This is a genomic window from Aquimarina sp. (assembly GCF_977115655.1).
The window spans coordinates 1-57,671 of sequence record NZ_CDSBKO010000036.1 but is presented as its reverse complement, the minus strand read 5'-3'; the positions used below and the strand labels follow the sequence as shown (position 1 = coordinate 57,671).

At 31.4% G+C, this 57,671-nt stretch carries 52 protein-coding genes (1 of these 52 running past the window's edge); 25 read left to right on the top strand and 27 right to left on the bottom strand.

Going from position 1 to position 57,671, the window contains the following annotated elements; translation table 11 throughout:
* From ACZIYX_RS15035 to ACZIYX_RS14925, 23 genes are all read right to left on the bottom strand, one after another.
* A protein-coding gene (locus tag ACZIYX_RS15035) for an MBOAT family O-acyltransferase (protein ID WP_462683075.1) crosses the window boundary here: on the bottom strand, positions 1-82 show its start. The gene continues 1,325 nt to the left of window position 1, outside the view; the window shows 82 of its 1,407 coding nt (coding positions 1-82); its start codon is at positions 80-82; its stop codon lies off the left edge, out of view.
* 96 nt (positions 83-178) lie between these two features.
* Positions 179-1,114 carry an SGNH/GDSL hydrolase family protein gene (locus ACZIYX_RS15030; protein WP_462683074.1) on the bottom strand — a complete coding sequence of 312 codons (936 nt, stop codon included), beginning with the start codon at positions 1,112-1,114 and terminating at the stop codon, positions 179-181.
* A 3-nt stretch (positions 1,115-1,117) separates the two neighbouring features.
* Entirely contained in the window at positions 1,118-2,452 is a 1,335-nt protein-coding gene (locus tag ACZIYX_RS15025; protein ID WP_462683073.1) for an MBOAT family O-acyltransferase, read from the bottom strand.
* Between the two features lie 127 nt (positions 2,453-2,579).
* Positions 2,580-4,478: an asparagine synthase (glutamine-hydrolyzing) gene (gene asnB / locus ACZIYX_RS15020; RefSeq protein WP_462683072.1), complete on the bottom strand. Its 1,899-nt coding sequence runs from the start codon at positions 4,476-4,478 to the stop codon at positions 2,580-2,582.
* A 7-nt stretch (positions 4,479-4,485) separates the two neighbouring features.
* Positions 4,486-5,628 carry a glycosyltransferase family 1 protein gene (locus ACZIYX_RS15015; RefSeq protein WP_462683071.1) on the bottom strand — a complete coding sequence of 381 codons (1,143 nt, stop codon included), beginning with the start codon at positions 5,626-5,628 and terminating at the stop codon, positions 4,486-4,488.
* A gap of 58 nt (positions 5,629-5,686) precedes the next feature.
* On the bottom strand, positions 5,687-7,087 hold the full coding sequence (locus ACZIYX_RS15010; RefSeq protein ID WP_462683070.1) for a phenylacetate--CoA ligase family protein: 1,401 nt from the start codon (positions 7,085-7,087) through the stop codon (positions 5,687-5,689).
* Between the two features lie 2 nt (positions 7,088-7,089).
* Entirely contained in the window at positions 7,090-8,232 is a 1,143-nt protein-coding gene (locus tag ACZIYX_RS15005; protein ID WP_462683069.1) for a glycosyltransferase family 1 protein, read from the bottom strand.
* Complete coding sequence (locus ACZIYX_RS15000) at positions 8,232-9,122, bottom strand: glycosyltransferase family 2 protein (protein WP_462683068.1); 891 nt, start codon at positions 9,120-9,122, stop codon at positions 8,232-8,234. Before ACZIYX_RS15000 ends, ACZIYX_RS15005 begins: the two co-directional genes overlap by 1 nt.
* Positions 9,123-9,139: 17 nt before the next feature.
* Positions 9,140-10,237 (bottom strand): EpsG family protein, encoded by a 1,098-nt coding sequence (locus ACZIYX_RS14995; protein WP_462683067.1) that lies wholly within the window; start codon positions 10,235-10,237, stop codon positions 9,140-9,142.
* An 89-nt stretch (positions 10,238-10,326) separates the two neighbouring features.
* On the bottom strand, positions 10,327-11,265 hold the full coding sequence (locus tag ACZIYX_RS14990; RefSeq protein WP_462683066.1) for a hypothetical protein: 939 nt from the start codon (positions 11,263-11,265) through the stop codon (positions 10,327-10,329).
* Between the two features lie 3 nt (positions 11,266-11,268).
* Positions 11,269-12,714, bottom strand: coding sequence for an MBOAT family O-acyltransferase (locus ACZIYX_RS14985; RefSeq protein ID WP_462683065.1), 1,446 nt, complete (start codon positions 12,712-12,714; stop codon positions 11,269-11,271).
* Between the two features lie 11 nt (positions 12,715-12,725).
* On the bottom strand, positions 12,726-12,965 hold the full coding sequence (locus tag ACZIYX_RS14980; RefSeq protein WP_462683064.1) for an acyl carrier protein: 240 nt from the start codon (positions 12,963-12,965) through the stop codon (positions 12,726-12,728).
* Positions 12,966-12,978: 13 nt separating this feature from the next.
* A complete protein-coding gene (locus tag ACZIYX_RS14975) occupies positions 12,979-14,463 on the bottom strand; it encodes an AMP-binding protein (RefSeq protein WP_462683063.1) in 1,485 nt (494 codons plus the stop codon).
* 30 nt (positions 14,464-14,493) lie between these two features.
* The gene (locus ACZIYX_RS14970; protein WP_462683062.1) at positions 14,494-15,066 is read right to left on the bottom strand and encodes a hypothetical protein; all 573 of its coding nucleotides are present in this window, start codon (positions 15,064-15,066) and stop codon (positions 14,494-14,496) included.
* Between the two features lie 2 nt (positions 15,067-15,068).
* Complete coding sequence (locus tag ACZIYX_RS14965; RefSeq protein ID WP_462683061.1) at positions 15,069-16,193, bottom strand: glycosyltransferase family 4 protein; 1,125 nt, start codon at positions 16,191-16,193, stop codon at positions 15,069-15,071.
* On the bottom strand, positions 16,190-17,308 hold the full coding sequence (locus ACZIYX_RS14960; protein WP_462683060.1) for a glycosyltransferase family 4 protein: 1,119 nt from the start codon (positions 17,306-17,308) through the stop codon (positions 16,190-16,192). Before ACZIYX_RS14960 ends, ACZIYX_RS14965 begins: the two co-directional genes overlap by 4 nt.
* Before the next feature lie 15 nt (positions 17,309-17,323).
* On the bottom strand, positions 17,324-18,295 hold the full coding sequence (locus tag ACZIYX_RS14955) for a polysaccharide pyruvyl transferase family protein (RefSeq protein ID WP_462683059.1): 972 nt from the start codon (positions 18,293-18,295) through the stop codon (positions 17,324-17,326).
* A 26-nt stretch (positions 18,296-18,321) separates the two neighbouring features.
* Positions 18,322-19,605, bottom strand: a complete 1,284-nt coding sequence (locus ACZIYX_RS14950; protein ID WP_462683058.1) for a hypothetical protein — start codon at positions 19,603-19,605, stop codon at positions 18,322-18,324.
* Between the two features lie 6 nt (positions 19,606-19,611).
* Positions 19,612-21,153 (bottom strand): oligosaccharide flippase family protein, encoded by a 1,542-nt coding sequence (locus tag ACZIYX_RS14945; RefSeq protein WP_462683057.1) that lies wholly within the window; start codon positions 21,151-21,153, stop codon positions 19,612-19,614.
* Positions 21,154-21,200: 47 nt separating this feature from the next.
* Positions 21,201-22,484, bottom strand: a complete 1,284-nt coding sequence (locus ACZIYX_RS14940; protein ID WP_462683056.1) for a nucleotide sugar dehydrogenase — start codon at positions 22,482-22,484, stop codon at positions 21,201-21,203.
* A gap of 37 nt (positions 22,485-22,521) precedes the next feature.
* Complete coding sequence (locus tag ACZIYX_RS14935; RefSeq protein WP_462683055.1) at positions 22,522-23,520, bottom strand: SDR family oxidoreductase; 999 nt, start codon at positions 23,518-23,520, stop codon at positions 22,522-22,524.
* Positions 23,521-23,876: 356 nt separating this feature from the next.
* Entirely contained in the window at positions 23,877-24,485 is a 609-nt protein-coding gene (locus ACZIYX_RS14930) for an aspartyl/asparaginyl beta-hydroxylase domain-containing protein (protein ID WP_462683054.1), read from the bottom strand.
* Between the two features lie 164 nt (positions 24,486-24,649).
* Positions 24,650-26,569 carry an alpha-ketoacid dehydrogenase subunit alpha/beta gene (locus ACZIYX_RS14925; RefSeq protein WP_462683077.1) on the bottom strand — a complete coding sequence of 640 codons (1,920 nt, stop codon included), beginning with the start codon at positions 26,567-26,569 and terminating at the stop codon, positions 24,650-24,652.
* 332 nt (positions 26,570-26,901) lie between these two features.
* Here ACZIYX_RS14925 and ACZIYX_RS14920 point away from each other — a divergent pair, with 332 nt between their 5' ends.
* From ACZIYX_RS14920 to ACZIYX_RS14905, 4 genes are read left to right on the top strand one after another with little or no spacing between them, the layout of a single operon-like run.
* On the top strand, positions 26,902-27,852 hold the full coding sequence (locus ACZIYX_RS14920) for an isopenicillin N synthase family dioxygenase (protein ID WP_462683053.1): 951 nt from the start codon (positions 26,902-26,904) through the stop codon (positions 27,850-27,852).
* Between the two features lie 9 nt (positions 27,853-27,861).
* Positions 27,862-28,191 carry a translation initiation factor gene (locus ACZIYX_RS14915; protein ID WP_462683052.1) on the top strand — a complete coding sequence of 110 codons (330 nt, stop codon included), beginning with the start codon at positions 27,862-27,864 and terminating at the stop codon, positions 28,189-28,191.
* A 12-nt stretch (positions 28,192-28,203) separates the two neighbouring features.
* Positions 28,204-29,142, top strand: a complete 939-nt coding sequence (locus ACZIYX_RS14910; protein WP_462683051.1) for a DUF1835 domain-containing protein — start codon at positions 28,204-28,206, stop codon at positions 29,140-29,142.
* Position 29,143: 1 nt separating this feature from the next.
* Positions 29,144-30,013, top strand: coding sequence for a nucleoside phosphorylase (locus ACZIYX_RS14905; protein ID WP_462683050.1), 870 nt, complete (start codon positions 29,144-29,146; stop codon positions 30,011-30,013).
* 72 nt (positions 30,014-30,085) lie between these two features.
* Here ACZIYX_RS14905 and ACZIYX_RS14900 read toward each other — a convergent pair whose 3' ends face one another.
* Entirely contained in the window at positions 30,086-30,286 is a 201-nt protein-coding gene (locus tag ACZIYX_RS14900) for a hypothetical protein (protein WP_462683049.1), read from the bottom strand.
* A 96-nt stretch (positions 30,287-30,382) separates the two neighbouring features.
* On the opposite strand from ACZIYX_RS14900, the gene ACZIYX_RS14895 reads away from it, so the two are divergent.
* Entirely contained in the window at positions 30,383-31,234 is an 852-nt protein-coding gene (locus tag ACZIYX_RS14895; protein ID WP_462683048.1) for a substrate-binding domain-containing protein, read from the top strand.
* 351 nt (positions 31,235-31,585) lie between these two features.
* Positions 31,586-31,711 (top strand): hypothetical protein, encoded by a 126-nt coding sequence (locus tag ACZIYX_RS14890; RefSeq protein WP_462683047.1) that lies wholly within the window; start codon positions 31,586-31,588, stop codon positions 31,709-31,711.
* A 108-nt stretch (positions 31,712-31,819) separates the two neighbouring features.
* Here ACZIYX_RS14890 and ACZIYX_RS14885 read toward each other — a convergent pair whose 3' ends face one another.
* A complete protein-coding gene (locus tag ACZIYX_RS14885) occupies positions 31,820-32,485 on the bottom strand; it encodes a uracil-DNA glycosylase (RefSeq protein WP_462683046.1) in 666 nt (221 codons plus the stop codon).
* An 87-nt stretch (positions 32,486-32,572) separates the two neighbouring features.
* Between ACZIYX_RS14885 and ACZIYX_RS14880 the strand changes: the two genes are divergently transcribed.
* The 8 genes from ACZIYX_RS14880 to ACZIYX_RS14845 all read left to right on the top strand — a co-directional run bounded on the left by ACZIYX_RS14880 (position 32,573) and on the right by ACZIYX_RS14845 (position 43,567).
* The gene (locus ACZIYX_RS14880; RefSeq protein ID WP_462683045.1) at positions 32,573-34,744 is read left to right on the top strand and encodes an endonuclease MutS2; all 2,172 of its coding nucleotides are present in this window, start codon (positions 32,573-32,575) and stop codon (positions 34,742-34,744) included.
* A gap of 7 nt (positions 34,745-34,751) precedes the next feature.
* The gene (locus ACZIYX_RS14875; RefSeq protein ID WP_462683044.1) at positions 34,752-36,068 is read left to right on the top strand and encodes a sodium:solute symporter family protein; all 1,317 of its coding nucleotides are present in this window, start codon (positions 34,752-34,754) and stop codon (positions 36,066-36,068) included.
* Positions 36,069-36,193: 125 nt separating this feature from the next.
* The gene (locus ACZIYX_RS14870) at positions 36,194-38,692 is read left to right on the top strand and encodes a PIG-L family deacetylase (RefSeq protein WP_462683043.1); all 2,499 of its coding nucleotides are present in this window, start codon (positions 36,194-36,196) and stop codon (positions 38,690-38,692) included.
* A gap of 199 nt (positions 38,693-38,891) precedes the next feature.
* Entirely contained in the window at positions 38,892-40,604 is a 1,713-nt protein-coding gene (locus ACZIYX_RS14865) for a sodium:solute symporter family protein (protein WP_462683042.1), read from the top strand.
* On the top strand, positions 40,604-41,584 hold the full coding sequence (locus ACZIYX_RS14860) for a Gfo/Idh/MocA family protein (RefSeq protein WP_462683041.1): 981 nt from the start codon (positions 40,604-40,606) through the stop codon (positions 41,582-41,584). Before ACZIYX_RS14865 ends, ACZIYX_RS14860 begins: the two co-directional genes overlap by 1 nt.
* Before the next feature lie 848 nt (positions 41,585-42,432).
* Entirely contained in the window at positions 42,433-42,987 is a 555-nt protein-coding gene (locus ACZIYX_RS14855) for a sigma-70 family RNA polymerase sigma factor (protein WP_462683040.1), read from the top strand.
* A gap of 6 nt (positions 42,988-42,993) precedes the next feature.
* A complete protein-coding gene (locus ACZIYX_RS14850) occupies positions 42,994-43,251 on the top strand; it encodes a hypothetical protein (protein ID WP_462683039.1) in 258 nt (85 codons plus the stop codon).
* Between the two features lie 61 nt (positions 43,252-43,312).
* The gene (locus ACZIYX_RS14845; protein ID WP_462683038.1) at positions 43,313-43,567 is read left to right on the top strand and encodes a hypothetical protein; all 255 of its coding nucleotides are present in this window, start codon (positions 43,313-43,315) and stop codon (positions 43,565-43,567) included.
* Here the strand turns inward: ACZIYX_RS14845 and ACZIYX_RS14840 are convergent.
* Complete coding sequence (locus ACZIYX_RS14840) at positions 43,556-44,386, bottom strand: UbiA prenyltransferase family protein (protein WP_462683037.1); 831 nt, start codon at positions 44,384-44,386, stop codon at positions 43,556-43,558. The genes ACZIYX_RS14845 and ACZIYX_RS14840 overlap by 12 nt on opposite strands.
* Positions 44,387-44,520: 134 nt before the next feature.
* On the opposite strand from ACZIYX_RS14840, the gene gcvP reads away from it, so the two are divergent.
* The 9 genes from gcvP to ACZIYX_RS14795 all read left to right on the top strand — a co-directional run bounded on the left by gcvP (position 44,521) and on the right by ACZIYX_RS14795 (position 53,892).
* Positions 44,521-47,376, top strand: a complete 2,856-nt coding sequence (gcvP, locus tag ACZIYX_RS14835) for an aminomethyl-transferring glycine dehydrogenase (protein WP_462683036.1) — start codon at positions 44,521-44,523, stop codon at positions 47,374-47,376.
* Between the two features lie 90 nt (positions 47,377-47,466).
* The gene (locus ACZIYX_RS14830) at positions 47,467-47,832 is read left to right on the top strand and encodes a group III truncated hemoglobin (RefSeq protein ID WP_462683035.1); all 366 of its coding nucleotides are present in this window, start codon (positions 47,467-47,469) and stop codon (positions 47,830-47,832) included.
* 128 nt (positions 47,833-47,960) lie between these two features.
* Entirely contained in the window at positions 47,961-49,019 is a 1,059-nt protein-coding gene (locus tag ACZIYX_RS14825) for a 3-oxoacyl-ACP synthase III family protein (protein WP_462683034.1), read from the top strand.
* Between the two features lie 87 nt (positions 49,020-49,106).
* Complete coding sequence (locus ACZIYX_RS14820; RefSeq protein ID WP_462683033.1) at positions 49,107-49,637, top strand: class I SAM-dependent methyltransferase; 531 nt, start codon at positions 49,107-49,109, stop codon at positions 49,635-49,637.
* 124 nt (positions 49,638-49,761) lie between these two features.
* Entirely contained in the window at positions 49,762-50,610 is an 849-nt protein-coding gene (locus tag ACZIYX_RS14815) for a glycosyltransferase family 2 protein (RefSeq protein ID WP_462683032.1), read from the top strand.
* Between the two features lie 80 nt (positions 50,611-50,690).
* Positions 50,691-52,097: a TlpA family protein disulfide reductase gene (locus ACZIYX_RS14810; protein ID WP_462683031.1), complete on the top strand. Its 1,407-nt coding sequence runs from the start codon at positions 50,691-50,693 to the stop codon at positions 52,095-52,097.
* Positions 52,098-52,189: 92 nt separating this feature from the next.
* Positions 52,190-52,753: a TetR/AcrR family transcriptional regulator gene (locus ACZIYX_RS14805; protein ID WP_462683030.1), complete on the top strand. Its 564-nt coding sequence runs from the start codon at positions 52,190-52,192 to the stop codon at positions 52,751-52,753.
* A 68-nt stretch (positions 52,754-52,821) separates the two neighbouring features.
* Positions 52,822-53,568, top strand: a complete 747-nt coding sequence (locus ACZIYX_RS14800) for an SDR family NAD(P)-dependent oxidoreductase (RefSeq protein WP_462683029.1) — start codon at positions 52,822-52,824, stop codon at positions 53,566-53,568.
* A gap of 150 nt (positions 53,569-53,718) precedes the next feature.
* A complete protein-coding gene (locus ACZIYX_RS14795; RefSeq protein ID WP_462683028.1) occupies positions 53,719-53,892 on the top strand; it encodes a carboxymuconolactone decarboxylase family protein in 174 nt (57 codons plus the stop codon).
* Between the two features lie 79 nt (positions 53,893-53,971).
* Here ACZIYX_RS14795 and pafA read toward each other — a convergent pair whose 3' ends face one another.
* Positions 53,972-55,612 (bottom strand): alkaline phosphatase PafA, encoded by a 1,641-nt coding sequence (gene pafA / locus ACZIYX_RS14790; RefSeq protein WP_462683027.1) that lies wholly within the window; start codon positions 55,610-55,612, stop codon positions 53,972-53,974.
* A gap of 113 nt (positions 55,613-55,725) precedes the next feature.
* Here pafA and ACZIYX_RS14785 point away from each other — a divergent pair, with 113 nt between their 5' ends.
* Both ACZIYX_RS14785 and ACZIYX_RS14780 read left to right on the top strand, forming a co-directional pair.
* On the top strand, positions 55,726-56,463 hold the full coding sequence (locus ACZIYX_RS14785) for an MlaE family ABC transporter permease (protein WP_462683026.1): 738 nt from the start codon (positions 55,726-55,728) through the stop codon (positions 56,461-56,463).
* The gene (locus tag ACZIYX_RS14780; RefSeq protein ID WP_462683025.1) at positions 56,463-57,227 is read left to right on the top strand and encodes an ABC transporter ATP-binding protein; all 765 of its coding nucleotides are present in this window, start codon (positions 56,463-56,465) and stop codon (positions 57,225-57,227) included. Before ACZIYX_RS14785 ends, ACZIYX_RS14780 begins: the two co-directional genes overlap by 1 nt.
* Positions 57,228-57,671 lie beyond the last annotated feature (444 nt).

The window sequence follows — 57,671 nt, the reverse complement described above, 5'->3', positions numbered from 1 at the left end:
TTAATTTTTTATGTACTACAAACCAATATAGTACAAGAACCAAAGGCAAAAACAGAAAAAATTCTAAAGAGTTAAAAAGCATATAATATAATTATTCTTAATTTTTTAAATAAAAATGGGTATCCTATCTATTTGTTTAAAATACTCGATTCAATATTTTGGTTTTCAAATTTTAAACTTATTGCAAATCTTTTAATTGATTTGATAATTCTTTTGTAAACAATTCTGCTCCATCATTATTTAAATGAGAAAAATCATGAAACAATTCTCGCTTATTCATAAACTGCTTAGAGTTAAAAAAATCAATCAAAGGAACGCCTTCCTTTATAGCTATTTCTTTTATTTTAATAAAGGATTCATTTTTAGAATGGTCTACACTATTAAAAGTTGGTGAAGTTACAAACACCAGTCTAATATCCTTGTTTTTTGCGTTGGTTATAAATGATTTTAAGGCATCTACAAAATTATCATCTATCAATTCTACATATTCCTTAACTTTATCTGGATCATTTGTAAGTATATCTTCGGGTTTTATTTTGTTAAACAAAGGGCGGTATCCCTGATAATCTTTTTGTGGAGATATATAATATCTTACTGCATGAACAATTGTTGAGTTCATCTGGTAGGACTTAAAAAATAATTTAAAATCTATCCATTTAGATTTTAGTCCCAGTATTGGCTTTAGTTCCTTACGGTTATCCCTATAATATGGGTGCAAATCACTAAGCCTGTCGTATGCTGATTTTGATTTGAACAAGAAATTCTCATCAATATTCAAAATAATAAACTCTGGCTTGGTTCTCTTGAGTATTATATTCTGAAGAGCTGTATGATACAATAATTGCTGCCCTTCGGCACCTGCATTAAAACATTCTATATTTAATTCTTGTTCAAAAACTTTGGGAACATAGTGTCTGTGTGCATGAGAACTTCCAAATACCAACATTTTTGCATTTGTTTCTTTAATAGCATGTGTAGCTCTTGCGTACTTACCTGTCTTCTGACTAAAAAATATTTGACTTGCGATAGATCCAAACACAAAATCTGCTATCAAAAAGATACATACAAATTTTAATGTTTTGATTGCCGATATCTTATATTCTTTTTTAATCATAATCTAAAATTGAAAGTAAATAAATTGCCCTTCTCCAAATACCCCAAAATATAAAATCATAAAAACAATACCTGCGTATCCCATTAATCTAACCAACTCAAACTTATTTTTAGAAATAGATAAAAAATCAGCAAAATATTCTTTCTTAATTTCAACAAAAAGTAATACTATAATTGCCAAAGTTGCATACATTGAAGCCGCTATATCATCACCACTACCAAAATATAATCTTCCCGGAGATGTAAAAATTGTTTTTATGATATAAAATGCGTTTTCAATACTATTAGCCCTAAAAAATATCCATGCAAAGTTTATGAAACAAAATGTCAAGAATATATTCAAGATCCCTTTTCTTCGTTTCTGAAACAAAAGCGCTTCCAAAATCAAATAAACCCCATTTATAGCACCCCAAACTACAAATGTCCAATTTGCACCGTGCCATAATCCACTAATCAAAAAGGTTAAAAACAGATTAAAAAGCCAACGTGGTTTTACTACCTTGTTCCCTCCTAAAGGAATATACAGATAATCCCGAAACCAGGTTGATAATGAGATATGCCATCTGGTCCAGAACTCACTAACAGAGGCTGAAAAATAGGGTCTTCTAAAGTTTGTCATAAGGTTAAAACCAAAGGTTTTGGCTGTTCCGATAGCTATTAAAGAATATCCGGCAAAATCACCATATATCTGAAATGCAAACAAAACTGTTGCTGCTATAAAACTCAATCCTTCATGATTCTCTATATTGTTATATACGGCATTTACATATATAGCTGCCCTATCTGCAACAACCAACTTTAAGAAAAATCCCCAGATCATTAATTTTATCCCATAGGAAAAACTTTGATATGTAAATTTTCTTTTTTCCAGAAACTGTGGCAATAAGTTAGAAGCTCTTTCGATTGGACCGGCAACTAATTGAGGAAAAAAGGATACAAAAGCTGCAAATGAAATAAAATCCCGAGTGGGCTTAAGTTTTTCTTTATAAATATCTATAGAATATGATAATGTCTGAAAAGTATAAAAAGAGATTCCGACTGGCAATATAACTTTAAGTGTCCACTTATTTTCTGTGACATAACCTAATGAAGCAAATAAATCTATCCATGATTCTACAAAAAAATTATAGTATTTAAAGAACCCTAAAAGGGCTATATTAAAAATAATACTTACCAACAGCCATTTTTTTCCTACTTGTTTGTTTTTAGATTTATAAATCTGAAGCCCTACAAAATAATCAACTATAGTACTTATTGCAATTAAAGATAAAAAACGATAATCCCACCAACCATAAAACACATAACTTGCTATTAATAACAGTATGTTCTGTAGTTTCAATTTTTTATAAACTACAAACCAGTATGTAAAAAATACTATTAGTAAAAAAGTAAAAAAATCAATAGAATTGAAAAACATGGTTAATTATTAATTTATTTATTTTTTAAACCATATAATTTATGATTGCTTATTTTGAGGCATAACTGTTAATATACCATTTTTGAAAACAATAAAATGTCCAAACTTTAAACGTGTTATCTTTTCCTTTTAGGTGATCTTCAACAAGTTTTTTTATGGCTTCTTTTTGAAATATATTTTGACTTTTCAACAATTCATCATCAATACATTTTTCCAAATCTTTGCGTAAAGTCGAACGTAACCAGTCTCCAACAGGTACACCAAAACCAGATTTTGGTTTATCTAAAAAATCCTTAGAAAATTCGTCTTTAAATGCTTCTTTCAAAATGAATTTTTTGTCCCATCCTTTCATTAAATAGTCATCAGGCAACGTATTGGTATAGTTCCATAATTTTTTATTTAAAAAAGGAGCCCTGCATTCTATAGAGCTTAACATACTAGTTCTATCTACTTTAACCAACATATCACCTTCTAAACTGATATGCTTATCTATAGTCCTGTATTCTGTTAGGTTTTTTGGAGAATTTATTTGTGTAACCTCCTTATAGTAGGCAAATGGGTTTGCCTCTATCATTTCGGGCAAAAGATATGTATCTATACTATCAGAAGGGTATCCTAATGAAATAATATCCCAATAATAATTATCCGAATAATCTATTGCATTTATAAGTTTATCTGCCCTGTATCTGATTCCTCTTTTATCATGTTTTGGTTTTATCAAAAGATCATTCATTTTTTTGACAAGGTTATGTGCTATTTCTGGTACTGCCCCGGTATATTTTTTATTGATATTTCCCATGTGGTACTTATTATATCCTCCAAAAACTTCATCTCCTCCATCACCGGTTAATGCTACTTTAACATGTTCAGCAGTTTTATTGGCTACCAAATAAGTAGGTAAAGAAGAAGAATCTGCAAAAGGCTCATCAAAATTCAATAAAATTTTACTTACATTGCTTTCAAGTTCTTTTTCATCCAGAATAAATTCATGGTGGTGACTGTTAATCAGCTTGGATACTGCACGAGCTTTATCGGTTTCATCGTATGATTTTTTGGTAAATCCTATAGAAAAAGTATTGATTCTTGCTTTGGTCATTTTTGCCAAACATAATGAAACGATAGATGAGTCTACGCCTCCAGATAAAAATGTTCCTATTGGTACGTCTGATACCGATCTGCTTATCACACTTTCATTTACTAATTCTTTTACTTTAGATTTTGCTTCCTCAAAAGATACTTTTTGTTTTTTTTCTGATTTTGTTTCTTTTATAGAAATATTTTCAAATTGGTGAGATGCTAAATCATAAGTTATAAAATGATTTGGTTCTAATTTTTTAATTCCTTCATAAATAGTAAAAGGTGCAGGTATATAGGTTAATTTAAAGAACAAATTTAGCCCTTTTCTATCAATTTCAGGAACTGTAGTTATCAATTTCATTATAGATTTAAGCTCTGATGCCCAAATAAACTTCCCTTCTTTTTGAGTATAGTACAATGGTTTTTCACCAAAGAAATCTCTGGCTATAAAAACTTTCCCTTTCTTTTTATCATAGATACTAAAAGCGAACATCCCATCTAATTTGCAGAATGAAGTAGTTCCTTGATGTTCATATAATTTTAAAATAACTTCTGTGTCACTTTGCGTTGCAAACGTGACTCCATCATTCTCTAATTCATTTCTTAATGTTCTATAATTATATATTTCTCCATTAAATACAATTACAGTTTCTTTGTCTTCAGAATAAATAGGTTGTTTTCCTGAACTTAAATCAATTATGGAGAGTCTTCGCATTCCCATAGCAATAGAATACTCTTTTTCAGAATGCATAAAAACTCCATCATCATCAGGTCCACGATGAACAATCCTATTATTCATTTGAGTAATTTCATTTTGTAATTTATCTTTACTCTCTTCTTTTATAGATATAAAACCATTAATTCCGCACATTGGTCTATTAGTTTACTTGATTATTATAAAATTCTTGCAGCATTAGAGCATTGTTTTTAATGTCATAATTTCCTTCAACAATTTTATCTATTGTATTTTCTCTATTATAATTTGTTGACTCCAATATTAATTCTGCCCAGTATTTTGGAGATTGTTTTAAGGATACAAAATTAATTAGTCCTGTAATATCAAGCTCTTTCGAAATTTCATCTGAAGCAAATATTTTTAAGCCAGATGCTTGTGCTTCGATTAGGGTAACCGGCAGCCCCTCATTAGTAGAAGGAAACACAAAAATATCGATAGCCTGAAGTATATCTGGAACATCATTTCTTACCCCTAAAAAATTAACATCATTTTCTATATTTAATTCAATTGCTGTATTTTCAAATTGTTTTCTTTCTCCTGCTCCAACTAAAATCAAGACAGAATCCTTTTTCATATTTTTTATCTCTTTATACACTTGTAAAAGAAATGAGTGATTTTTTTCTGGAACAAAATTACCAACATGACCAATCACTAGTTTCTCTCCTGAATGTAATTTTTCTTTTATTTTTGCTGCTTTAACCGGATCATAAATAAATTTATCAGAATCAATGGCGTTATTAATAATCTTTATTTTGTCCTTATTTTTTTTTCCAAACAACCAAATTCCAGCTTTATCTCCACATGAGTAATAGTGATTTGAATATGCAGGAACTTTTAGTTTAAAAATATTTTGAACAAAAAACCTAAATGCAAACTGTAAACTATGTCTTTTCTTAGAAAAAGGATTAAGGTTTAAATTATATAAACTAGTATGGCTATGTGCGATTCGGGTTTGAACATTGTGTTTTTTTGCCGATTTCAGTACAAAAACACTAAGAGCATTTAAGTGAGAATGTACTATTTGATATTCTGGGTTATTTTCAAAAAAATGATCCAGAGCTTTTTGATATACTGATAAATTTCGAAAATTAATACTCTGCAATCGGTGTATTTTACCTCCTAAGCTTTCAATTTCATCATCAAAGGCACCTCTTTCTTGTCGATGTAATAAAAAATCAAACTGAACCTTAGTTCGATCAATATTTCTATAGTAGTTCATTACCATAGTCTCTGCACCACCTCTGTTCATTATAGTAAGAACTTGAAGAATACGAATAGGTTTCATAATAAATAATTTACTTTTATTTAATCAACTAAAAATATTGTTTGTTGCTCTCTAAGTGTTAAAAATCAAGCTTGAAATTTCTTTTTACTGCATCAAATTTACCATTAGCTCCTAATAATATATCGTCGACTATATTTATTTGATACTCTACATTTTCTCCTAATCTCGCTTTTAGGTTATTCAAAAAATTATCTTTCATTTTTTTATCAAACTTATTATCTATAATTAGATTAACTATTATTACTTGCGGGGAGTCTTGTATGATTTGTCCTTTTACAATTCCTTCTATTCCTTTATAAGCAGTATCCATTCTGCCAACATATCCTTTTTCTTCTGTCCATAAAATATCGTCTTCTCTTCCTATAAGTTTTTCTATTATTGGCATAGCGCAACCGCAGTCACATTTTTTGCCTTCTTCAGATAGTTCTACTGTATCTTCAATATTATACCTAATCAAAGGAGTCTTATAATTTATAAAACTTGTAACAACCAATTTAGCTATTTCTCCAGATTGAGCTGGTTTTCCTTCTGTATTTATAAATTCAAAAACTCCCGAATCTAAATTCAAATGCAAATTCCCATTAATACATTCTGTAATAAACGGACTCCCTTCACTAGATGCATACTGATTATAAACATGGCAACCGAATGCTTTTTCTATTTCTAATCGTTGATAATCATATAGTGTTTCAGCAGTAACGGCAATTGCTTTGGGGGCAAAACTTATAGCTATATTGTTTTTATTAATATATTTACTAATAATATAAATTGCTGAAGGGTATCCATCAATCAACTCTGGTTTAAACTTATTTAATTTTCTTACATAATGTTTTAAATTAACATCTGTTAAATGGTAGGCAGACATTAACATTTGGTTCTCAAAATAATTATAGACCCAAAATGGAGGTTTCTTTGTTTTGGTGTCCACTATCAATCTTCCAGAAAATCGTACTTGTCTACTTTTGGGTGATATACCAATAACATGATGAAATCTTTTCCATACTGCAAATGACGCATTAATAGATTCTACATCTATATAATCTATTGTAGGAGAACCCGAGGTTCCACTAGTATGGCCTATCATTGCTGTTTTCCGTTTTTTGTTTACTATTAAATCGACTTTATTTTTTCGCTCTGTTTTTTTTAGGTCAGGCATCTTTTTAAGGACACCTATCGGGTTTTCTTGTATGTCATTTAATGTAATATCCAACTCTTTCATAATAGGGGCATACCAATCTGAATATTCAAATGCTTCTGAAAGCAATATTGCTAATTTCCTCTTTTGAAAGTTTGTCACTGTTTCAAGATCAGCATTCCATAGCGCAATATGTTCGCTCAAAAAAGATTCAAATTCTTTATTATAGCGTTGCTTGGTGTTCAAATATCCTTTTATGTTTAACAAAATAAACTTAAATGGATATGGTATGCTGTTATATATTTTTTCTTTTATACCTCCCATACTTAATTATTGTTTTGTTGAAGATAAAACTCCTGCATCTGTAGGGTATTTGAATATATATCATACCCCCGGTCAACAATTAGTTTTTGGGTATTACTTCTTGTTGTTATATCCATATCTAATATTTTTTTTGCCCAAAATTCTGGAGATTCTTTTAAAGAAAGAAACTCAATCAGATTAGACAAACGTACTTCTTCTGTAATGGTATCGGCTGCCAAAACTCTTAATCCAGCTGCTTGGGCTTCAATTAAAGTAACAGGCAATCCTTCATAAAAAGATGGAAAAACGAAAACATCCATCATTTGGCATAACTCTGGAATATCTGTTCGAACTCCTAAAAACTCAACTTTATCGTCAATAGAACGAATTTTGGTCTCTTTTTCTATTTCATTTTTAAGTGAACCATCTCCTATAAGAACTAGTTTACTATTAGGGTTTATATCAAGTAATGATGTAAATATTTGTAATAAGAATATATGATTTTTTTGGCTATCAAATCTCCCTATATGACCAATAACAAGCTCTTTATCAATACCTGATTTTTCTCTATACTTTTTGCGTAATACTGGATCAAATCTAAATTTTTCGGTATCAATGGCATTATTCATTGTAAAAAAGGGTGTGCTCTTTCCAAATAACCATTCTCCTGCTTTTCTTCCACAAGAAAAATAATGAGTAGTATATCTATGAATACTTTTCTTTAAATGAAGTTTTATTATTTTTTTAATTACTTCTGGCAAACTTTCCTTCTGTGTAACCAACGATTTTAAACTGACTTTATCCAGTGCAATATGGGCATGCGCAATTCTACAGGGAATATTAAATTCGCTTGCTACCTTTAGAGGAAAACTACTAAAAGTATTTAGATGAGAGTGTATCACAGAATAATCTTGATGTGTATCAAAAAAAATTCTAAGGTCATTATAACTACTTTTTGGAAACAACGGATTAATAGGATCAAGTTTAAATATTTTTCCTCCCAGATGCTCTATTTCATCATCAAAAGCTGCTTTTTCTTTTCTGAAAACTAAAAAATCAAATTGAACTTTATCCTTGTCTATTTTTCTATAATAATTCATAATCATAGACTCTGCCCCTCCCCGGTTCATAATCGTAAAAACCTGTAATACTCTAAAAGCAGCCATTAAAATTCGCCCTTTGTTTTATATCTTATATACAAGTTTAATACTACTCCCAGTGGAATTGCTAAAAAAGTGGTAATTTTTTTTGGGGATTCTTTTATGAATGCAGCATTTTTTGTGAACATAGCACTAGATACATAATGAATGGCATTTTTAAATTGTTCTTTAAAACTTCTTGCTAGCCGCATTCTATTTTTTCTCGAAAAAGCAAACCCTTTTGGATGCCTTCTATATTGTTTAAGCATATTCATACTAGAACCATCTGGTAAATACTCTACAATACAAAAAACTTCATTAACAGGATATAATTTGTAATCCTGATCTATTAGTAAGTATAAATCTCCCAATGGCACAAATCGCTCTCCTTCAAAAATGGGATAAGCAGGATATTTCTTAACTACTTCTGTTCTATACACCAATTTTTTGTCTCCTTTTACTTTATGCTTGTTATAAATGTCATACAAAGTAGTTTTTTTGATATTTTCTGGTATTGGTGTACCTATAATATTTCCTTTGCTATCTGCATCTAATCCAACTATTCCTGCAAATTCTGGTTTATCTTTAACTATATCCCAATTAACAAGGATTTTTTCAATAGCATTATCAGGCATAAAATCATCACTATCTATACAAACATTAAGTGTGGTTTCGATAAGTCTGTATGCAGCATTATGTCCTCCATGCATCCCTTGATTTTCTTGATAATGATATCTGATTGCAATCTTGTTTTCTTTAATCCATGAACCTACCAATTCTTCAGTATTGTCTGTTGAGCCATCATCAATAATAAGCCAAATGAAATCCTGATTAGTCTGCCGTATCAAACTTTGGTAACACTGATCCAGACAATAGGCTCTATTATAAGTAGGTGTAAATACTGTAATAGTTTTCATAATTTTTAGTTTAAGAGTTATCCCCAAAAAAGGTAATACATAAAATAGGTGAATAAAAAATAGACCAACATTACTTTTCCAATGACAAAGTGTTGGTCTTTAAAGAACTGTTGTTTTAGAAAAGGATAAATTATTATTATAGCCATCATGAACCAGGATAAATAAGCAAACCTGTTAGAATAATTAGCTTTAATTACCAAAATCCAAAATCCGTTACAAGTAAGATATGTATTCAGTAATTTAAAATAAACAGGATCTTTATATTCATTTTTCAAAACAAAATACCATCCGGCAAATACTGCAAATGCACTATGAAATAAAAAATCCCATCGAAAACCTGTGCTTGAAAAAGTTCCCTCTTCTGCCTGGCTGGTTAAATAGCCTGCTAACCTGTCATCATCTCCAAAACCCAGATTTGCAAATAATGATACCCATACACTGCCCATAGCCAGCGATAATGGAATACATAATAGCCAAACTTTAAAATAGGTTTTTGGTTCGTTGTAAAAATAGGTAAGTACAAATGCAAGAATAGGTAAAAATGTTGTTTTGTGAAAAAAGGTAGATATCAGGAAAAATATTCCCATTACCACTTTATTTTTATGGTAACTAACTCCCCATAAAAATAAAGAGCATGCAGCCCCATTTCTCATGCCATTAACTCCATAAGTCCAAAATGAAAAAGAGATAACAAACATAATAAAAGCATAATACCAATAGTGTCCAAAAAACTCTTTTGATATCCTGTACATCGGAAAAATATAGATTATAGCACAAATAGTAAAAAAAGTATGTATAGAAGAAAAACCAGCCATAGTCTTCATAAAAACATGCCAACCATAATCCTCTGCAGACAAAATGGGGGCACCTTGACTATATGCTATATAGAACCTATAATAATTTATAGTATCCCCAAACTTATCACTTGGTGGTCTTAGACCTATATGAAGTATCAAAAACAACAACAAAAAATATCCCGTAAAATTAATGTAACTAATATTTTTTGTGTCATTAAGGCTTAAAATACGAGAGTGTAATAGTGTAAAGAGTACTAAAAAAAAACACAAATTAAGATACAATGGATAATACCAATCTAGAGACACCAAAGTATTCATATTATTTTGATTTTTTTTTGCTTTACATCTAACATATATAACTATTCTTTATTGATAAAACATTGCTTATACTAAAGTGGATATCTTACTTATAAAATACCCTTATCATTTTTAAAATAATAAAGAATTGTATCACAAAGGTTCTTGGTAAATATTTTACCAGAAAATTTATCTAAATGATGACCATCATACGTATTATATTCTTCCAATTTGTTATTGTTAAAATCTAAATAAGGTACATTGTTTTTTACCGCTATTGAATCTATAATTTCATTAAATTCTGGGTAGTATTTTTTTTCATATTCCAAAAAATCTGCATCAATAGGCATTCTAACTAAAAACACAGAACCATGCTGCTCTAATTTTTGTACAAGATTATGCAAACTCTGTATTCTGGTTTGAGATAATTTATAATCTTCTCTATTATTTAAAAAAAGATCTATTTGATGTTTCTTAAAACTCTCTAAAGCCTCTTTATTTTTAGGCAAGTTTGTTTCTTCTAACCATCCGTCTTTATGTAAAGTCGATTTTTTACGAAATACCCCCTTAAAATGAAAAAACGAAAGATTTTTAATAAAATATTCATAATTTGGATTAACACATACAAAATTCATGTTATGAGGTGGTTGTCCCTTTTCTCTATATTCTCCTTTTGTATTATCATACCCTTTTTTTGAAGTTAGCATTTCTGGGGTAATAGAAATAATAAAAATTCCATTTTTTGATGTTTCATCCAGTTTTTTCTGAATACTGGTATTATATAGTGGTCCAATTATAGATTGTGCTATAGTAAAACTATAATTGAAAACAGGAAGCTCATAACCTAATTTATCAAAATATTGGTTCATTACACGGGGTTGGATTCCTTGCAAACTACGAGAATCCCCTATGATCATTGATTTAGCTTTAGGAGTCGTAAATTTTTCATAAAAGTAATCGATATTACCTCCATATTTTATTAACACAACTGTTGTTATTGCTAAGCATATAGCAAAAAAAAGCCCCAGTTTAAAAATTAATAATCTCATGATCTAAAATTGAAAATATATAAATGTTTCAGAACTTTTTCCAAAAAACAATATCAATGAAAAAATAAATATATAAAAAACCCATCTAAGGTAAATATTATAATTATGTATTTCAAAATCATGTTTCTTTTCTCGGTTACACCACTCTATTAAAATAAAGAAACCGATCAATATAATAGTAATTATAGTTGTAGAGGCTATAATTATAGAAGGGAAATTTATAATACTCAAAGAAAAAATCCTTTTCAGATAATCTAAACCCATAGCTACATTATCTACTCTAAAAAAGACATCTGTAAGCATAATCAAAAGAAATAGAGATATCATTTTAAACACCTCTTTAATGGAAGGCAAGAGTTTTCCTTTTGCTACAATTTCTGAAGAATTCATTTTACCAGAAAATACTAAGGGTATAAAATATATTCCGTGCAAAAGCCCATATACAATAAATGTACTGTTAGCTCCGTGCCAAAAACCTACTAAAACAAAAGTAATAATAATAGAAAAAATCAACCCTTTTTTTTGATGCCTTCTTAATGTAAATGACAATGGGGTAAAAACATAATCCATCATCCAGGTGGTTAATGAAATATGCCATTTTCGCCAAAAGTCACTAATATTTGTTGAAAAAAATGGGGTCGAAAAATTACGCATTAATTGTATTCCAAATAGTTTGGACACTCCAATTGCCATATTTGAATACCCTGAAAAATCTGCATACAATTGTATTGCATAAAAAAATGTCCCTACTAATAAAGTACTTCCCGATTCATTTTGATAATTGTTAAAAATAGGATTAACAATAGCTGCACAATTTTCTGCTATAACTATTTTTGCAAATAATCCCCATAAAATTTGTCGTAATCCATCTACAAAAAAACCATACGAAGTGTTTCTTTTTTCCTGAATTTGTGGTATAAAACTTGCTGCTCTTTCTATTGGTCCTGAAAGTATTTTTGGGAAAAAGGTAACAAAAACAGAAAATTCCAAGAGGTTTTCACTAGGATCAATCTCTTCATTATAAACATCTGTGAGGTATCCCAAAGTTTGAAATGTAAAGAAACTTATTCCTAACGGTAATAATATTTTTAACGTGCTATAACTTGATTCTGCACCAAAAATATTTAATATTTCAAAAAAACTTTCATAAAAAAAGTTGAAATATTTAAAATATAATAATAATCCTATATTAAATATCAATCCTATATATAGAAAAATATTTTTTTTACGATCTTCTGGGGCTCGATGTATTTTTAGTCCTAAGTAAAAATTAATTAGTGTACTTATAACTAATAATATTAAAAATCGCCAGTCTGCCCAGGCATAAAAAAAGAGGCTAACCAGTAGCAGAAAAAAGTTTTGATAAACACTGGATTTACCAAAAACCAACCAATATAACAGTAATACCGGAATGATAAAGGCGACAAAATCTAATGAGTTAAATACCACAGTTTTTTAAGTTAAATTTTAGACTGAATTACAGAAACCAGTGACCCTAAATTTTTAAGCTTATTTAGATCTCTAAGTTTAAAACGAATATTAAACTCTTCTTCTATTTTTGTTATTATCATCATGTGGGATAAAGAGTCCCAACCATCAACATCTTTGGCAGTCAATTCGTCATGTAACTCAAAATCATCATGTCCTAATATTGTCGTTAATGCATTGCTAATCTTCTCTTTTATAATATCTGCTTCCATATAATTTATAATCTTAACTAAATAATTCTTTTAATTTATTTCTATCAATTTTTCCATTGGTATTAAGAGGAAAACTTTCTGCGAATTTAATTTGGGTGGGAATCATATACTTCGGAAGCTTAGTTTTTAAGTTTTCTAACAGTTCATTTGTTTCAAATATAGAAGACTCTATTACTAATCCAATTTCTGTATTATGAATATTATTGGTAAAAGCAATTGCAACTACATTTATTTTATTTAGGGCAGCTTTAGTATGAAACTCAATTTCAGACAATTCTACTCTAAATCCTTGAATTTTTGCTTGAAAATCAACTCTTCCCAAATACAGGATATCTCCTTCTTTATCTACAGTACACAAGTCTCCCGTTCTATAAAACCTTATGTTTTTTCCATTATATTCTTTATAAAAGAAGGTTTCTTTGTTTTTCTCTTCATTTTTCCAATATCCTGTTGTAAGTTGTTTACCGCTTAGGCATAGCTCTCCACTTTGTCCATGTACTACCTCATTATTATTTTCATCTACAATTATGGTAAATGTATTTTGCATATCCTTTCCTATGGTTAAAACACCGTTATGTGTTTTATTATGCTCTCCTCTTTTGTAGGTGTAATCTGTACAAAAAATTGTACATTCTGTGGGGCCATATACATTTGCTATAGTAGCATTAGGTACACAGGCACTCCACTCTTCTGTAACGTCCAGCGGTAATGCTTCTCCACAAAAAAGACTGTATTTCATTGCAGGGCAATCGATTTCATCAAAATATGGACGTAAATAATGAAGTATGGACGGAACCATTAATGCAAAAGTTAAATTATAATCTTCCATCAATTCAAATATATAGCTATACTTGATTTCATCTTTAGGAATGGTGTACACACATGCACCCTTAAGTATAGGGGCCAAATAGGATACTACAGATAAATCAAAAGTTAGTTCAAACATTTGCAAGCATCTGTCTGTATTATCTATAGTATAATCCAGTTTCCAGAAGGCATCTATAAAGCTTGATAAATTACCAAAAGTAATAGGTACTCCTTTTGGAGTTCCTGTTGTTCCCGAAGTAAAAAATATATATCCAAGATCATCTTCGGATACTGAAACGGGTTTTAAATTAATTTCTGAAACTTTACATTGCTTCGTTAAAATAGTATTGTATTCTGAAAAAATCATATCTATAGAAGAGTCCAAAATAGTACTAATTTCTGCTTGTTTAATTACCATTGTATTTCTACTGGCAGGAAAGTCCGGATGTATTGGCACATAGGCTTTCCCTTCCATCCATAATGCTATAATAGATGCATAGGTATGAATATCATCATTAGTTATTAAACCTACATTAATTTCACTTCTTTTTACAGACGTTTGGATTACTAATCTTATATTGGATATAATTTGTGCAAAATCTTTATACGTATAGTATGTGTTACTAATGCAAAAGGCATTACCATCATAATTATCTTCAATAGATTTTTGTATGTCAAAAATTAAATTCATTCCTTATTTAGTTAATATCGACAAATATTTTTATACCTTTTTTCCATCTTTCTTTATAATTCGTGAAGGGTTTCCAACTACTACACAATTACCTGGAACATCTTTAACAACTACTGCTCCAGCCCCAATTACACTATTATCCCCTATTGTTATTCCTCCTATAATTATTGCTCCAGTATTAACAGATACATTATTTCCTATTGTAGGTCTCTTTCCTTTTTCCTCTCCTACCGTAACCAAATGATTTACATAAAAATTTTCGCCAATAGAATCTGCATTAAGAATAGTACTATACGGATGACCTGTAAGTATCCCGCCTCCTAATTTTGTACTTATATCTATTCTAAAATATTTTTCTTTTCTACAGTACAAATTAAGTACTTGTGCAAATACTCCTCTATTTCTGAAATAAAAAATCGTTCTAAAATCTGGTGAATTTGCTAAAAAATCCAATAGTAATGAAATTTTTCCTTTCTGTACTCCTTTTGACATTGCCCACCTTGCAATGTCTTTATCAATATCTTCTCTGTTATTACTTTTTAAGTATAAAAAAACATGGGGAATCAGCAACAGTTTATAAATGGTAATATATAATCTTCTCATTTTTAAGCCTCTTTAAAGATTAAACTATTAAACATATCTTGCCATATTTTCATTACTTTTTCTACAGTATAGTTAGAAGCATTAATACGCGCATTTACTCCCTTAATTTTACGCTTTTCAAAGTTTTGCATATACTCATCCAGTGTTTTTGCAAATTCTTCTTTGTTATATAATTCAACCAAACACCCATTTTCTTTACTGATTATACTTTTAGGTCCATGTGGGCAATCAAATGAAATTATTGGTAAACCACAAGCTTGTGCTTCTAGCAATACAAGAGGAAAGCATTCGTTATGAGAAGACATTACATATATAGAAGAGGTTAACATTTTATCCATAATATTGTTTGTAGCTCCTTTTAAAATCAAACTATCTTTCAATCCTTTCTCATTTATCTTATCTTGTAACATTTTTTCATAATCAGCATCACCTGTACCGTAAATATGCAGTTTCCAATCTTTATTTTCTTTCTCTGCCATTTCCCAAATATCTACTAATAAATCATAGCCTTTTACTGCTGCTATCCTACCTGCAGATATTACTGTTTTGTTTGATAATTCTGAAACTATATCAGGATAAAATGTCAATGGATTTGGGATAACCACCACATTATTAGTTTTATAATAATTAGCTTCATTATCATTTAAAACAATTAGTTTATCATATTTTTTTTCTACATAATCTGTAAATTTAAAGAAATATTTCTTAAACATATTAGAGTTCAAGCGAGGCTGTTTTTCTATAAATTTTGAAAAATGAAACTCTTTTACTTTTGGAATACCTTTAGCAATAAATGGCATAAAATATGTGTCTGTACTATGACTACATACTACTATAACTTCGGGTTGTATTTTTTTTATTTTTGATCTTATTTTACTAATATGCTTGGGTAATTTTATCAGGTTTACCGGATGAAAATAGGATTTTGATCTATCATAATTAATCTCTATATCATCAAAAATAATATTCTCGTCAAAATCGTAACAAGGTATATTATTCTTCTGTTCGGTAGTTATAATATATATATCATTATCCATTCCTTTAGCCAAATAATTAGCTTTGATTGATAGAACTCTTTCTATACCTCCATGCAGATAAACTTGATCGATAATAAAAATTATTCTCATCTTTGATAATTCTTGGTCATCATATTTTTAAATAAATCATTCCAATCTGAGACTATTTTTTCCGGGAGATATCTTTGCACATCTTTTCTTGCTCTTTTGCCCATCAAAATTCTATTTTCTTTATTTTCAATTAAAGAGTTGATACCGTTTGCTAATCCTTCTATATCATGATTTTCTATCAAAAGCCCATTCTCTTGATCTGAAATAATATCAGAAGGTCCATAATGACAGTCAAAAGAAACACATGGTACTCCATAAGCCATTGCTTCTGTTAACACCATCCCAAATCCTTCATATCTTGAAGACATTACATAAATAGATGCTTCTTTATATTTTTCTGCAATATTTTTTTCGGGAGGATAAAAATTTACTGATGATTTTATCTCTAGTTTATTTGCTAAATCTGTCAAACCCTCTTTTTCGCTAATTGTTCCATAAATATTTAAAGTCCAATCAGGAAATTTTTGTGCAACCAGCTTCCAACTTTGTAGTAACCTATCATACCCTTTTTGATAACTTTGTTTACCAACGGCTAATACTTTTTTATTTGATAAAGTGCTAATATCATGTTCTTCTGGATAAAATGACAATGGATTTGGGATTACCTTTAGGTTTTTCAAATTCCATTCGTTCAGGTTCCCCTTTGTTAGAACAATAAAATGATCATAGAATTTACCTCCAAAATCCATGATCTTGTACTTTAATAAAGTTATTATCTTGTCAAGAACAGATTGTTTACCTTGTTTTATTTCTGCGTTTTTTGAAACATGCCTCTCATATATCATCGGACACGGTTTACCCAAAACTATTGGCACTAATAGACCTTTAAGTCCATCATCACATACTGCAATAACATCTGGGTGTATTTTTTTTACTAAACGCCTCAACTTAAAAATATATCTATAAATATAAGTTAATGGGTTACCTGTAACTGTTATGTTATGATATGTTAGTTTAGGGCTAAAATCATAGAAAAGAGTTTTTTCATCCTGATTTAGGGTAACTACATGCACATCATATTTATATCGATCTGCCAGCATACTAGCTTTTATAGAAAGTACTCTTTCTAACCCTCCGGGACCATCTATTCTGTTAACAATGTATAAAAGCTTCATATACAGCTAAATAATTTATTTGTTTAACTGACTAGTCACCTTTTGCTTTAAAGCATTGGATAAATCATGATGTTTTTCCAAATTTTTGACTATAGTATTTTTACTAATTTTTCCTTCTAACGGAAAATTAGCAGTAAACTCTCCTGTTTTACTATTAATATCTATACGATTAAATAATTCTAAAATCCCATCGAATCGGCAAGAGTCTACAAAGCTATCAAAACCATTTACAAATATCACAGGTGTCCCCAAAGCTAAGCAAGGTAATGCACAATGAATTCTGGATGTAATTACTAATTTAGCTTTTGCATATTTATGCAATAATGCCTCTGCCATCTCAAATTTTTGTTCGTCTGTGAATTGATTAGAAGGCGGTTCTTGATTTATAAATTCTGCTGAGTTTAAAACATCTTCATTTATAAAATTTTTAAGATGTTTGTTTTTTTTGCCTAGCTGAAAGGCTGTACCGTTAAGAACATTTTTAATAGTGTGTTTAGGGCTATAAAAAATCTTTTCTGGTCTTGGATAACTATATAATGGATCTACAATATATATATCTTCTCCTCTTTCTTCATCTGCAACTTTATAAGAATCTAATGTTAGGGTTAAACAGCCTGTAAAATATGCATCAATCCCTTTAGCTTTTAAGGTATCTGCTGTAAATTGATCTCTGCAACCTATAGGCTGGTGTTTTTTAAGATATGCTATTCCCTTTTCACTTAGCATTGCAGGAGCGGCAGTATTATTCATATGAAAAGAAACAAATACTGGATCTATATTTTCTGAAGGCACCCAATTATGAATATTATGTGTAAACCAACCATTCATTATAAGTTTTATAGTATCTCCTTTATACTCTCCTAGTTTTTCTCTATTTAAAAAAGCATCTACTCTGGGTAAAAACTGCTTTGCTGCAAGACTCTGAATATTATCTCCAACATTAAAAAACCTTTTATTCTCAACATAGGTAAGTAATCCGTATTTCATCTCCTTAATATTTGTTTTATTCTATATTAGTATCTTATTTTTCTATATAATTGTTGTAACCAAGGAAACTTATTTCTTATGATAAACATAATTCTTTGTTTTCCTTTATTAGAGGCATTTAATTTTTGCTCTAAAAGCTGATGTATCTTTCCATTTCTAATTTTATCTATCTCCAAGGTCTCTGCTTGTATATCATCAAAAACATAAAATTCATCACTACTTTTTGCTTTCTCCATCAACTCCCACCAAAAATATTGCACACCTCTACTGGCAGCACCAATTTCCAATACTTCATAAAATTTCTTATATACCTTTCCATCTACATTAAACCCATAATCATTTGGATTTTTTTTATTTAAAATTAGTCCAAGAATTGTTCTAAAGCATTTTTCGCAATTGCTACAATTAAACTCTGTTTTTAGTTCAGAATAACAAACTCTTAGTTTAAATTTATTATTAGTTTTGGATGCAAATTGAGCTATTAAATCTACCTTATCCTGTCTTTTAAGATCATATCCATCATGATAAACTCTTACTCCTGATGCCCATGTTATCTTTTCGTCTATCTCTGGGGTAGATCCCCAATCAATATCAATATGATCGGTATATGATGATGCTATATAAATTGAAGTATATTTATAAATAAATGATAACGGAGCCAACGCTCCTATAAGAGCTAATCCATGTTGTACCTTGCCCCACCACCCAATATCTTTGAGTAAAAGTTCTACTTGGTATGTATAAAATACTCTAAGATTTGTTTCTATATATTCCTGATTGTTATTTTCTAATAATTTTTCTGTTTCTATAAAATTGGTAAAATCGTCCCACTGCTTATTATCTTCGATAGCAATATCTGCACCTAAAATCGTTACCAAATCAGGTTTTTTTTCAAAAATCCTGATATAAGTCGCATACGCATCCACTCCACCGCTAAATAACATAGACGATCTATCCCCTTCAATTTTATTTTTTACAAGTTTTTTTGCAATCAATTTACTACCTGTTATAGAAACTGATTCTCTTTTTTGAAATTCTTGCTGTACTAATATCAGGGCATTATAAAAATCTTCATCGACTTGATCTACTTCGACAGTAAACCCTGCATGCCAAGCTATAGGCATCATGTTAGACAAAAATGGAATTACTGCAATACTTTGGGGGATTGTGCTTACATCTATTCCATATTTAGAATAAAGAGGCTTATCTTTATTAAAGAATTTTTCGATTTGAGAACTCGCAGAATACTTATAAATAATTTTCTTACCGCCTTCTGTATATGAAATATTGTGAAGTGTTAATTTTTCCATTACAATTTATTTTCGTTTCCATATAGAAACAATTGGTTTTGCAAATAATTCTTTTTCATAATCTAACATTCCAAAAAAGTAGATTAGCACAACAAAAACAGTTGTATATATACTTCCTTTAAAAATAAAATTTAACCATCCTTCTCCTGGTATATAATTAATAATATAACCTATGGCAACAACAATAATAATGATGAAAAAAGACTTATGTAATAGTTCTTTAAAAAACCGAAAAATATTTAAGCCTATTTTTTTATGGTAATAAAAATTCATTATATTTTGTACTACTAACCATCCTGTTACTAAGCCCGAAATCATACCTATAGCACCATAATCTATTGCTAAAATCCCTCCTGCAATAGCACCAAAAACCATAACTACAAGATATAGGATTGCTTTAAAAGCTAATTTATTCTTAGCTTCAAGAACAGAGTTTCCAAATGCTTGTAGTAAAGGTATTGTGTATGCTATCATTATCATTATCGAAATTATATAGATCTCATTACACTCTCTTGAATTATATCTAGCACCGTTTGCCAGATCTCCACCACCAACCCATAAATTAACAAACTGTTCACCATACAATATAAATGCTCCTAATACATACATCAAAATAATAAATGACAATCTACCTAATTTAATCATCATATCTGTTAATTCCTCGCCAGTAGCATTATTAACAGACATTTGTGTTGCTCTTGGCAAAAAAACGCTAGAGATTGCGGTCGAAAAAGTACCGTAATATGTTCCTAAAGCTATTCCTATTCCATAAATACCTAAAATTTTCGGAAAACTCATAGAACCAAGAATCCAACTCCCTGAGTTCCATTGTAGCATACCTACTAAAGAAAATACAAAAATCCAGCTTGAATATTTGAAAATCTGTATAATATACTTTTTAGACAGTTTATGTAATCTAAATTTAACTTTGAGCTTAACCAGCACATAATAAGCTGATACTGATATAGTAAATATATTAAATATTGTATCTACTATAACAAGTGATATTGCTTTACCTCCAAATAAAAGTACTGCTACAACTGTTATAGATCTTAAAACATACCTTATGATGCCTACTGATTCAGGAAAAACAAATTCTTCATACCCTTTACAAATTCCTGTAAAGATCATTCCTGGAAGTTGTATTGCCAAATTGAAAATTAAAATAGCAAACATAATTTTTGCTATTTCAAGTTCGTGTGCATTAAACTTTGTAAAATAGGAATCTATAAAAAAGTAGAAAATAATACCTAGAACAATAACTAATAACGAAATAACAAAATATAATAATCGTATAGTGGCTAGAAAATTTTCTTCTCCTTCTCTATCTTTTTCGGCTCTATATTTTGCTACAAAACGAACAACTGTGTTTGTTAATCCAAAATCCAAAAGAGCAATTGTACCAATTAATGCTCCAATTGCATTAAATATTCCGTATTCATCTTTACCAATATTACTTACAATAAATGGCGTCATTGCTATTCCTATAATATTGGTAAGTATAATTTTTAAATACGTTAGTAACGCACCCTTTTTTAATTGGTTCAATTTAGTTGGTTTATTAGTTGCTTAAGAGTAAAAACTATTCGTTTATATTATAACCTACCATGTACTTTTTCCTTCAAAATTCCTTTTACATCATAAAGAATTCCGTTTGGCAAAAGCATCGATTTCAAATCAATATCCAAAAATTCGTTATGCGCTACAGTCAAAATTATTGCATGATATTTTTGTTTTGGTAAATCAATAGTAGTATTAAGGTTGTACTCATGCATCACTTCGGATGGATTTGCCCAAGGATCATATACCGTAACATTTGTTCCAAAATCATTTAATTGTTTTATAACATCTACTGCTTTTGTATTACGAACATCCGGGCAATTTTCTTTAAAAGTTACCCCAAGTACTAATACATCTGCTCCTTTTATATGTATATCATGCTTAACCATAAGTTTTATTACTTCTGATGCCACATATTGTCCCATACTATCGTTTAATCTGCGTCCTGCAAGAATTATTTCCGGATGGTAGCCAAACTCTTGTGCGCGTTGTGCCAAATAATAAGGGTCTACACCTATACAATGACCTCCTACTAATCCTGGTTTAAAAGGAAGAAAATTCCATTTGGTACCTGCTGCTTCCAACACATCACCAGTATCAATCCCCATAAGGTTAAAAATCTTGGCTAATTCATTAACAAAAGCAATATTAATGTCTCTTTGTGAGTTTTCTATAACTTTAGCTGCTTCTGCAACTTTTATAGTAGGAGCCAAATGCGTTCCTGCAGTAATAATAGAACGATATAAACCATCTACTTTTTTGCCTATTTCGGGGGTAGATCCAGCTGTAACTTTAAGTATTTTTTCTACGGTATGTTTTTTATCTCCCGGATTAATACGTTCCGGAGAGTATCCTGCATAAAAATCTTTATTGAATTTTAATCCACTAACTTTCTCTAAAACCGGAATACATTCTTCTTCTGTAACTCCCGGATATACTGTAGATTCATAAATAACAATATCTCCTTTTTTTAGCACCTTACCAACTGTCTCACTAGATTTATATAGTGGAGTAAGATCTGGTCTGTTATTTTTGTCTACAGGAGTAGGAACTGTAATAATATAATAATTACAATTTTTAATATCTTCTGTATTTGAAGAACAGTAAAGACCATTTTCTTCTAAACCAGCATCTGTTTTAAGTACCGATTGCAGTAATTCATCTTCTACCTCTAAGGTAGAATCTGTTCCTGAACGTAATTCATTAATCCTATTTTGATTAATATCAAAACCAATTACCGGGTATTTGGTTGCAAACAGTCTTGCCAAAGGTAATCCAACATATCCTAATCCAATAATGGCTACTCTAATATCTTTCATAAGTATCTTATAACGTGTTTTACTAATAGTTAGGGAATTATTTTAAATTTTCCCAATACCATTTCACAGCTTCTTTAAGTCCTGATTTTATATCAAATTCAGGATTATATCCCAAAAGTGTTATGGCTTTATCTACAGATGCTAATGAATGGGGTATGTCTCCTTTACGTTCTGGCCCATATTTCACATCTACATTCGCAATAGAACTATCAAATTCTGCCAAATATTGTTTTAACAAAGAAGTTAATTCATTTAAAGTTGTTCTTTCTCCAAAAGCTGTATTATACACATTATTTAGTGCTTCTTGATTATTAGATACTAATGCTAATAAGTTCATCTGTATAACATTATCTATATAGGTAAAATCCCTTGAAAATAAACCATCTCCATTGATTACCGGAGATTCGTATTTCATAAATTGCATCACAAATTTGGGGATTACAGCCGCATAAGCACCGTTTGGATCTTGTTTGCGTCCAAACACATTAAAGTATCTCAATCCTACTGTATCCAGATTATAAGTTCTTTTAAAATTATCTGCATACAATTCGTTAACATATTTGGTAATAGCATACGGGGATAGTGGCTTTCCTATATTATCCTCTACTTTTGGTAATGCTTCAGAATCTCCGTATGTAGAAGAGCTTGCCGCATATATAAATCGTTTTACTCCAGCATCTCTAGAAGCTACCAACATATTAAGAAACCCTCCTACATTAACATTATTAGAAGTAATAGGATCATTTATAGAACGAGGAACAGAGCCCAATGCTGCCTGATGCAATACAAAATCAACATCTTTACATGCTAAATTACAATCTTCAAGATTTCTTATATCTCCTTCGATAAATGTAAATTTTGGACTTTGTCTAAGTGCTGACAAGTTTTTTTCATGTCCTGTAGCAAAATTATCTAAACCTACTACAGTACTTCCTATATTTATAAGTTCTTCACAAAGATTAGAACCTATAAATCCAGCGGCACCGGTTATAAGTATTTTTGAGGAGCGAAGAAGCTCCAACTGATTTGTGTTCATGAATTATATTTTAACCCCCTGTTTTTTAATTCAAAAGCATATAAAATTTTATAGCCAGCGCAAAATTAAGATATACTTATATAACATACAACATAAGTTAAAGGGGATTTTACCCCTATTTATAATAAATAATAATAAGGTAACTTACATTCCTTGTTTTAGCTACTTAAAAAAGAATTTAACACGCTAAAAAACAGATATTTAAGAAAAAAATGTGTTTTTATTAACTATAACGTTTTCGATATAAATTATTAATATATAATCAAACCAAAAGATCTGTTTCTGAAAATATATTTTGTTTGCGATTCGAGATTCGAGTAAGTACGGACAAAAAATAAAGGAATTAGAAAAATAATTCAGTTATCAAAAGATTGGCTGTCTGTTATCGTTTTTCGAACCCAATCATTTGGTATCATATCGATAGTTAGATTTACACGTTCTGTATCTCCAAGATTATCTATTTTATGTGGATCTGTTAGTTTTAAATACCAACACTCACCCGGCTGCATTGGTACAGGAGTACCATTTAAGAAAAACACTACCTTATCATTTTTAAAGATCGGTATAGTAAGTCTAATTACAGATTTGTGTATTTCCAGAGCAAGAGTAGGATCGGTATGCTCTTTTACAATCGAATAGGGAGCTAAACGCAACAATCTAACCAAAGTAACTTTTGTATGTTTACGAAAAGTATCAACAACACTCGTAAGGTATGAAGATTGCTTTAGCTCATTTGTATCCAGCCAATCTGTCCATGAACCATCTGCATAATCCTCTGCTGGGGGTGGAAAAGGTAATGAAGGGTCTACAATATGGGCAGGAGCGGTTAATGGAATAACATTATAATACTCGAAACTGTCTATCTTCAAAGCTTCAAATTCTGAAAACATTTTACTTGCATCAAAAGAAAACGGCAATTTAATGCGGTCAAAACCCTGTGTTTTTGTCTCTATATCTTGTCTCATTGATCTAATTATTTTATTCTTTACCGAAAGCTTGTTTTTTCTATCTCAATAAAAATAAAAAAACTATTTGACTTAATAATTCGATATCTTCTCCTGCAACATGTATTATACTCTTCTTTTATCTTTTTAATTCTAAAGATTATCTTCTGAGTTTATTGTAATAACTAAAACTCTAATATAGCCAACAACTCATCTTCAAATCTTTTTTTGCCTAAGTATTGAGTTTCTAAATTAGTATCAAATGGAATTGGGGTTTCTAAACTCGCCACTCTTTTTACAGGAGCATCGAGAAATTTAAAACAATTTTCCATAATTAACGCTGAAATATCAGATGCTATGCCTCCAAAAAGGGAATCCTCTTGCAAAATAATAACTTTACCCGTTTTTTTAACCGATTGATATATAGCTTCTGTATCCATAGGTTGCAATGTTCTTAAATCTATAAGATCTGCATGGATATATGAATATTTATCCAGCACCTCTATAGCCCAGTGTACTCCGGCTCCATAACTTACTACAGTAACATCACTGCCCTGTTTAAGTAAAGATGCTTTTCCGAACGGCAAGTTATAATAACCTTCGGGAACTTCTTGCCTAACACTTCTGTATAATGCTTTATGCTCAAAAAACAATACCGGGTTTGGATCTTCTATAGCAGTGGCCAAAAGTCCTTTTGCATCATAAGGAAAAGCCGGGTACACTACCTTTAGCCCCGGGGTCTTGGTAAACCAAGCCTCATTGGTTTGGCTATGAAATGGTCCTGCCCCTACTCCTGCCCCACAAGGCATTCTTATTACCACATCCGCAGATTGGCTCCATCTATAGTTTGATTTTGCCAATAGATTTACAATTGGATTAAAACCCGAGGACACAAAATCTGCAAATTGCATCTCTACAACTGTTTTAAAATCATTTACAGATAACCCATATCCGGCAGAGACAATTCCGGATTCACAAATTGGAGTATTTCTAACCCGGGTTTTTCCAAATTCTTCTACAAAACCTTCTGTTATTTTAAAAACACCTCCATACTCTGCTATATCTTGTCCCATAATCACAAGATTATCATGTTTACGCATACTCTCTCTTAAACCATCCGATATTGCATCGATTAGTCTCAATTCTTTGGTATTTGAATCTGGTACAATCTCCTCATAAATAAAAGTTGTATAAACATCCTTTAATTCCTGATTCAGATCTACTGTAATAGTCTTTTCTGTATTTGCCTGCTCCCAGTGGAGTTCTATTTCCTTCTTTAAAACAGATTGTTGCTCATCATCTTTTTCAACAGATATCAAACCATTACTGATAAGATACTCTTTATAGTTTGTTATAGGATCTTTGGCTCCCCAGTATTCCATCAATTCCTGAGGCACATACTTAGTACCACTAGCTTCCTCATGTCCCCGCATTCTAAAGGTTTTAAACTCTAATAAAACGGGGCGGGGATTCTGTCTTATACTGTTAGCAAGCTCATTGACTTTATCATAAACCTCTAATACATTATTGCCATCAATTATATGTGACTCCATCGCATAACCTAAACCACGGTCTGCAAGATTTTTACAATTATATTGTTCTTCAGTAGGAGTAGATAGTCCATAACCATTATTTTCTATACAAAATAATACAGGCAAACTCCATACCGAAGCAATATTAAGGGCTTCATGAAAATCTCCCTCGCTGGTACCTCCTTCTCCTGTAAATACAGCAGTAACTTTATGATTATTCTTTAACAAATTTCCCATTGCAATACCACAAGCTATTCCCATTTGAGGACCTAAATGAGAAATCATACCTACTATATTATATTCTTGTGTTCCAAAATGAAAAGAACGATCTCTTCCTCTTGTGAACCCGCTGGCTTTTCCTTGCCACTGGGCAAATAATCTGTACAAAGGTATTTCTCTGGTTGTAAATACTCCCAGGTTTCTATGCATTGGCAATATATACTCGTCAAGATCCAAAGCAGCCGTTATACCTATAGATATAGCTTCTTGTCCTATTCCTCCAAACCATTTCGATATTTTTCCTTGCCTAAGCAACACTAGCATTTTTTCTTCAATAAGCCTGGGTTTAAGCATTTTAAAATACAAGGAAACAAGAAGCTCGTCTGTGTATTCTTTTCTATCAAAATATAATTTCGATTTTTCTTTAAAAATATGTTCCATAAAAGAAAATTTGTTAAGTAAATGTACTTATTTTTCTTTCAGAACAAACGTGTCATATATAATACTTGTTAAATTACCTTAAACAATTCTACGAATTAATTAAATTTACTTTCAATTACAGATTATATGTTTAAAATTGACAAATTTGACAGATAATATGTATCCAAAAATAAATTTAGGAGGCCGTTAGGGGTTTTTACCGAAATACTCCTATTTTAGTTCTCCAATACACAAATATTAAGCCGATGAACAATATACCAAGTGTGGATTTAGCAGATTTTTTATCTGATGACTTTTCAAAAAAGCAAAAGTTTGTTAGTGAAATAGGAAAAGCTTATGAAAAAATAGGCTTTGTTGCTTTAAAAAATCACTTTTTGAGTGACAAACTTGTAAATAATCTATATCAGGAAATTAAAAGTTTTTTTGCATTACCTCTTGCTACAAAAGCAAAATATGAGATCGAAGGATTAGGGGGGCAACGAGGGTATACATCATTTGGTAAAGAGCACGCCAAAGGTAAAAAAGAAGGAGACCTAAAAGAATTTTGGCATTTTGGGCAAGAGCCGGATCCCAATGCTAATCTAACAGAACAATACCCGTGTAATGTAATTGTTGAAGAGTTAGAAAATTTTAACATTACAGGAATGGAAGCATACAAAATGCTCGAAAAAACAGGTATTTATGTGCTTAGGGCATTAGCTTTGTATATAGGTCTTGATGAGTATTACTTTGATCATTGGGTTAGTAATGGTAATAGTATATTACGTCCAATTCATTACCCACCTATTCAAAAAGAACCAAAAGGAGCTGTTAGGGCCGGGGCGCACGGCGACATAAATCTTATTACTTTATTAATGGGAGCTTCAACAGGAGGGTTACAAGTACAACGTAAAGATGGTGAATGGATAGATGCAATCCCACAAGAAGATGAATTGGTCATTAATGTTGGAGATATGCTGGAAAGACATACCAACAATAAATTGCGATCTACCATACATAGAGTAATAAACCCTCCAAAAGAAGAATGGGATAAGCCAAGATATTCTATTCCATTTTTTATGCACCCCAGAAGCGACATGAAACTAAACTGCTTAGAAGAATGCATTACAAAAGATAACCCGAAACAGTATGAAGACATAACCGCAGGAGATTTTTTACATCAAAGACTTATTGAAATTGGTTTAATCAAAAAATAGATCCCAGAAATGGATTTACAAGAACAATTAAAAAAATTATTTCCAGATCACCAACCTTTGGAAGAGGAACCAAAAAAAGATCCTGAAAACCAAATATGGATGCAGGATGATCCTATAATTTGTAAATACGAAAAACGAAAAGGAAAACCTGTAACTATATTAGAAGGATATACTGGTGCTGATGAAGATTTTAAAAAATTAGCCAAAGAATTAAAAACTCGTTTAAGTGTTGGTGGAAGCTTTAAAAATGATGCTATAATTATACAAGGAGATTATAGAAATCAAATCATGGAAATACTTGAAGAAAAAGGATTCAAAATAAAACGTGTTGGAGGATAATTCATAACAAAATTGGGAGTTAATACATTACATATTACCAACGGAGACAGTCTTACTCATAGAATACAAGAATTAAATCTTGTTGATGGAGAATTTATGGTCTGGCGCGAAATGCTTTGTGAAGGACCTACAGAAATTAAAATAGAAGAAGAGGTTTCTGTAAAAAAGAGAGCCCTGTTTTTAAAAAAATATTACAGAATCCCTCCTTCTGATTATGAAAAAAAGTTTGTTTCTCAGCTTAAAAAATTAGACAACCTTGCTAAATATGATGAAATTATATTATGGTTTGAATATGATCTGTTTTGCCATATCAATATGATTGCAGCTATAAGCTTATTACTTCGCAAAAAAAATAGAGAAACACCTGTATTTTTAGTCTGCAGTGGCAGAATAGAACATGAAAAAAAACTTTTTGGGCTCTGCGATTTATCCCACAGTCAATTAAAAAAGCATTTGCAGGGCAAAATAAAATTAAGCCATGACGATCTTGAGTTTGCTGCCCATATCTGGACTCTTTATTGTGAGTCCAAACCAGAAAAAATGATAGGACAAATCAAACAAAATTCTTCTTTTGAATATATGTCTATCTGTATAAGAGCACACTTACAAAGGTTTCCTAATATGCTTACAGGGCTTAATGTGCTAGAACATAATATTTTGGAAATGGCAGATAACTATCAAATTAAAAACATAAAACAACTTATGGGGTACGCTCTGGAATACCAGGGATATTATGGATATGGCGATATGCAAATGAAACGTGTGCTTGCCAGGCTTTTTCAGTTTTTTACACAAACAAAAGACCGGCTTTTGTTATCAGAAAGAGGAAAACTTGCTCTAGAATACAAAAAAAACTTTTATAATACGCAAATTTTAAATTGGTATTATGGAGGTGTTAAAAAATATGATTACTTATATAATGACGAAACCCACTCACTGCTAAAATTATAATATGGGTATAGCCAAATCCGAACTAATTCTTAATGAAGATGGCAGCATATACCATCTTCAACTTAAACCAAAACACCTTGCTCCTACCATAATAACAGTAGGAGATCCTGATCGTGTGGATCAAGTAACACAATATTTTGACAAAATTGAATACAAAATTCATAAAAGAGAATTTCATACACAAACGGGATATTATAAAGGACACAGGATTACTGTAATATCTACAGGTATAGGAACCGATAATATTGATATTGTTTTTAATGAATTAGATGCTCTGGTAAATATTGATTTTGCTACAAGAAAACCTAAAAACACACACACTTCATTAAGCATTATACGCATAGGAACATCCGGATCTGTACAACCAACTATTCCTATAGATAGTTTTGTTATTTCAGAAATCGCTATTGGTTTTGATAGTCTTTTGCACTTTTATGATAGCCATCATGTACAACTCCCCGATTTTTCTAAGGCACTAACAAATCATTTAGACTGGGATAAAAACAAATCAATACCATATACCGTTTCGTGGGATCAGGAACTTGGAGAAAAAATGTTAAGCAAACCAATACATAAAGGAGTAACTATTACCAATGTTGGTTTTTATGGTCCGCAAGGAAGAGTTTTAAGACTACCGCTACAAGATAAGCACTTAAATAAAAAAATAGCATCGTTTAAATACGATAACAAAGTAATTACCAATTTAGAAATGGAAACTGCCGGTATTTATGGAATGGCAAAATTATTAGGACACAAAGCTGTTTCTATGAATGCTATTTTGGCAAACCGTTACTCGGGAGATTTTAGCCAAAATCCAAAAAATACTATAAACAAACTTATACAGTATACTTTGAAAAAAATTATAAACTAGAAAATATACTTTAACATAAAAACAAGAAAAACAGTTAGTTCCCTTGTTTTTATGTCTGTCCTAATTAAAATATTAGCCAAATAATACTTTAAGGCTAATCAATAAATTAGTGAGCAACAATACTGCAATAAAAATCACAATGCCATTCTCTACAGAATTATTTTTTAACTTCGCGACTTTTACATCTGTATTTTTATCCTTTAAAAAATTCTTTTTCATAGCAATATTGTTTTTATTTGGGGTTAAATTCTTATTAAAGATATATTTCTTCATAAGAAGGATATACCAAATATACATAAACAAATAATTTTTTATCGTTAAAAAACAATAAAAATCGATAAAAAGCGTAATTTATTAACTTTAAATAGCATGTATACTATAAAAATAGGCGGTGTCCCAGAACATTTTAATTTACCATGGCATTTAAGTATTGAGGACGGAAGCTATCTTAGAAGCGATATACAATTAGATTGGACAGAATATCCTGGCGGTACTGGTGCAATGTGCGAAGCTTTAAGAAAAAAAGATATTGATATTGCTATTATACTTACCGAGGGTATTATAAAAGATATTATAGACGGAAATCCATGTAAAATTGTACAGACCTATATACAAACACCGCTAATATGGGGGATTCATGTAGATGCAAACTCAGACTACACCTGTCTTTCTGAATTAGAAAATAAAAAGGCTGCCATAAGCAGGTATGGTTCGGGATCACATTTAATGGCACATGTTAATGCTCAAAACCAAAATTGGGATACTTCCCTTCTTCAGTTTGAGGTAGTAAGAAATTTAAAAGGTGCCATAAAAGCATTAACAAATGGAGGAGCAGATTATTTTATGTGGGAACATTACACAACAAAACCACTTGTAGATAATGGGATTTTTAAAAGAGTAGCAGATTGCCCAACCCCATGGCCTTGTTTTGTAATAGCAGTAAGAGAGGAAATACTCAATACAAATGCTAAACAAATAAAAACTATTTTAGATATCATCAATATCACTACTATAGATTTTAAACACATACCCAGTATTCATAAAACATTGGCAAATCGCTATGACCAAAAACTAGAGGATATTCAAAAATGGTTAGAACTTACAGAATGGAGTCAATCACTAATTAAAAAAAATACTCTGGTAGAAATACAAAATCATTTATACAACTTAGACATAATTAATAAAAAAGTAGCTCCGGAAAAGTTGATTTTTGAATTATAAAATCAAAATTGACAGAAAAAACATGATACCATAGGTAGGGTTTATACAAAACAAAACGTTATTTAATCAAACAATATTTTACAAATTTAAGATTAAAAGTAAGATATAATTAATAAATCCAATGAACGCTTATGTTATAATTAATTCTTACATATCTGTTTAGCAAACATACATTTGAATAAAATATTTTTGTACATTTGCACCGCCTACCCCAATGATATGAACTAATTATTAATGTATAAGCAACCATTTTGGTTTTAATGCATCTAATGATTAACTAACAAATCTTTTATGGTAACTTTTTTAATAATATTAGCAGGTCTTGTCGCTTTCAATTTTATTTTACTAAAATTGAGTACTCAATCGGTAGATTCCGATAAAAACAAATCGCGAAAACAAGAAAACAAAATCAATACTATAGGCGGTAAATCATCTGTAGAAAAGTCAAAATCTTCTGAGATTCCTAACGCTGCATAAATTGATAGCCAGCCACAGCAAGCTTTCGAAGTATGCTTCTGAAAAACATACACTTGTTCTCTCAGAAGCAACCCTTGGGGAATTAAACCCTCAATAAGAAGGGCTAATTTACCATTTTATTGGTATTTGATTTGTTTCGAGCAAATATGCATTGGATTGACTAAAGTGTTTATTTCCAAACCAGTACCCTCTGTTTGCACTCAAAGGAGAAGGATGTCCGGTCGCCAAAACATAATGCTTTGATTTGTCTATCATGTTGCCTTTTTTCTTGGCATATCCTCCCCATAGTAAAAATACTACTTTACTCTTTTTATCAGAAATAGCCTGGATAACAGCATCTGTAAATTGCTCCCATCCTTTGTTTTGATGAGATCCTGCCTGGTGTGCCCGCACAGTTAAAGTTGCATTTAATAACAAAACCCCTTGTTTTGCCCAACGTTTCAAATTTCCTGTTGAAGGAACAGGTAATTCTAAATCGGTTTCAATTTCTTTAAAAATATTTATTAACGAAGGTGGAATCTGAATATCATCGGCTACCGAAAAACATAAACCATTAGCCTGCCCTGGTCCATGATATGGATCCTGACCTATTATCACCACTTTAACATCCTCAAATTTACAATAATCAAACGCTGCAAAAATTTCAGATCCTTTTGGATAACAAGTCCCATTTTTATATTCAGTTTTTACAAAATCTACTAACGTATTAAAATATGGCTTGCTAAATTCGGGTTTAAGTTGCTCTTTCCAGGAGTTTTCTATATTTACATTCATATTGATGTTAAAAAATTATAGCAATTGTGTACTTTTGTAAGTTCTAAAATTGATCGAATATAACCCAAAAATAGGGTAAAAAAAAGTATGATTCGCATTTCTAAAAAAACACTGGATGATCTTGAATTTGATATAGTATTAAATCAAGTTGCAGAATATTGCACTACAGATTTTGGTAAATCAAAAGTATTGCAGATTATCCCTTTTAATACCAAAGAGTTACTTGATACAGCCTTACAGGAAGTATTTGAATATAAATCCTCATTTTTAAATGATTCCCGAATTCCGAATCATGGGTTTGATACTATTTCCAAAGAAATTCGATTACTACAAATAGAAAACGCTTTTTTGGAAGCTTTTAACTTAAAAAGAATAATCTCTATAAACATAACCACTAATGATATACTGTTTTTTTTAAGAAAAAACAAAGAGTTCTATCCAATTTTATATCAAAAATCTTCTGAAGTTCCTTTTACCAAAGAAATTATTGACCTAATTGAAATGGTGATCGACAAATTTGGAGAAATAAAAGATAATGCCTCCCCTGCCTTACAAAATTTGCGAAAAGAAATTAATAGTGTACAAGCCAGACTTAATGGTAGTTTTGGCAAAGATTTGTCAAAATATAACAGCTTAGGGTATTTGGATGAAATAAAAGAGAGTGTAGTCGAAAACCGAAGGGTTTTGGCAGTCAAAGCAATGTATCGCCGTAAAGTAAAAGGCGCTATTATGGGCAGCTCCAAAACTGGTAGTATAGTATATATAGAACCAGAAACTACCATACAATTTAGCAGGGAACTTAACAATTTAGAATACGAAGAACGAGAAGAAGTTGTAAAAATACTTAAAGAGCTAACCAACAAATTACGCCCGTTTACAGAACTTTTACAGCACTACCAAGAATATCTAAGTGATATAGATGTTATTTCTGCTAAATCTAAGCACGCCAATCAACTTAATGCCATATTACCCAAAATAACCGAAAGCAGAGAATTAACTATTATAGACGCGTACCATCCATTATTATACCTTAATAATAAAGCCAAAGGAAACAAAACGTATCCTCAAAGCATTACTTTGGATCTTAATAACCAGATAATTGTTATCTCTGGTCCAAACGCAGGTGGTAAAAGTATTACTTTAAAAACAATTGGGCTATTACAAGTAATGCTGCAAAGTGGCATGTTAATCCCTGTACATGAATATAGCAGAATGTGCTTGTTTGATATAATCCTTACCGATATAGGAGATAATCAATCCATAGAAAACCATTTAAGTACCTATAGTTATCGATTAAAAAACATGAACAATTTTTTACGAAAATGTAATGATAAAACATTGTTTTTGATCGATGAGTTTGGTACCGGTAGTGATCCCGAACTAGGTGGTGCTCTGGCTGAAACTTTTCTCGAAGTTTTTTATGACCGGGGATCTTTTGGGATAATCACTACGCATTATGCAAATTTAAAAATGCTGGCCAATGAGCTTCCAAATATGAGCAACGCAAATATGTTATTTGATTCAAAAACATTAGAACCCTTATTTAAACTATATCTGGGTGAAGCAGGAAGTTCATTTACATTTGAAGTGGCTCAAAAAAATGGTATTCCTTATAGTTTAATCAACAAAGCAAAGAAAAAAGTAGAACGGGGAAAAATTCGTTTTGACAAAAGCATTGCAGACCTGCAAAAAGAGAGATCCAAACTACAAAAAACTACATCTTCTCTTAAAAATAAAGAACAAAAAGCAGAAGAAGAAAAAGATCGTTTAGAAAAAACAAACGATCGCATTCAGAAAAAACTCGAAAGCTATCAGGAATTATACGATAGTAATCAACGTATGATTTATTTAGGTCAAAAATTAGATGATATTAGTGAAAAATACTTCAACAATAAGAAAAAAAGAGAATTGATAAATGAATTCTTAAAAATTGTTGAAGTAGAAAATTCTAAACGAAAAAAATTAACCGTAAAACAACGCAGGGAAGAAAAAACAAAAGAACAAAAGATTGTAAATGAAATAAAAGAAAAAGTTGAGGTTATTCGGGAAAAGAAAAAAGAAGAAAAAAAGAAAGAAGAAAAAATTATTGCTTTACAACCAAAAGTTATATTAAAAGTAGGAGACAGAGTACGAATGATAGACGGAAGATCTATTGGTACTATAGACAATATCGAAAAAAAGAAAGCAATTGTTAATTATGGTATTTTCACTACTAATGTGGCTCTAGATCAATTAGAGTTTGTAGAAAGAAAAAAATAAAACATGTATGGAAATCTATCTTTACCTAAGTACCTATATCTTTCTTATTATTGGCTTATCTATATACATATCCCGGTCATCATCGCACGAAGACTTTCTTATTGGCGGAAGAAACAAAAACACCTACGCCATTTTATTCTCCAAATTTGCAGGTGCTATTGGAGTAAGCACTTTAATTACCTACACTGGCTATGCATATAAATTTGGTTGGGGACTATTTGCTATGTCTCTAGGATCGGTAGTTGGGTATTTGTTATTTGCGTTTTGGGCTTCTCCCAAAATAAAAAAATTATCTGTACAAGGTAATTTTTACACTCAGGGAGATTTACCTGCTTTTGTTACAGGTAATAAAAACACAGGAACCATCACCAATTCTATAACCATAGTCGTTCAATTTTTTTGGATATTATTATCTCTGGCAGGTGGCGCAAAGATTATTGCTTTTTTTGAAATTTTTACTTACGAAGTTGCACTGCTTATTACAGCAGTTGTAGTTATGGTATATGTAGTTTTTTCAGGGTTTAAAGCTGTTATTATCACTGACATTTTTCAAGGAGTAATCATTATAGCATTTTTATGCATATTAATTTATGGAATGTTTGACAATAAAGATTTTGGCACTATTATTAGTAGTACTACAGACAAAAATGTAAGTATTGGAAGTATTGCAGGTCTGGTTTTGTATGGTGGCTTATCCGTTTTTGGATTAGCAGACCGATATCAACTTTGCTATGCTGCCAAAAACGAAAAATCACTAAAAAAAGGATTAGGACTTGCTATTGTTCCTGTTTTGTGCATAGCTTTTTTATTGCTTTTGATCGGGCTATATACCTATATTCAAAACCCAGACTTAGATCCCGATACCGTATTTGTTTATGCAATGCAAAACTTTATAAAACCATCATGGCTACCATTTTTATTTGTTCTTTTTTTTGCAGGTTTAATGAGTACTGCAGATACCTCAATTTTTGCAGTGGCATCACATATAGTATCTAAAACAAAAAATAATCAAAAAGTAAAATCCTTGAGATATGCCACGATTGCCACTGTTTTTATTGCTGTTATGGTCTCCTACTTTTGGAGAAGCATTGTAGATATTACTATCGTAGGGGCCGCACTACGAATGACCCTTGCAATAGCAATGATCTATGTAATCCAACAAAAAGAAAACAGTGGTAGATTTATTGCAAGTGCTCTAGGGGGTCTTTTGGGGTTAATAATAGGCATACTGATTTTTGGCCCTGCTCCTACTATTGCCATAACTGTACTTTTAGGATCATTACTAGGGTTAATCTATAAATCCAAAAGTCCAAAAAAAAACTAATTTTATAAGATTACCAATCTTAAAATATGGATAAGAACTTCCTGTTAAAGAATCCTTAAACGATAAACCTGAGAATTTAATCTTTATATATTTGAAGGAAATCAATCAAAAATTGCACCAATATTATGCGAAAATTACTTTTTGTGGCTTGTATTCAAATTCTATTTCCTTGCTTTATACAAGGACAGCAACCCAAAAAACCCAATGCCTCAGAAATTTATCAAGCTTTACAAAAACTTAATTTTTTAGGGTCGGTCTTGTATGTTGCAGCGCATCCGGATGATGAAAACACTCGTTTAATATCCTATATGTCTAATCATACAAAAGCAAGAACGGCATATTTATCTTTAACCAGAGGGGATGGAGGACAAAATTTAATAGGTCCCGAAATCAGAGAACAATTAGGCGTAATACGAACTCAAGAATTATTAGCAGCCCGTAGAACAGACGGTGGAGAACAATTATTTACCAGAGCAAACGATTTTGGATATTCTAAACATCCAGACGAAACACTATCTATATGGGATAAAAAAGAAGTATTGAGCGATGTAATTTGGGCTATCAGAAAATTTAGACCAGATGTAATTATTAACCGTTTTGATCACAGAACACCCGGTAGTACACATGGGCATCATACCTCTTCTGCAATATTAAGTACCAAAGCTTTTGATATGAGTGCCAAAGACACAATTTATCCGGAACAATTAAAATATACAAAAACGTGGCAACCCAAACGCCTTTTTTTTAATACATCCTGGTGGTTTTATGGTAGTAAAGAAAATTTTGAAAAAGCAGACAAAACAAAACTTTTAGAATTTAATACTGGGGTATATTATCCATCCTTAGGGCTGTCAAATAGTGAAATTGCCTCTTTAAGTCGCAGTCAGCATAAATCACAAGGGTTTGGTAGTACAGGTAATCGTGGTAAAGAAAGTGAATATATAGAATTAATTAAAGGAGAATTACCCAAAGATAAAACTAACATTTTTGAAGGAATCGATACCTCCTGGAATCGTGTAAAAAATGGTAAAGTAATAGGAGATATACTTTTGCAAGTAGAAAAACTTTTTGATTTTAAAAATCCTTCCACCTCCATACCAGAACTGGTAAAAGCCTACCAATTAATCCAGCAATTAGAAGATGAACATTGGAAAGAAATAAAATCTAAAGAGATTCTTGAAATAATTGCATCCGTATCAGGGCTTTATCTTGAAGCTGTAACTACAGATATTAATACCACAAAAGGAAGTGTAGTATCCATAAAGGCAGAAGCTATAAACAGAAGTAATTCTAATATGACTTTAGAATCTATCCAAATTTCTGAAATAGGAATTAATGATTTCCCTAAAAAAGCTTTAGAAAACAATACCAGCAATACTTTTGAATTTAAAGGAAAGGTTCCCAACAATTTTGAGTACACCAATGCGTATTGGCTTAATAAAAAAGGCTCGTTGGGAATGTATCAAGTTACTGACCAAAAATTAATAGGCAAACCAGAAACAGAATATAAAATCAAAGCTGTTTTTACTGTAACGATAGAAGGAATTACTATTCCGTTTACCAAAACTGTTGTATATAAAACCAATGATCCTGTAAAAGGAGAAATATATAAACCTTTTGAGATCATTCCGGTTATATCTGCCAGCATTAAAGACAAAGTAATTATTTATGCAAATGGAGCTTCAAAACAAATACCTGTCAAAATAAAAGCAGGAAAATCCAATATTACAGGTACAATAACCCTTTCTCATCCCGAAGGTTGGCAAATTACTCCTACAAATTTAGATTTTAACCTTTCACAAAAAGGAGAAGAAAAAATAGTAGTTTTTGAACTTATCGCTCCAGAAAATCAAAGTGAAGGGTATATTTCTCCTGAAATAAAAATCGATAATGAGGTATACTCTAACGAAGTTGTTACTATTGATTATAACCATATCCCGTATCAAACAATAATAATACCTTCTGAAACCAAAGTAGTTCGGTTAGACATAAAAAAGAAAGGGCAAAATATTGGATATATTGAAGGGGCCGGAGATACCGTTCCTGAAAGTTTACGACAAATAGGATATAAAGTTACCAGTATTGATCCAGAATCTATTACTACAGAAAACATTAAATCGTATGATGCCATAGTTGTTGGAATAAGAGCTTATAACACGATAGACCAATTAAAATTTAAACAGCAATATTTATTAGAGTATGTAAAAAACGGCGGGAATTTAATACTGCAATACAACACCAATCATAGTTTAAAAGTAGCAGACAATTTAGGACCGTACCCCCTTAAACTATCCAGAGATCGTGTAACCGACGAAAATGCAAAAATTAATTTTTTATCACCAGAACATCCTGTATTAAATACTCCGAATAAAATTACAGATAAAGATTTTAACGGTTGGGTACAAGAACGAGGGCTATATTTTCCTAATGAATGGTCTAAAGACTATACTCCTATCCTATCTACTAAAGATGCAGGAGAAACAGAAAAAAAAGGAGCTCTTTTGGTTGCCAAATACGGAAAAGGATACTATATCTACACCGGATTAAGTTTTTTTAGAGAGTTTCCTGCGGGAGTACCTGGTGCATATCGCCTATTTGCAAATATGATATCTTTGGGAAAATAAAAGAATAACAAAATTTAGAAAATTTAATATGGAAAAGGTAAAAGGAAAATTAAAGTGGAAAAAATTATACACTGCTGTATTAATAATGAATGCCATATACATTCTGCTTTTCTACTTAATTACCAAAATCTATTCCTGATTTCCTTTTTAGATAATTATCCTTTACCACCAATAAATTAACTTAATCAATCAATCACTTATGCAAACCATAGACTGGATCATACTCTTAGGAACCCTACTTTTTATAGTACTATATGGTGCCTGGAAAACCAAAGGAAGTAAAAATGTCAAGGATTACATACGGGGAGGAAATGATGCACATTGGTGGACTATAGGATTATCTGTCATGGCAACCCAAGCAAGTGCTATTACTTTTTTATCTGCTCCGGGACAAGCATTTCATGATGGTATGGGTTTTGTGCAATTTTATTTTGGTGTACCTATAGCAATGGTGGTGATTTGTATTGTTTTTATTCCTATGTATCATAAATTAAATGTTTATACTGCTTATGAATATCTCGAAAGTCGATTTGATTTAAAAACCCGAAGCTTAACCGCTATCCTGTTTTTAGTACAAAGAGGGTTAGCTGCCGGAATAACTATTTTTGCACCATCCATAATTTTATCTGCTGTTCTAGGATGGGATCTAATGACCTTAAATATTATAATTGGTATTTTGGTTATTATATATACCGTATCAGGAGGAACAAAAGCGGTAAATATTACCCAAAAACAACAAATGGGCATTATTTTTACAGGCATGTTGGTAGCTTTTATTATTATAATCAGCTATCTCCCTGATGAAATAACATTTGCCAATGCTTTGGATATAGCCGGAGCAAGTGGTAAAATGGAAGTTCTTGATTTTTCGTTCGATCTTAATAACCGTTATACCGTATGGAGCGGTCTGATTGGGGGAACATTTTTGGCACTCTCCTATTTTGGAACAGACCAAAGCCAGGTACAACGATACCTAACTGGTAAATCTGTAAAAGAAAGCCAGCTAGGGCTATTACTTAACGGGCTTCTTAAAGTACCTATGCAATTCTTTATTCTTTTGGTTGGAGTTATGGTTTTCGTTTTTTATCAGTTCAACCCCTCTCCTTTAAATTTTAACCCTGAAGGAAAACAAGCAATTATAAATTCTGAATATAAACAACAATATACAGAACTAGAAAACCAGCTTGCCAAAATTCGTACAGACAAAGACCTAATCATCAAAGGATATCTTGCCGATCCAAAATCAAACGATAAAAGTTTGCTTCAAAAACTTAACAAAAAAGAAAAAGAAACTCGAAATGCGGCAAAAGAGTTGATAAAAAAGGCAAAACCCAATATTGAAACCAACGATAAGGATTATGTTTTTATTCATTTTATACTTAATAATCTTCCCCGAGGATTAATAGGGCTTTTATTAGCAGTAATATTATCTGCTGCCATGTCCTCTACTGCTTCAGAATTAAATGCTTTGGCTTCAACTACGGCCATAGACTTATATAAACGCAACATAAAACAAGAAAAAAGCGATCAACATTATGTCTCTGCCTCCAAACTATTTACATTGGGTTGGGGTATAATGGCTATTATAGTAGCCTGTTTTGCTAATTTATTTGATAATTTAATTCAACTGGTAAATATTATAGGATCTATTTTTTACGGAAACGTGCTAGGTATATTCTTATTGGCATTCTTTATAAAATTTGTGCATAGCAATGCTACTTTTATTGCTGCTATTATCACTCAAATTGCCATTATTTTAGTTTGGTATTTTGCAATATTCAGGCTAGAACAAATGGGATTAAAACCCTATGTTGGTTTTTTATGGCTTAACCTTATTGGTTGTGCCCTTGTTATGGGTATCGCTATTGTTATACAGCAATTAATAGGTTCAAAACCAAAAACCACCACCTAATGCATTCAAAAAAACATATAAATTGGGGTATTTTGGGCTGTGGTAAAATAGCACACAAATTTGCCAAGGATTTAAAATTTGTTTCTAATGCCAGACTTTATGCAGTAGCTAGCAGGGATCCAAAAAAAGCCCGGGATTTTGCTAATGTATATTCCTCTGTATTCTTTTATGAAAGTTATGAAGAAATGGCAAACAACCCTGATATACATGTTATTTACATTGCTACACCTCATGTTTTTCATTACAAGCATACTTTGCTGTGTCTAAATCATAAAAAAGCTGTTTTATGTGAAAAACCTTTTGCTATGAATCTTTCCCAAGTCGAAGAAATGATTGCCACTGCAAAAAAAAACAATGTATTTTTAATGGAAGCTCTTTGGACTTATTTTTTGCCGCATTATCAATATGTTTTGGATATAGTGACCAAAAAAGAGCTTGGAAATATTAAAAAGCTAACAGCCGATTTTGGTTTTACAACTACTTTTGATCCCGAAAGCAGGGTCTTTAATAAAAAATTAGGAGGAGGAAGTCTCCTGGATGTAGGAATCTATCCATTATTTGCAGCACTAAGTTGTATTGGATACCCAGACGATATAACAGCTCATGCAACCATAGGAAAAACCGGGGTTGATGAAAACTGTACTATTCAACTACATTACACAAACAGCGTAACCGCTTCTTTATTTAGTGCTGTTACCCAAAAAACAGATACCCAAGCCATTCTGGAATTTGAAAACGGAACTATCACCATTAATAGCCGTTTTCATGAACCATCCTCTGTTACCATTATTAAAAATGGAATTTCTAAAAAAATAGAATTTGATGTGATTACCAATGGTTATAATTTTGAAGCTATTCATGTACAAGAAATGATACTACAAAATCGTACAGAGAGCACCATAATGAGTTTCGAAAAAAGCTTACAATTAATAACATTATTAGATGCTGTTAGAAATAAAATAGGACTACACTATACATAAAAAAAGTAAAAACACATCCCCCCGTCCTTTTATTACTATGCAAAATAAATATCCAAAAAAACAAGCTTACCAAGCACAATCCTGTAAATATATTTTGGTTCAAATACAAACCTTCAGGTAGTTAACCCCACAAAGGATTAATAGAATTTAACTTGGGTTATCAATGTCGTTAAGTTAAGAATTTAAACTATGGATTTAAAGCTTGTTAATGATGGATTCCAGTCCAATTCTTCAACGGAATGACAAAATAACCAAAACACAATGCTTTCTGCTTGTCGTTCCAGCGTAGGCAGGAATCCATGAAGGAAGTAAAGGGGTATTTTTCTTTTACAGATATTTAATCCTCAAAAAGATACAGCTTAACTTAATGACATTGCTTGGGTTATGCAATAGAACTTCATAATAAAACTTTGAGAGACTTTGAGATATCATAAATACAATGATTTCTTAGTTATAACAACAGTCTACCCTAAGTTTATCGAAGGGCTATGATTAAATTAAAAAACCAAGTGTAACGATTGTATTTGCAGTAGATTAAAGGTGTAATAGATTTTCTATTACATAATCCGGATTAAACATTAATACAGCATTAACAAATTATTTTTTTATCTATTCTTTATTAAAAAATATAACCGTAACTATACTTTGTCATAGATCAGTACAAGTGCTATACCCAATGCCGGATCAAGTTAGAAAAAAAGCTTTTGTCTTGAATACTTAAGTTAAAATGGTATAAAAACAAAACTAATAGATATTCTTAATACCACATAAATCATTCTTTATTAAAAGCTCCTGTGAAATTCGACTTTTTATCCTATTTTTGGAACACCAAATAACAGAAAAGAACCATGCCGACAAACACCATAGATCCCAATACATGGGTAGATAAATATAGTGATTACTTATTTAACTACACCGTCGTAAGAGTTGATGATAAGGAAATTGCACAAGATCTAGTTCAAGAAACGTTCTTTGCCGGGCTTAAATCCATGAAAAATTTCAAAGGTGAAGCTAGTGAGCGTACTTGGCTTATTTCTATTTTGAAAAGAAAAATTATTGATCACTATCGTAAAATTAACAGTGCCAAAGGCAAAGCAGAAGTAAGAATCAATTACAGTTCTGACTCTGAGACAGAAGGAGATTGGTTGGAAGAAAGAGTAGCAGATCCTTTTGATGGCAATGCTGATACCGAGATTGAAAATAACGAATTAGGTTTGGCCATACATAATTGTATGGAAAAATTGCCTCAAAAACAAGCCTTGATTTTTAAAATGAAAACAATACAAGATTTCGATACCGAAACTATTTGTAATGAATTTGATATTACTGCGTCTAACTTATGGGTTATCATCCATAGAGCTCGTACAGCAATGGCAGAGTGTTTAGAAAAAAATTGGTTTTAGAAAAAAATGAGTAAGAAAAAAGGATTTTTTGTAAGTTGTCCTGATGCTAATCACTTTTGTGATAAGAATCAATATAAAGAAGCTACTTTTTGGGAGAAAGTAAAACTAAATATACATCTTATATATTGTAATGCTTGTAGAAAATATTCTGCAAAGAACAACAAATTAACCAAGTTAATCAAAAACACAAAAGTAATCACCATCACCCCTTCTGATAAGGAAATTATGAAGGAAAAACTAAAGCAAAAAATGTCTGAAAAATAGTAATATTTTGATTCAGCATATCAGTCACTATAAAGTAAAATGATTGTTTAGAAATAGTTTAATGGAGTCTACTAATAAGTTATTTATATCCTGTGAAGAAGCAAAATACATTTGTGATAAAAATCAGTATGGAGAAGCCTCTTTGATTGAGGTCATAAAACTTAATATTCGCTTAGCTTATTGTAAAGTTACACGGGCATACTCCAAAAGAAACACCAGATTAACCAAAACCATTAAAAGCTCTAATATCAAATCCATTAGCCCTGTCGATAAAGAGCGAATGAAACAACAAATACAGGAAGAATTAACTAAATAATTCTTGTAAAACAATAACTATTATTAGCCACATTACAGGTATACTTTCTACCCAAAACGAACAATAATATTCAGATTGTTTTTTTTCTGTCCCCCATAAAAAAAGCAGGCTTATTGTGGTTATGATGATAGTGCTTAAAATTTCTATAGAAGACAACATGTCGGTTTTTAATGCAGTAAGCAGTAAAAAAATAACCAGTAAAATACTCCCAAAAACTTTGGTTCTGGTAACCCCTATTTTTTGCGGAATTGTTTCTAAAGCAACATCATCATACTGAAGATCTCTTACTTCAAAAGGCAACATCATTACCACTATAAATAAAAAACGCTGAATCATTTCTATTAAAAAATCGAAACTTAAATTCCCTTTAATATGAACTAACGGAACCAATACCGTTATCCCTGCCCAAACCACACCAATAATAAAAATTTTTATCCCTGCAAGACTTCTCAAATTTTTCTTATTAGGAAAAACAGGCACAACATACAATACTGTCAATACATTAAAAGGAAGCATATATATCAATGCCTCTGCCGAAACCTCTTTAGCAAAATAAATAAACAGAATACAACTTACAATCGTTAAAACACGAATCCCTTTCATAGACTTGGTTAATCGTCTGTGATATAGTTTAGATACTTTAGAGTATTTCACAAAATTATATGCGGTGATTGCTCCTAAAAAACTAAATAAAAGAAAATAATGCTGACCAGAAATTCCAAATTTTATAAATGTAACCTGTACCAGAGCACACATAGCTATCGCAACATGAATACTTCCATTTATGTAAAATCTGAATATACTTTTAAGGGTTTCCAAATTAAAAAATTAAGGGTATGTGTTAACAAAAGCCGAATTTGGTTAAAAACTAGTTATATCTAGGTTAATTAATTGTGAAAGTTTATTAATTTAATATGTATTTTTGGCGTCTCAATTTCAACTGTTTTTTCGCTATGAAAACTGATTCTTTCAAATTGCGTCATATAGGTCCATCAACAAAAGATCTTGACGATATGCTAAATATAATTAAAGCAGACTCTATAGAACAATTAATTAATGAAACTGTTCCGGATGATATTCTCTTAAAAAAACCGCTTAATCTTGATTTTGCAATGAGTGAGCAAGAATACTCGGCACATATACAAAAACTTTCTGCCAAAAATAGTGTATTCAAAACCTATATTGGTTTAGGATATCATGAAGCTTGTTTACCAGCAGTCATTCAACGTAATATTTTAGAAAACCCGGGATGGTATACTGCATACACACCTTACCAGGCAGAAATTGCACAAGGCAGGCTAGAAGCTTTATTAAACTACCAAACCATGATTTGCGATCTTACGGGAATGGAGTTAGCAAATGCTTCTTTATTAGATGAAAGCACAGCTGCTTCTGAAGCCATGACTATGTTATTTGCCATGCGCTCCAGAGATCAGAAAAAAAACAATGCTAACAAATTTTTTGTTTCTGAAGAAATATTACCACAAACCCTTTCCTTACTTAAAACAAGAGCTATTCCTCTAAATATAGAGTTAGTTGTAGGCGATCATCAGCTTTTTGATTTTTCTGCAGAATTTTATGGTGCAATTTTACAATACCCTGGTGTATCAGGACAAGTATATGATTATGCCGATTTTGTAGAAAAAGCGCATCAGGCAGAAATTAAAGTAGCTGTAGCAGCAGATATTTTAAGTTTAGTATCTCTTAAATCCCCAGGAAGTTTTGATGCAGATGTTGTTGTAGGAACCACACAACGTTTTGGTATCCCTTTAGGATATGGAGGGCCGCACGCTGCATTTTTTGCTACACGAGAAGAATATAAAAGAAATATTCCAGGCAGAATTATTGGGGTTACTCAAGATTTAAACGGAAATCGTGCCTTAAGAATGGCACTACAAACCAGAGAACAACATATAAAAAGAGATAAAGCAACCTCTAATATATGTACAGCACAAGTTCTTTTGGCTGTTATGGCAGGAATGTATAGCGTTTATCATGGTCCGGAAGGCTTAACTTATATAGCATCAAAAGTAAATTCTTATACAGTTACCTTAAGTAATACTTTAATCAATCTAGGCTTTGAACAACTTAACACAACTTACTTTGATACTATTCGTGTTAAAGCAGATGCTAATAAAATAAAAGAAATAGCTGAAAAAAGCGAAGTTAATTTCTATTATCCAGATTCGAAAACGATTTCGATATCCTTAAACGAAGCAACTACTTTAGAAGACCTTAATACAATTATTACCATTTTTGCTAAGGTCGCTCAAAAAAACGTACCCTTTATTAAGGAGGTTACTACAACGAGTAGTATTACAGAAAATCTAAAACGAAAAACAGAGTTTTTAACAAACGAAGTCTTTAACAAGTATCATTCTGAAACAGAATTGATGCGTTATATCAAAAAACTAGAACGTAAGGATTTGTCTTTAAATCATTCTATGATTCCTTTAGGATCCTGTACAATGAAATTGAATGCAGCCTCAGAGATGCTCCCGCTTAGTGATCCACAGTGGGCTAACATTCACCCTTTTGTTCCAATAGCACAAGCTGAAGGATATCAAAAAGTCCTAAAAAAACTAGAAGATCAACTTACAGAAATCACAGGTTTTGCTGCCACTTCTTTACAACCAAATTCTGGCGCACAAGGAGAGTTTGCCGGATTAATGGTTATTCGTGCTTATCATGAATCCAGAGGAGATCATCATCGTAACATCTGTTTAATCCCATCCTCTGCACATGGTACTAACCCGGCATCTGCAGTTATGGCTGGAATGACAGTAGTTGTTACCAAAGCTACCCAAGAAGGTAATATCGATGTAGAAGACCTTAAAGAAAAAGCCCTAAAACACAAAGATAACCTTGCTGCCTTAATGGTTACATACCCATCTACACATGGTGTATATGAATCTGCCATTAAAGAAATCACTAAAATTATTCATGACAACGGGGGGCAAGTATATATGGATGGTGCAAATATGAATGCCCAGGTTGGTATAACAAATCCTGGTGTAATAGGAGCTGATGTATGCCATCTTAACCTGCATAAAACTTTTGCAATACCACATGGTGGTGGAGGTCCCGGAGTTGGTCCTATTTGTGTAGCAAAACAATTAGTACCGTTTTTACCAGGAAATCCAGTTATTACTACCGGAGGAGATCAAGCAATAACCGCTATTTCTGCAGCACCTTGGGGATCTGCTATGGCGTGCCTGATATCCTACGGATATATAACTATGCTTGGAACTAATGGATTAAAAGAAGCTACACAATATGCTATTTTAAATGCCAACTATATTAAAGAACGTTTAAATGGTCATTATAGTGTCCTATATGAAGGAGAAAGAGGAAGAGCTGCTCACGAAATGATAATCGATTGCAGGCCGTTTAAATCTAATGGTATAGAAGTTACCGATATTGCCAAAAGATTAATGGATTACGGTTTTCATGCTCCAACAGTTTCTTTTCCTGTAGCAGGAACTATAATGATAGAACCTACAGAAAGTGAAAGTAAAGCAGAACTGGATCGTTTCTGCGATGCATTGATTTCTATTCGGCAGGAAATATCTGAAGCTAATGCTGAAAACCCTAATAATGTCATGAAAAATGCACCTCATACTCTGGCAATGCTAACCAGTGACATTTGGGATTTTCCGTATTCCAGAGAACAAGCAGCATATCCATTGCCCTATATAGCCGACAACAAGTTTTGGCCTTCAGTACGACGTGTGGATGATGCGTACGGAGACAGAAATTTAATATGCACCTGTGCTCCTATAGAAGAATACATCGAAAATGAAGCATAATATACAATAACCCCAGTAATCTCACGGGGGATTATAATTACAGGAGAGGTAACTACAAAGTTGCCTCTTTTTGATTAGCCTCAAAAAAACATGAAAGATATTACATCAAGAAAAGACATAGAATTTTTAATGCAAGCTTTTTATAAAGATGCATTTATTAATCCTGAAATTGGAGTATTTTTTACTGAAATCGCAAAGATAAATCTCGAAGAGCACATTCCTGAGATCACCGATTTTTGGGAACAACAGCTATTTAGAACAGCAGGCTATAAAAAAAACGTGATTCAAATTCATAAAAATTTAGATCATAAAAAAGCAATTCATAAAATCCATTTCGACACTTGGTTATCACTATTTCGAAATACCGTTGATGCAAACTTTAAAGGAGAAAAAGCAGAACTCATTAAAACAAGGGCTTTATCTATTGCTACAGTAATGCAATTAAAAATAAGGTAATCTTTATCGTTTCCAATCCAATTAATATTACAAAAAAGAGGTTGAGCATCGTAAAAACTATTATGCGTGCATAATAATTAATTATCAAAAGTTTACCTTACCTTTCCAAATTAATTAACTGATAGTAAATGAGTATTAAAATAACTGGTACAGGAAGCTATATTCCTGAAGAGATAGAAAAAAATAAAGATTTTATCCGTCATAATTTCTTTACCGAAAATGGAACGGAAATTATTGGTGAAACCAGTAATATAATAGACAAATTTAAAAAAATTACTGGTATTGAAGAGCGTAGATATGCATCTGGTAATCAAAATACTTCGGATCTGGCATTTCTATCCGCAGAAAAAGCAATTTTAAACTCGAAAATAGATCCCGAAACATTAGACTATATTATTGTTGCACACAATTTTGGAGATGTAGATAAAAATACTTTTCAAGGAGATACTGTACCTAGCATAGCAGCAAGAGTTAAACATAAATTAAAAATAAAAAACCCATATTGTGTAGCCTATGATGTCCTTTTTGGATGCCCTGGTTGGATAGAAGGAGTTATACAAGCACAATCTTTTATCAAAAGTGATATGGCTCAAAAATGCCTTATCATTGGTGCAGAAACCTTATCTCGCGTGATAGATAAACATGATCGGGATTCTATGATCTATTCTGATGGATCAGGAGCTATAATTCTGGAAAAGACAGAAAAAACAGGAGGGATTATATCTTCAATAAGTGCTTCATACACCTTAGAGGAGTGTAATTTTTTATTCTTCGGAAAAACAAATAACACCCTATCTAAAGATCAAAATAAATATATTAAAATGTATGGGCGAAAAATATATGAATTTGCCTTAAACAAGGTCCCTAATGCAATGAAAGCTTGCTTGGATAAAACCGATTTTAATATTTTAGACATAAAAAAAATACTTATTCATCAAGCAAATGAAAAAATGGATGAAGCCATTGTAAAAAGATTCTACGAGCTTTTTGATCTAAATACTCCCGATGGAATTATGCCAATGAGTATTAAAAATTTAGGAAATAGTAGTGTCGCTACCATACCTACATTATTAGATCTTATCCTAAAAGGTGAAATAAAAGATCAATCTATTAACCAAGGAGACCTTTTACTTTTTGCTAGTGTAGGAGCAGGTATGAATATCAATGCTTTACTCTATCAATTTTAATCCATATTTAAAATTCTTTTTTTTAGTTCTACATTGTAATCTATGTAATTCCCTATTTTTACATTTACAATTTCTGATTTAAACAATATGTACGAAGGAACCTTTCCTCATAAACGATATAAAAAAACTCTAGAATTTCTAAGAGAAAACGTTCCTGCCCCTGCCTCTGTTTTGGATTTAGGAGTAAGAAATCCATTTACAGAATTTATGGAAAAAGAAGGATATACCGTTAATAATACCTCTGGTGAAGATCTGGATATAAATACAGAAGCTGTAAAAATAAATAATGTGGATATTGTTACCGCTTTTGAGATCTTTGAACATCTAATTGCTCCTTTTAATGTATTAAAGGATATCAAAGCCAATAAATTAGTAGCTTCTATACCTCTAAAACTATGGTTCTCCCCTGCTTATCGCAGTAAAACAGATATGTGGGACAGACACTTTCATGAATTTGAAGATTGGCAGTTTGACTGGTTACTGGAAAAAGCAGGATGGAAAATTATAGCAAGAGAAAAATGGACACACCCAATAAAAAAAATTGGATTTCGTCCTGTATTAAGGTTTTTTACTCCTAGATATTATATAGTATATGCAGAAAGAGTTAAAAACTTCTAATATATCATTTTTTAATTTTGCAATCTGCAACTTCAGGATAAAATCAAGAGGCATCCTTCTGAAAACACATTTTATTTTCGAGGCAAACCTCAGGGATTAAAAACACAAAAACGTACACTATTTCGTGAAAACATATATTGTCATACCTACCCATAATGAAGAACGTTTTATAGCAAAAACGTTAAACTCTTTGGTATCACAAACTCTAATGCCTAAAAAAATAGTGGTCGTTAACGACAATTCTACAGATAACACCTGTGCTATTGTAAAGGATTTTATCCATCAGTATAACTTCATCAGTTTGGTTCACACCAATGCCTCCAGAGATCACATGCCAGGCAGTAAAGTTATTAATGCTTTCTACAAAGGTTATGCTACACTAGATAAAGATTATGACATTATCTGTAAATTTGATGCTGACCTTATTTTTCCTAAAGATTATTTAGAAAAAATAACAACCTCATTTAAAAAAGATGGTAGCCTTGGTATGGTTGGTGGATTTTGTTATATTCAAAAAGATCAAAATTGGGTATTAGAAAATTTAACCAATAAAGATCATATTCGGGGTGCCTTAAAAGCATATCGAAAAGCGTGTTTTGAAAATATAAATGGGCTTAAACCTGCAATGGGATGGGATACCATTGATGAACTATTGGCACAATATCATAATTGGACCATCAAAACCGAATCCCAACTACAGGTAAAACACTTAAAACCTACAGGAAATTCTTATACCCCAAAAGCAAGATATAAACAAGGAGAAGCTTTTTATAGTATGCGATATGGTTTTTGGATCACCCTTATTGCATCTATAAAATTGGCCCTGCTCAAAAAACAACCCGTATTGGTTATAGATTATTTGACAGGTTATTTTAAAGCAAAAAGAAAAAAACATACCTTTTTGGTTTCTGAAACAGAAGGAAAATTTATTCGCAACCTTAGATGGAAAAAAATGAAACAGAAAATATTTTAATAGTATTTTAGTAATAGAAAGCAGAATTGTTTTATTTTAATTTTATCGCAATAAATAGTAGCACATTAAAACATAAACTCATGAAAATCAAATCACTTATTTTATTATCAGGCTTCACCATATTTCTGGTTTCTTGTAACAAAAATAGTAAAGCAGAGGATGCAAGTTATGTTTTGTTTTCTGGTAAAATTAGCAATACTATAGAAAATGAAATTAGCGTATATGGCAACAGCAACAACTTCAATAAAATAATCCCAATACATCCTGACGGCACATTTTCAGATACTTTAAGAATTGAAGATAATGGTTCTTATAGTTTTATAATTGGTCAAGAACAATCTAATATGTATTTAAAAAAAGGAGATGAATTAGAACTATCCATAGATACTCAAAGATTTGACGAGAGTATTGTATACAAAGGTAATGCCGCAGATGTAAACAACTATTTGGCTGAAATATTCCTTGTAAAAGAAAGTTTTATAAAAGATGGACCTAAAGGTCATGAGGAACTTTTTAGTAAAGAAGCTATAGAATTTAAAGAAGAAATTCTTAGACAAGAACAAGTAAAAAATGAGGTTCTTAAAAAATACAAAAATCTGGATTCAGAATTTATAGCAGCACAAAAAAAAGAAAATCATTATGACTATTTATCTAAACTTAATGAGTATACACCTAATCATCGTTACATTACAAAAAATGAAGAATACCAAGTCCCAGATGGCTTTTTGGATGAATTGAACGATTTTAATATAGATATTGCCCAAGACTTTGATGCCTCAAACGCATATAAAAGACTAAGTATTTCTATCTTTTATAGAATTTCTGAAGAAAAAGCAGGCAAGGACAGTATTTCTTTTAGTAAAGCATTAATGGATAATTTAGCTACGATTAAAAGTGAAAACATTCGAAATTCTTTTATAAAAAATATAGCTTATGAAGTATCTCCTGAAAATGAAAATGCAAGTGAATTATATTACATGCTTATGGAGACATCGGAAGATGAGGAATTCAAAAATGAATTAACTGCTAAATTTGAAAAAATAAAACAGTTGGTAAAAGGAAATGAATCTCCTGTATTTTCTAATTATGAAAACCATCAAGGAGGAACAACCTCATTAAGTGATCTTAAAGGAAAATATGTATATATTGATGTATGGGCAACTTGGTGTGCTCCTTGTAAAGCCGAAATACCTTATCTTAAAAAAATCGAAGAACAATATCACAATAAAAATATTGAGTTTGTAAGTATCTCGGTAGATCGAAAACAACAATATGATATCTGGAAATCTATGGTCAAAGACAAAGAATTAGGTGGTATACAATTATTTGCAGACAATAGCTGGTCGTCTCAATTTGTTATAGATTATAATATTGAAGGAATACCACGCTTTATTTTGATTGATCCAAACGGTAAAATAGTAAGTGCAAGTGCTCCAAGACCATCTGACCCTGAATTGTTAAAAGTTTTTGAAGGATTAGATCTCTAAAAATAGAAAACTATATTTTTATTTTAGTTAAGTAAATCTCAAAAAAAGACAAGTCTGTCTTTTTTTGAGATTTGTTTTTATATATTTGTAATATGAAACACTCTTTGGTCAGACAACATATTATAGAAACTGCTTCGGATCTTTTTTACCGCAAAGGATATAATCTTACCGGGATAAATGAGATCATAAAAGAAACAGGAATTGCAAAAGCTACTTTATATAACCATTTTGCTTCTAAAGAGGATATTTGTATTGCCTACTTAGCTCATAAAAATGATAGATTTACAAAAGATATAAAATCATTTGTGTATAGCGCAAATAAAGGAAAAGATCAACTATATGCTTTGTTTCATTTTCTTGTTGCTTTTTTTAACGAAAAAGGTTTCAACGGGTGTTGGTGTTTAAATACTATTGCCGAAATACCAAGTGAAAATCAAAAAATAAGAAAGAAAATCCAGGAACAAAAAGAAGTTTTCATTTTATTTATTAAAAAATTAATAGAAGATAATTATAACCAAAATGAAGATTCAAAAAACGAAGAGTTGGCCAGAAAAATCTATTTAATCTATGAAAGTTCGATTGCCGAAAGCAAATTACATCAAAATATCTGGCCTATTCAATCCGGATTATCATTATGTAAAAGCATATTGAATTAAAAAAATTTATTCGAAAAAAGACAGACTTTTCTGTCTAAATTTAATTTACTTAAACATAATAAAAAAAAATGACACTATTTAAAAACAAGACAGCCTTGGTTATTGGAGGAACAAGCGGAATTGGTAAAGCAACAGTAAACACTTTAATTGAAAGAGGAGCTACAGTGCATGTGGTAGGCAGAAACATTTCTAAAATACAAGATGCAAATAATGTAATTAAGCATCAGGTTGATATTACCAACACTTCTAATGTAAATGAATTAATAAATACTATTTCTAACTTAGATCGCTTAGATTATTTGGTAAATGCATCTGGTATTTTTGGTCCTAAATCATTTTTAGAGCATACTCTAAAAGATTATGATTCGTATCAAGATCTTAACAGAGGATTCTTTTTTATTACTCAAGCTGCTGCAAAAAAGATGAAAGAAAACAATAGCGGATCTATTGTTAACGTAGGCTCAATGTGGGCGAAACAAGCTGTAAAAGCAACACCTTCCTCTGCTTATTCTATGCAAAAAGCAGGTTTACATTCTCTTACACAACATCTGGCGATGGAACTGGCAGATCATGGTATTAGAGTAAATGCTGTATCTCCTGCCGTGGTAGAAACCCCTGTTTACGACAGTGTTTTTGGCGGACCTGATGAAGCAAAAAAAGCTTTGGTTGGATTTAACAATTTTCATCCTATAGGAAGAAACGGCACCCCACAAGATATTGCCAACAGCATAACCTTTCTTTTATCGGATCAAGCATCCTGGGTTACAGGAGCTATTTGGGATACCGATGGTGGGGTAACTGCAGGAAGAAATTAATTCATCAAAAAAAGATTAACTATGTACGATATGAATAACCTAAAACAATTAGGTGTATTAAGCAAAAACGCTTCTGGAGCAATAAAAGTATTTCAAAATGACAGTATTATATTACAAGAAAGGGCTGTACCTATATAATATAAAGAGTTAATGGCTGTTGCCGTAGCATTAACCACACAATGCTCATATTGTTTAGAAATACATAAAACAAAAGCCATAAATGCTGGTGCAACTCAAGAAGAACTTGCTGAAACCACGTTTGTAGCCGCTGTATTGCGCGTTGGTGCAGCTGTAGTTTATGGAGTCCACCTTATGGAAAAATGATACAATCCAGGGTTAAAAAATTAAAGAGTAAAGTCTAAAAAAAAACAGACTTTACTCTTAATATAAAATATCTTATGAATTATTCTAAAACAAAAGACAATACATTTCCTGTAGCTCCATTAGGGAAAGAAATCCCTAGCATTGCTGAAACAGTAGGTGCTATATCTGGTATATATGTTTTATGGGTAGTACTCCCTTTTTTAATACCATGCCCAAAAAACAACAATGGCACATGAGTATCATAAGGTAATCCGCTACCATGAGTAGAACCAGTTTTTGAATGAGAAACAGTAGCAGGGTCTAAAACAACCACAACATCGCCACTTCTTTTTTGGTTGTACCCTTTCTGTATTAACCTAGCAATTCCCGAAGAGTATTCTGTGTTTTCTAACTGACTTCTGGTAAACACTTTATCAATTTGATTTTCTTGCAGTACAAAATGAGCTATTGCTTTTTGTAAATCTGCAGAAACCACTTTATTTTTTCTTAATGCTTCGTAATTAAAAAACACCTGATTATTAGATATGTTTTCAATAAGACCTTCTGCCTTGAATTCTTCTTTTACAAATAATTCAATTTTTTTGATAAAAACATCTGTATCAAAATAACCTGCAGGAATTTTAACCGATTGTAAATAAGCAGGTACATTAACCGCACCGTGATCTGCTGTTAAAAAAACAGTGTACTCCCCTTTTCCTACTTTAGTATCCAAAACATTCAAAAAACGCTCTAAATCTTTATCCAACCTCAAATAAGTATCTTGAATCTCTTTAGAGTTTACTCCAAAATCATGTCCAACATAATCTGTACTCGAATAACTTACGGTAAGAAAGTCAGTAATCTCATCTGCCCCTAATTGTTCCCCTTCAATTGCCGCAATTGCAAAATCTGTAGTTAAACTGTTTCCAAAAGCTGAATATTTAATAATATCAAACCCAGAATTTTGATCTTTTAGTTTTGTTAAATCATAAGGAAATGTTACTGTTTCTTTCCCTTTAAAGCCGCCTTCAAATTCATTTTGATCTGCACCACTTTCTGTATATGTTTTAATATCATATAAAGTATTCCATACTTTAAAATAAGATTCTGCTTTATCTGAATCATTAAATTGTTTAACCCAATCTGGTAATTCATTACGATAATAAGTACTTGTTATCCAATTACCTTCATCTTTACCTCTAAACCAATATGCCCCGTTAGCAGAATGACCAGCTGGTAAAATAGCACCACGATCTTTTATTGCAATACCAATTGTTTTTCCTTTTAATTGTGTATGTAATCTATTTTGATCTGCTACAGTAGTAGTTTTCATTCGTCTAGGAGACATTCTTTCCAACTTACTATCTGATCCAACTGCCATAACTGTAGAATCGCCTGCACAGTATACTATTTCTTTACCAAACTTATCATACCAGTTATTTGAAATTATACCATGATTCTGCGGTGTGGTACCAGTATAAACAGAAGCATGTCCTGGCCCTGTATATGTAGGCACATAATTAAAGTGGTTATTCTTACAATTAAAACCATCATTGATCATACGTTTAAACCCCCCATCTCCAAATCTGTTATAAAAACGAGTTAGATAATCATACCGCATTTGATCCACTACTATACCTACTACCAACTTTGGAGAGTTTTTTATATTAGGTTTTTCCTGTGATTTGCCTGATATACTATACAATACAAAAAATAGAATCAAAAATATTTTTTTTACCATTACTTTTTTTATTTAGATCGTAAAAATACTATTTGCACAAATGTAAAACTTTAATAGAAGGTTAAATGCTATAGATATTTTTTTTTCTATTTTAGCTTCTTCAATTAATATGCATGTTTTACTTAGACGATATTGGTCGCTATTTTTTAATGTTAAAAGGAGTTTTTAGTAAAATGACTAAACGCTCTGTACTACGCAATCTTATTTTTAAAGAGATCGATGATTTGATTATAGGTTCTTTAGGAATAACAATTTTTCTTGCTTTTTTTATTGGTGCCGTAGTTGCTATACAAACTGCGCTTAATCTTACCAACCCTTTAATCCCCAAAAAGCTTATTGCTTTTGCATCAAGACAATCTGTGATACTAGAGTTTGCTCCTACTTTTATCTCTGTGATTATGGCTGGTAAGGTTGGTTCTTTTATTACCTCGAGTATTGGAACTATGAGAGTAACCGAGCAAATTGATGCACTAGAGGTAATGGGTATTAACTCTCTTAATTATTTGGTTTTCCCTAAAATCGTAGCAATGCTTATGTATCCGTTTGTGATTGCTATTGCTATGTTTATGGGTATATTTGGCGCGTATATTGCCGGGGTATATGGTGGGTTTGTTTCTACCAATGATTTTTTAACCGGTCTGCGGGAAGAATTTATCCCCTATCATCTTGTATATGCTTTTATAAAAACTTTTTTGTACTCTTTTTTATTAGCTACTATACCATCTTTTCATGGCTATTACATGAAAGGGGGAGCTCTGGAAGTTGGTAAAGCAAGTACTTCTGCCTTTGTTTGGACTACTGTTGTTATTATTATATCTAATTATATTCTTACTCAATTACTACTAAGCTAATGATAGAAGTTACTAATTTGCACAAGAGTTTTAATGGCGAGGAAATCTTAAAAGGAATTACAACTACTTTTGATCGTGGAAAAACTAATCTTATTATTGGTACTAGTGGAAGTGGAAAAACTGTTTTCTTAAAATGCCTGCTAGGTCTTTTTACACCAGAGCAAGGTGAGATTTGTTATGATGGAAATAAATACTCGGAACTGGATGAAAAAGAGCAAAGAAATCTCAGAGAAAAAATGGGGATGGTTTTTCAAGGCAGTGCTTTGTTCGACTCTATGACTGTTGAAGAAAATATAATGTTTCCTCTTATGATGTTTACCAAACAAAAGAAAGAAGAGATGTTAGAGAGAGTACATGAAGCTATAAACAGAGTAAATCTGGAAAATGCAAATAACAAACTACCATCTGAAATTAGTGGTGGTATGCAAAAACGGGTTGCTATTGCCCGAGCTATTGTGACTCGTCCAAAATATCTTTTTTGTGATGAACCAAACTCTGGACTAGACCCAAGAACTGCCATTGTTATAGACAATCTTATTAAGGAAATTACAGAGGAGTACGACATCACTACTGTTATCAATACCCATGATATGAACTCTGTAATGGAAATAGGCGAAAAAATAATTTTCCTAAAAAATGGTCATTTGGAGTGGGAAGGAGATAAAAGTCAAATCTTTAAAACTAATAACGAGGCGGTTACTGATTTTGTATATTCTTCAAATTTGTTCAAAAAAGTCAGGGATGCACAGCTAAAAGGGCTATAATGCAACCAAAAATATTTTTGATGCACATATAACTCTTCCTTTTTTATCATAAAACAATATACCTTAAGCAAATTATTGTCCTTTATAATTTGCTTGGCATTTCACCAAGATTTTTTTCGGTTTTTATAAATTGTATTTCTCATACAAAACCTATATCTCCATACAAATAGGTATTTCCTTTTAACCCTTTGTAACTCCTTCATCCTTCTGTTTAATACCAATTGTATTTTGAATTTACTTGTTAGAAAAGTGGAAAAAATCACCATTTTATTTTTAAAAATAGCGAGATTACATTTAAAACAGTAGAAATGCTTCTATATTTCCACCTACAAATCAATAAATTACACTACATACCACCCTCAACCCCAAAACCAAACGTACCTGGGAATCCCTGCTTATGTTTTTTATAAAAAACACCTCGGTGTCCGAAAATGAAACTTTTAA

What these genes read in the sequence shown, in the direction of transcription:
- ACZIYX_RS14860 (WP_462683041.1), top strand. Translation starts at nt 40,604, where the DNA reads ATGCATTCAAAAAAACATATAAATTGGGGTATTTTGGGCTGTGGTAAA.
- ACZIYX_RS14905 (WP_462683050.1), top strand. Translation starts at nt 29,144, where the DNA reads ATGGGTATAGCCAAATCCGAACTAATTCTTAATGAAGATGGCAGCATA.
- ACZIYX_RS14965 (WP_462683061.1), bottom strand. Translation starts at nt 16,193, where the DNA reads ATGAGAATAATTTTTATTATCGATCAAGTTTATCTGCATGGAGGTATA.
- ACZIYX_RS14980 (WP_462683064.1), bottom strand. Translation starts at nt 12,965, where the DNA reads ATGGAAGCAGATATTATAAAAGAGAAGATTAGCAATGCATTAACGACA.
- ACZIYX_RS14995 (WP_462683067.1), bottom strand. Translation starts at nt 10,237, where the DNA reads ATGAATACTTTGGTGTCTCTAGATTGGTATTATCCATTGTATCTTAAT.
- ACZIYX_RS14820 (WP_462683033.1), top strand. Translation starts at nt 49,107, where the DNA reads ATGTACGAAGGAACCTTTCCTCATAAACGATATAAAAAAACTCTAGAA.
- ACZIYX_RS14940 (WP_462683056.1), bottom strand. Translation starts at nt 22,484, where the DNA reads ATGAAAGATATTAGAGTAGCCATTATTGGATTAGGATATGTTGGATTA.
- ACZIYX_RS14870 (WP_462683043.1), top strand. Translation starts at nt 36,194, where the DNA reads ATGCGAAAATTACTTTTTGTGGCTTGTATTCAAATTCTATTTCCTTGC.
- ACZIYX_RS14865 (WP_462683042.1), top strand. Translation starts at nt 38,892, where the DNA reads ATGCAAACCATAGACTGGATCATACTCTTAGGAACCCTACTTTTTATA.
- gcvP (WP_462683036.1), top strand. Translation starts at nt 44,521, where the DNA reads ATGAAAACTGATTCTTTCAAATTGCGTCATATAGGTCCATCAACAAAA.
- ACZIYX_RS14955 (WP_462683059.1), bottom strand. Translation starts at nt 18,295, where the DNA reads ATGAAATACGGATTACTTACCTATGTTGAGAATAAAAGGTTTTTTAAT.
- ACZIYX_RS14800 (WP_462683029.1), top strand. Translation starts at nt 52,822, where the DNA reads ATGACACTATTTAAAAACAAGACAGCCTTGGTTATTGGAGGAACAAGC.
- ACZIYX_RS14935 (WP_462683055.1), bottom strand. Translation starts at nt 23,520, where the DNA reads ATGAACACAAATCAGTTGGAGCTTCTTCGCTCCTCAAAAATACTTATA.
- ACZIYX_RS15015 (WP_462683071.1), bottom strand. Translation starts at nt 5,628, where the DNA reads ATGAAACCTATTCGTATTCTTCAAGTTCTTACTATAATGAACAGAGGT.
- pafA (WP_462683027.1), bottom strand. Translation starts at nt 55,612, where the DNA reads ATGGTAAAAAAAATATTTTTGATTCTATTTTTTGTATTGTATAGTATA.
- ACZIYX_RS15030 (WP_462683074.1), bottom strand. Translation starts at nt 1,114, where the DNA reads ATGATTAAAAAAGAATATAAGATATCGGCAATCAAAACATTAAAATTT.
- ACZIYX_RS14960 (WP_462683060.1), bottom strand. Translation starts at nt 17,308, where the DNA reads ATGAAGCTTTTATACATTGTTAACAGAATAGATGGTCCCGGAGGGTTA.
- ACZIYX_RS15005 (WP_462683069.1), bottom strand. Translation starts at nt 8,232, where the DNA reads ATGGCTGCTTTTAGAGTATTACAGGTTTTTACGATTATGAACCGGGGA.
- ACZIYX_RS14810 (WP_462683031.1), top strand. Translation starts at nt 50,691, where the DNA reads ATGAAAATCAAATCACTTATTTTATTATCAGGCTTCACCATATTTCTG.
- ACZIYX_RS14900 (WP_462683049.1), bottom strand. Translation starts at nt 30,286, where the DNA reads ATGAAGAAATATATCTTTAATAAGAATTTAACCCCAAATAAAAACAAT.
- ACZIYX_RS14885 (WP_462683046.1), bottom strand. Translation starts at nt 32,485, where the DNA reads ATGAATGTAAATATAGAAAACTCCTGGAAAGAGCAACTTAAACCCGAA.
- ACZIYX_RS14925 (WP_462683077.1), bottom strand. Translation starts at nt 26,569, where the DNA reads ATGCTTAAACCCAGGCTTATTGAAGAAAAAATGCTAGTGTTGCTTAGG.
- ACZIYX_RS14975 (WP_462683063.1), bottom strand. Translation starts at nt 14,463, where the DNA reads ATGAATTTAATTTTTGACATACAAAAATCTATTGAAGATAATTATGAT.
- ACZIYX_RS14970 (WP_462683062.1), bottom strand. Translation starts at nt 15,066, where the DNA reads ATGAGAAGATTATATATTACCATTTATAAACTGTTGCTGATTCCCCAT.
- ACZIYX_RS15010 (WP_462683070.1), bottom strand. Translation starts at nt 7,087, where the DNA reads ATGGGAGGTATAAAAGAAAAAATATATAACAGCATACCATATCCATTT.
- ACZIYX_RS14825 (WP_462683034.1), top strand. Translation starts at nt 47,961, where the DNA reads ATGAGTATTAAAATAACTGGTACAGGAAGCTATATTCCTGAAGAGATA.
- ACZIYX_RS14950 (WP_462683058.1), bottom strand. Translation starts at nt 19,605, where the DNA reads ATGGAAAAATTAACACTTCACAATATTTCATATACAGAAGGCGGTAAG.
- ACZIYX_RS14805 (WP_462683030.1), top strand. Translation starts at nt 52,190, where the DNA reads ATGAAACACTCTTTGGTCAGACAACATATTATAGAAACTGCTTCGGAT.
- ACZIYX_RS14785 (WP_462683026.1), top strand. Translation starts at nt 55,726, where the DNA reads ATGTTTTACTTAGACGATATTGGTCGCTATTTTTTAATGTTAAAAGGA.
- ACZIYX_RS14915 (WP_462683052.1), top strand. Translation starts at nt 27,862, where the DNA reads ATGGATTTACAAGAACAATTAAAAAAATTATTTCCAGATCACCAACCT.
- ACZIYX_RS15000 (WP_462683068.1), bottom strand. Translation starts at nt 9,122, where the DNA reads ATGAAAACTATTACAGTATTTACACCTACTTATAATAGAGCCTATTGT.
- ACZIYX_RS14990 (WP_462683066.1), bottom strand. Translation starts at nt 11,265, where the DNA reads ATGAGATTATTAATTTTTAAACTGGGGCTTTTTTTTGCTATATGCTTA.
- ACZIYX_RS14895 (WP_462683048.1), top strand. Translation starts at nt 30,383, where the DNA reads ATGTATACTATAAAAATAGGCGGTGTCCCAGAACATTTTAATTTACCA.
- ACZIYX_RS14930 (WP_462683054.1), bottom strand. Translation starts at nt 24,485, where the DNA reads ATGAGACAAGATATAGAGACAAAAACACAGGGTTTTGACCGCATTAAA.
- ACZIYX_RS14830 (WP_462683035.1), top strand. Translation starts at nt 47,467, where the DNA reads ATGAAAGATATTACATCAAGAAAAGACATAGAATTTTTAATGCAAGCT.
- ACZIYX_RS14845 (WP_462683038.1), top strand. Translation starts at nt 43,313, where the DNA reads ATGGAGTCTACTAATAAGTTATTTATATCCTGTGAAGAAGCAAAATAC.
- asnB (WP_462683072.1), bottom strand. Translation starts at nt 4,478, where the DNA reads ATGTGCGGAATTAATGGTTTTATATCTATAAAAGAAGAGAGTAAAGAT.
- ACZIYX_RS14855 (WP_462683040.1), top strand. Translation starts at nt 42,433, where the DNA reads ATGCCGACAAACACCATAGATCCCAATACATGGGTAGATAAATATAGT.
- ACZIYX_RS14850 (WP_462683039.1), top strand. Translation starts at nt 42,994, where the DNA reads ATGAGTAAGAAAAAAGGATTTTTTGTAAGTTGTCCTGATGCTAATCAC.
- ACZIYX_RS14920 (WP_462683053.1), top strand. Translation starts at nt 26,902, where the DNA reads ATGAACAATATACCAAGTGTGGATTTAGCAGATTTTTTATCTGATGAC.
- ACZIYX_RS14880 (WP_462683045.1), top strand. Translation starts at nt 32,573, where the DNA reads ATGATTCGCATTTCTAAAAAAACACTGGATGATCTTGAATTTGATATA.
- ACZIYX_RS14780 (WP_462683025.1), top strand. Translation starts at nt 56,463, where the DNA reads ATGATAGAAGTTACTAATTTGCACAAGAGTTTTAATGGCGAGGAAATC.
- ACZIYX_RS14795 (WP_462683028.1), top strand. Translation starts at nt 53,719, where the DNA reads ATGGCTGTTGCCGTAGCATTAACCACACAATGCTCATATTGTTTAGAA.
- ACZIYX_RS14875 (WP_462683044.1), top strand. Translation starts at nt 34,752, where the DNA reads ATGGAAATCTATCTTTACCTAAGTACCTATATCTTTCTTATTATTGGC.